The organism is Variovorax sp. 770b2, from assembly GCF_900115685.1.
GTDB lineage: Bacteria > Pseudomonadota > Gammaproteobacteria > Burkholderiales > Burkholderiaceae_C > Variovorax.
The window spans coordinates 1-54,094 of the sequence record NZ_FOXJ01000002.1 but is presented as its reverse complement, the minus strand read 5'-3'; the positions used below and the strand labels follow the sequence as shown (position 1 = coordinate 54,094).

Annotated in this window: 58 protein-coding genes (1 of these 58 cut by a window edge); 23 read left to right on the top strand and 35 right to left on the bottom strand. The window is 68.3% G+C overall.

Translation table 11 applies throughout. The features are described from left to right. Window positions 1-76: the 3' portion of a YbaY family lipoprotein gene (locus BM133_RS15835; protein WP_256219227.1), read on the top strand. Its footprint begins 374 nt before the window's first position; only the last 76 of its 450 coding nucleotides appear in the window; the start codon falls outside the window, past its left edge; its stop codon occupies window positions 74-76. A 16-nt stretch (window positions 77-92) separates the two neighbouring features. Here BM133_RS15835 and BM133_RS15830 read toward each other — a convergent pair whose 3' ends face one another. Together BM133_RS15830 and BM133_RS15825 are read right to left on the bottom strand one after the other, a co-directional pair. After that, complete coding sequence (locus BM133_RS15830; RefSeq protein ID WP_093435455.1) at window positions 93-2,048, bottom strand: adenylate/guanylate cyclase domain-containing protein; 1,956 nt, start codon at window positions 2,046-2,048, stop codon at window positions 93-95. A gap of 186 nt (window positions 2,049-2,234) precedes the next feature. Next, window positions 2,235-2,975: a 2OG-Fe(II) oxygenase gene (locus BM133_RS15825; protein WP_093435453.1), complete on the bottom strand. Its 741-nt coding sequence runs from the start codon at window positions 2,973-2,975 to the stop codon at window positions 2,235-2,237. Between the two features lie 88 nt (window positions 2,976-3,063). Here BM133_RS15825 and BM133_RS15820 point away from each other — a divergent pair, with 88 nt between their 5' ends. The 3 genes from BM133_RS15820 to BM133_RS15810 are packed head-to-tail and all read left to right on the top strand — an operon-like array spanning window position 3,064 to window position 4,749. After that, on the top strand, window positions 3,064-3,411 hold the full coding sequence (locus BM133_RS15820; RefSeq protein WP_256219226.1) for a hypothetical protein: 348 nt from the start codon (window positions 3,064-3,066) through the stop codon (window positions 3,409-3,411). Next, entirely contained in the window at window positions 3,408-4,241 is an 834-nt protein-coding gene (locus BM133_RS15815) for a zeta toxin family protein (RefSeq protein WP_256219225.1), read from the top strand. The genes BM133_RS15820 and BM133_RS15815 overlap by 4 nt, the downstream gene beginning before the upstream one ends. 4 nt (window positions 4,242-4,245) lie before the next feature. After that, on the top strand, window positions 4,246-4,749 hold the full coding sequence (locus BM133_RS15810; RefSeq protein ID WP_093435452.1) for a GFA family protein: 504 nt from the start codon (window positions 4,246-4,248) through the stop codon (window positions 4,747-4,749). Between the two features lie 13 nt (window positions 4,750-4,762). Here the strand turns inward: BM133_RS15810 and BM133_RS15805 are convergent, their stop codons facing one another. Both BM133_RS15805 and BM133_RS15800 read right to left on the bottom strand, forming a co-directional pair. After that, on the bottom strand, window positions 4,763-5,692 hold the full coding sequence (locus BM133_RS15805; RefSeq protein ID WP_093437023.1) for an AraC family transcriptional regulator: 930 nt from the start codon (window positions 5,690-5,692) through the stop codon (window positions 4,763-4,765). Window positions 5,693-5,703: 11 nt separating this feature from the next. Continuing rightward, window positions 5,704-6,606: a LysR substrate-binding domain-containing protein gene (locus BM133_RS15800; RefSeq protein WP_093435450.1), complete on the bottom strand. Its 903-nt coding sequence runs from the start codon at window positions 6,604-6,606 to the stop codon at window positions 5,704-5,706. Between the two features lie 183 nt (window positions 6,607-6,789). On the opposite strand from BM133_RS15800, the gene BM133_RS15795 reads away from it, so the two are divergent. The 5 genes from BM133_RS15795 to BM133_RS15775 all read left to right on the top strand — a co-directional run bounded on the left by BM133_RS15795 (window position 6,790) and on the right by BM133_RS15775 (window position 10,988). Continuing rightward, complete coding sequence (locus tag BM133_RS15795) at window positions 6,790-7,989, top strand: acyl-CoA dehydrogenase (protein WP_093435448.1); 1,200 nt, start codon at window positions 6,790-6,792, stop codon at window positions 7,987-7,989. A 6-nt stretch (window positions 7,990-7,995) separates the two neighbouring features. Further along, window positions 7,996-9,231: a CaiB/BaiF CoA transferase family protein gene (locus BM133_RS15790; protein WP_093435447.1), complete on the top strand. Its 1,236-nt coding sequence runs from the start codon at window positions 7,996-7,998 to the stop codon at window positions 9,229-9,231. 16 nt (window positions 9,232-9,247) lie between these two features. Then, the gene (locus BM133_RS15785) at window positions 9,248-9,679 is read left to right on the top strand and encodes a VOC family protein (protein ID WP_093435445.1); all 432 of its coding nucleotides are present in this window, start codon (window positions 9,248-9,250) and stop codon (window positions 9,677-9,679) included. Window positions 9,680-9,920: 241 nt separating this feature from the next. Continuing rightward, entirely contained in the window at window positions 9,921-10,301 is a 381-nt protein-coding gene (locus BM133_RS15780) for a helicase SNF2 (protein WP_093435443.1), read from the top strand. Between the two features lie 81 nt (window positions 10,302-10,382). Next, window positions 10,383-10,988 carry a hypothetical protein gene (locus tag BM133_RS15775; protein ID WP_093435442.1) on the top strand — a complete coding sequence of 202 codons (606 nt, stop codon included), beginning with the start codon at window positions 10,383-10,385 and terminating at the stop codon, window positions 10,986-10,988. Between the two features lie 5 nt (window positions 10,989-10,993). Here BM133_RS15775 and BM133_RS15770 read toward each other — a convergent pair whose 3' ends face one another. Then, the gene (locus tag BM133_RS15770) at window positions 10,994-11,452 is read right to left on the bottom strand and encodes a CopD family protein (protein WP_093435440.1); all 459 of its coding nucleotides are present in this window, start codon (window positions 11,450-11,452) and stop codon (window positions 10,994-10,996) included. Between the two features lie 114 nt (window positions 11,453-11,566). Here BM133_RS15770 and BM133_RS15765 point away from each other — a divergent pair, with 114 nt between their 5' ends. The 3 genes from BM133_RS15765 to BM133_RS15755 all read left to right on the top strand — a co-directional run bounded on the left by BM133_RS15765 (window position 11,567) and on the right by BM133_RS15755 (window position 13,459). After that, the gene (locus BM133_RS15765; RefSeq protein WP_093435438.1) at window positions 11,567-12,397 is read left to right on the top strand and encodes an isocitrate lyase/PEP mutase family protein; all 831 of its coding nucleotides are present in this window, start codon (window positions 11,567-11,569) and stop codon (window positions 12,395-12,397) included. Between the two features lie 16 nt (window positions 12,398-12,413). Then, entirely contained in the window at window positions 12,414-13,001 is a 588-nt protein-coding gene (locus BM133_RS15760) for a uracil-DNA glycosylase family protein (protein WP_093435436.1), read from the top strand. 62 nt (window positions 13,002-13,063) lie between these two features. Further along, window positions 13,064-13,459, top strand: a complete 396-nt coding sequence (locus BM133_RS15755; RefSeq protein WP_093437020.1) for a RidA family protein — start codon at window positions 13,064-13,066, stop codon at window positions 13,457-13,459. Here the strand turns inward: BM133_RS15755 and BM133_RS15750 are convergent. From BM133_RS15750 to BM133_RS15720, 7 genes are read right to left on the bottom strand one after another with little or no spacing between them, the layout of a single operon-like run. Then, the gene (locus tag BM133_RS15750) at window positions 13,456-15,123 is read right to left on the bottom strand and encodes an amidohydrolase (protein WP_093435434.1); all 1,668 of its coding nucleotides are present in this window, start codon (window positions 15,121-15,123) and stop codon (window positions 13,456-13,458) included. The genes BM133_RS15755 and BM133_RS15750 overlap by 4 nt on opposite strands. Window position 15,124: 1 nt before the next feature. Then, on the bottom strand, window positions 15,125-16,117 hold the full coding sequence (locus BM133_RS15745) for a Bug family tripartite tricarboxylate transporter substrate binding protein (protein ID WP_093435432.1): 993 nt from the start codon (window positions 16,115-16,117) through the stop codon (window positions 15,125-15,127). Window positions 16,118-16,173: 56 nt separating this feature from the next. Next, window positions 16,174-16,530 carry a cupin domain-containing protein gene (locus tag BM133_RS15740; protein WP_093435431.1) on the bottom strand — a complete coding sequence of 119 codons (357 nt, stop codon included), beginning with the start codon at window positions 16,528-16,530 and terminating at the stop codon, window positions 16,174-16,176. Between the two features lie 20 nt (window positions 16,531-16,550). Further along, complete coding sequence (locus BM133_RS15735) at window positions 16,551-17,543, bottom strand: quinone oxidoreductase family protein (RefSeq protein WP_093437017.1); 993 nt, start codon at window positions 17,541-17,543, stop codon at window positions 16,551-16,553. Between the two features lie 18 nt (window positions 17,544-17,561). Next, on the bottom strand, window positions 17,562-18,452 hold the full coding sequence (locus tag BM133_RS15730) for a beta-keto acid cleavage family enzyme (protein ID WP_093435429.1): 891 nt from the start codon (window positions 18,450-18,452) through the stop codon (window positions 17,562-17,564). Further along, the gene (locus BM133_RS15725; protein WP_093435427.1) at window positions 18,449-19,213 is read right to left on the bottom strand and encodes an SDR family NAD(P)-dependent oxidoreductase; all 765 of its coding nucleotides are present in this window, start codon (window positions 19,211-19,213) and stop codon (window positions 18,449-18,451) included. The genes BM133_RS15730 and BM133_RS15725 overlap by 4 nt, the downstream gene beginning before the upstream one ends. A gap of 22 nt (window positions 19,214-19,235) precedes the next feature. Continuing rightward, window positions 19,236-20,102: a dioxygenase family protein gene (locus BM133_RS15720; protein WP_093435426.1), complete on the bottom strand. Its 867-nt coding sequence runs from the start codon at window positions 20,100-20,102 to the stop codon at window positions 19,236-19,238. A gap of 142 nt (window positions 20,103-20,244) precedes the next feature. Here BM133_RS15720 and BM133_RS15715 point away from each other — a divergent pair, with 142 nt between their 5' ends. Beyond that, window positions 20,245-21,276, top strand: a complete 1,032-nt coding sequence (locus tag BM133_RS15715) for a LacI family DNA-binding transcriptional regulator (RefSeq protein WP_093435424.1) — start codon at window positions 20,245-20,247, stop codon at window positions 21,274-21,276. Here BM133_RS15715 and BM133_RS15710 read toward each other — a convergent pair whose 3' ends face one another. The 3 genes from BM133_RS15710 to BM133_RS15700 all read right to left on the bottom strand — a co-directional run bounded on the left by BM133_RS15710 (window position 21,277) and on the right by BM133_RS15700 (window position 24,422). Beyond that, window positions 21,277-22,074: a hypothetical protein gene (locus BM133_RS15710; protein WP_143100141.1), complete on the bottom strand. Its 798-nt coding sequence runs from the start codon at window positions 22,072-22,074 to the stop codon at window positions 21,277-21,279. A 409-nt stretch (window positions 22,075-22,483) separates the two neighbouring features. After that, window positions 22,484-24,163, bottom strand: coding sequence for a hypothetical protein (locus tag BM133_RS15705; RefSeq protein ID WP_093435421.1), 1,680 nt, complete (start codon window positions 24,161-24,163; stop codon window positions 22,484-22,486). A gap of 64 nt (window positions 24,164-24,227) precedes the next feature. Continuing rightward, entirely contained in the window at window positions 24,228-24,422 is a 195-nt protein-coding gene (locus BM133_RS15700; RefSeq protein ID WP_093437015.1) for a YjiS-like domain-containing protein, read from the bottom strand. Between the two features lie 89 nt (window positions 24,423-24,511). Here BM133_RS15700 and BM133_RS15695 point away from each other — a divergent pair, with 89 nt between their 5' ends. Then, the gene (locus BM133_RS15695; protein WP_093435420.1) at window positions 24,512-25,402 is read left to right on the top strand and encodes a LysR family transcriptional regulator; all 891 of its coding nucleotides are present in this window, start codon (window positions 24,512-24,514) and stop codon (window positions 25,400-25,402) included. Between the two features lie 4 nt (window positions 25,403-25,406). Here the strand turns inward: BM133_RS15695 and BM133_RS15690 are convergent, their stop codons facing one another. The 3 genes from BM133_RS15690 to BM133_RS15680 form a co-directional block, all read right to left on the bottom strand. Beyond that, the gene (locus tag BM133_RS15690) at window positions 25,407-26,441 is read right to left on the bottom strand and encodes an aliphatic amidase (protein ID WP_093435418.1); all 1,035 of its coding nucleotides are present in this window, start codon (window positions 26,439-26,441) and stop codon (window positions 25,407-25,409) included. Window positions 26,442-26,629: 188 nt separating this feature from the next. Next, entirely contained in the window at window positions 26,630-27,121 is a 492-nt protein-coding gene (locus BM133_RS15685) for a hypothetical protein (RefSeq protein WP_093435416.1), read from the bottom strand. Continuing rightward, window positions 27,118-28,053, bottom strand: a complete 936-nt coding sequence (locus BM133_RS15680) for a LysR family transcriptional regulator (protein WP_093435415.1) — start codon at window positions 28,051-28,053, stop codon at window positions 27,118-27,120. Before BM133_RS15680 ends, BM133_RS15685 begins: the two co-directional genes overlap by 4 nt. A gap of 95 nt (window positions 28,054-28,148) precedes the next feature. Here BM133_RS15680 and BM133_RS15675 point away from each other — a divergent pair, with 95 nt between their 5' ends. Further along, window positions 28,149-29,144 (top strand): NAD-dependent epimerase/dehydratase family protein, encoded by a 996-nt coding sequence (locus BM133_RS15675; protein ID WP_093435413.1) that lies wholly within the window; start codon window positions 28,149-28,151, stop codon window positions 29,142-29,144. A gap of 10 nt (window positions 29,145-29,154) precedes the next feature. Here the strand turns inward: BM133_RS15675 and BM133_RS15670 are convergent, their stop codons facing one another. The 5 genes from BM133_RS15670 to BM133_RS15650 all read right to left on the bottom strand — a co-directional run bounded on the left by BM133_RS15670 (window position 29,155) and on the right by BM133_RS15650 (window position 33,165). Beyond that, on the bottom strand, window positions 29,155-30,099 hold the full coding sequence (locus tag BM133_RS15670; RefSeq protein ID WP_093435411.1) for a glutaminase: 945 nt from the start codon (window positions 30,097-30,099) through the stop codon (window positions 29,155-29,157). After that, window positions 30,096-31,004 carry a DMT family transporter gene (locus BM133_RS15665; protein WP_093435409.1) on the bottom strand — a complete coding sequence of 303 codons (909 nt, stop codon included), beginning with the start codon at window positions 31,002-31,004 and terminating at the stop codon, window positions 30,096-30,098. The genes BM133_RS15670 and BM133_RS15665 overlap by 4 nt, the downstream gene beginning before the upstream one ends. Before the next feature lie 22 nt (window positions 31,005-31,026). Continuing rightward, entirely contained in the window at window positions 31,027-31,542 is a 516-nt protein-coding gene (locus BM133_RS15660; protein WP_093435407.1) for a BON domain-containing protein, read from the bottom strand. Continuing rightward, window positions 31,542-32,051: a flavin reductase family protein gene (locus BM133_RS15655; RefSeq protein WP_093435406.1), complete on the bottom strand. Its 510-nt coding sequence runs from the start codon at window positions 32,049-32,051 to the stop codon at window positions 31,542-31,544. Before BM133_RS15655 ends, BM133_RS15660 begins: the two co-directional genes overlap by 1 nt. 202 nt (window positions 32,052-32,253) lie before the next feature. Beyond that, a complete protein-coding gene (locus BM133_RS15650) occupies window positions 32,254-33,165 on the bottom strand; it encodes a LysR family transcriptional regulator (RefSeq protein WP_093435404.1) in 912 nt (303 codons plus the stop codon). A 107-nt stretch (window positions 33,166-33,272) separates the two neighbouring features. Here BM133_RS15650 and BM133_RS15645 point away from each other — a divergent pair, with 107 nt between their 5' ends. Further along, a complete protein-coding gene (locus tag BM133_RS15645; RefSeq protein ID WP_093435402.1) occupies window positions 33,273-35,249 on the top strand; it encodes an alkyl/aryl-sulfatase in 1,977 nt (658 codons plus the stop codon). A 10-nt stretch (window positions 35,250-35,259) separates the two neighbouring features. Here the strand turns inward: BM133_RS15645 and BM133_RS15640 are convergent, their stop codons facing one another. Beyond that, window positions 35,260-36,489, bottom strand: coding sequence for a nucleoside recognition domain-containing protein (locus tag BM133_RS15640; protein WP_093435400.1), 1,230 nt, complete (start codon window positions 36,487-36,489; stop codon window positions 35,260-35,262). 68 nt (window positions 36,490-36,557) lie between these two features. On the opposite strand from BM133_RS15640, the gene BM133_RS15635 reads away from it, so the two are divergent. The 3 genes from BM133_RS15635 to BM133_RS15625 all read left to right on the top strand — a co-directional run bounded on the left by BM133_RS15635 (window position 36,558) and on the right by BM133_RS15625 (window position 39,862). Further along, window positions 36,558-38,135 carry a phospholipase D family protein gene (locus BM133_RS15635; RefSeq protein ID WP_093435399.1) on the top strand — a complete coding sequence of 526 codons (1,578 nt, stop codon included), beginning with the start codon at window positions 36,558-36,560 and terminating at the stop codon, window positions 38,133-38,135. A gap of 96 nt (window positions 38,136-38,231) precedes the next feature. Beyond that, window positions 38,232-39,389 carry an ABC transporter substrate-binding protein gene (locus tag BM133_RS15630; RefSeq protein WP_093435397.1) on the top strand — a complete coding sequence of 386 codons (1,158 nt, stop codon included), beginning with the start codon at window positions 38,232-38,234 and terminating at the stop codon, window positions 39,387-39,389. A 107-nt stretch (window positions 39,390-39,496) separates the two neighbouring features. Then, complete coding sequence (locus tag BM133_RS15625) at window positions 39,497-39,862, top strand: hypothetical protein (protein ID WP_093435396.1); 366 nt, start codon at window positions 39,497-39,499, stop codon at window positions 39,860-39,862. Between the two features lie 15 nt (window positions 39,863-39,877). Here the strand turns inward: BM133_RS15625 and BM133_RS15620 are convergent, their stop codons facing one another. The 8 genes from BM133_RS15620 to BM133_RS15585 form a co-directional block, all read right to left on the bottom strand. Then, a complete protein-coding gene (locus BM133_RS15620) occupies window positions 39,878-40,615 on the bottom strand; it encodes an ABC transporter ATP-binding protein (protein WP_093435394.1) in 738 nt (245 codons plus the stop codon). Then, window positions 40,608-41,369, bottom strand: coding sequence for an ABC transporter ATP-binding protein (locus BM133_RS15615; RefSeq protein ID WP_093435392.1), 762 nt, complete (start codon window positions 41,367-41,369; stop codon window positions 40,608-40,610). Before BM133_RS15615 ends, BM133_RS15620 begins: the two co-directional genes overlap by 8 nt. Then, window positions 41,366-42,328, bottom strand: coding sequence for a branched-chain amino acid ABC transporter permease (locus BM133_RS15610; RefSeq protein ID WP_093435391.1), 963 nt, complete (start codon window positions 42,326-42,328; stop codon window positions 41,366-41,368). The genes BM133_RS15615 and BM133_RS15610 overlap by 4 nt, the downstream gene beginning before the upstream one ends. Further along, entirely contained in the window at window positions 42,325-43,185 is an 861-nt protein-coding gene (locus BM133_RS15605) for a branched-chain amino acid ABC transporter permease (RefSeq protein WP_093435389.1), read from the bottom strand. The genes BM133_RS15610 and BM133_RS15605 overlap by 4 nt, the downstream gene beginning before the upstream one ends. A 38-nt stretch (window positions 43,186-43,223) precedes the next feature. Beyond that, the gene (locus BM133_RS15600) at window positions 43,224-44,423 is read right to left on the bottom strand and encodes an ABC transporter substrate-binding protein (protein WP_093435387.1); all 1,200 of its coding nucleotides are present in this window, start codon (window positions 44,421-44,423) and stop codon (window positions 43,224-43,226) included. 48 nt (window positions 44,424-44,471) lie between these two features. Beyond that, on the bottom strand, window positions 44,472-44,795 hold the full coding sequence (locus tag BM133_RS15595) for a 2Fe-2S iron-sulfur cluster-binding protein (RefSeq protein WP_093435385.1): 324 nt from the start codon (window positions 44,793-44,795) through the stop codon (window positions 44,472-44,474). Between the two features lie 117 nt (window positions 44,796-44,912). Beyond that, on the bottom strand, window positions 44,913-46,358 hold the full coding sequence (locus BM133_RS15590) for a glutamine synthetase family protein (RefSeq protein ID WP_093435383.1): 1,446 nt from the start codon (window positions 46,356-46,358) through the stop codon (window positions 44,913-44,915). A gap of 11 nt (window positions 46,359-46,369) precedes the next feature. Then, window positions 46,370-47,701, bottom strand: coding sequence for an aromatic ring-hydroxylating dioxygenase subunit alpha (locus BM133_RS15585; RefSeq protein WP_093435381.1), 1,332 nt, complete (start codon window positions 47,699-47,701; stop codon window positions 46,370-46,372). A 285-nt stretch (window positions 47,702-47,986) separates the two neighbouring features. On the opposite strand from BM133_RS15585, the gene BM133_RS15580 reads away from it, so the two are divergent. Both BM133_RS15580 and BM133_RS15575 read left to right on the top strand, forming a co-directional pair. Next, entirely contained in the window at window positions 47,987-48,721 is a 735-nt protein-coding gene (locus BM133_RS15580) for a GntR family transcriptional regulator (protein ID WP_093435379.1), read from the top strand. Window positions 48,722-48,807: 86 nt separating this feature from the next. Continuing rightward, on the top strand, window positions 48,808-49,428 hold the full coding sequence (locus BM133_RS15575) for a TetR/AcrR family transcriptional regulator (RefSeq protein ID WP_093435378.1): 621 nt from the start codon (window positions 48,808-48,810) through the stop codon (window positions 49,426-49,428). Between the two features lie 40 nt (window positions 49,429-49,468). Here the strand turns inward: BM133_RS15575 and BM133_RS15570 are convergent, their stop codons facing one another. Together BM133_RS15570 and BM133_RS15565 are read right to left on the bottom strand one after the other, a co-directional pair. Continuing rightward, a complete protein-coding gene (locus tag BM133_RS15570) occupies window positions 49,469-50,962 on the bottom strand; it encodes an amidase (protein ID WP_093435376.1) in 1,494 nt (497 codons plus the stop codon). A gap of 81 nt (window positions 50,963-51,043) precedes the next feature. Next, complete coding sequence (locus BM133_RS15565; protein WP_093435375.1) at window positions 51,044-51,850, bottom strand: metallophosphoesterase; 807 nt, start codon at window positions 51,848-51,850, stop codon at window positions 51,044-51,046. 126 nt (window positions 51,851-51,976) lie between these two features. Between BM133_RS15565 and BM133_RS35155 the strand changes: the two genes are divergently transcribed. Beyond that, a complete protein-coding gene (locus tag BM133_RS35155; protein ID WP_176660965.1) occupies window positions 51,977-52,150 on the top strand; it encodes a hypothetical protein in 174 nt (57 codons plus the stop codon). Window positions 52,151-52,160: 10 nt separating this feature from the next. On the opposite strand, the gene BM133_RS15560 is transcribed toward BM133_RS35155, so the two are convergent. After that, a complete protein-coding gene (locus BM133_RS15560) occupies window positions 52,161-53,141 on the bottom strand; it encodes a LysR family transcriptional regulator (RefSeq protein WP_093435373.1) in 981 nt (326 codons plus the stop codon). 110 nt (window positions 53,142-53,251) lie between these two features. On the opposite strand from BM133_RS15560, the gene BM133_RS15555 reads away from it, so the two are divergent. Further along, window positions 53,252-53,794, top strand: a complete 543-nt coding sequence (locus tag BM133_RS15555) for a hypothetical protein (RefSeq protein WP_093435372.1) — start codon at window positions 53,252-53,254, stop codon at window positions 53,792-53,794. The last annotated feature ends 300 nt before the right edge of the window (window positions 53,795-54,094 follow it).

Sequence of the window (54,094 nt, the reverse complement as noted above, 5' to 3'; positions counted from 1 at the left end):
GCTCACGCAGGGCGGCGGCACGGCTGCCAACCTGGTGCTGGTGCGCGTCACGCCCTCACCACCCTCACCGCGCTGAACACGCTGAACGACGCTCAAGGCGTCATCAGCTCGTGGAGCACCATGCGCGTCTGCCGGCCGCGCAACTCCACCAGCTCCTCGATGCGTCGCGTGCGCAGCCGCCCCTTCAGGCCCGCGAAGGTGTCTTCGGACACCAGCGTCTGCGTCCCCAGCTGCTTGTTGATGCCCTCGATGCGGCTGGCCACGTTGATGACGTCGCCGAATGCCGTGTACGAGAGCCGGTCGTTCGAGCCCAGCACGCCCGCGATCACCACGCCGGTGTGGATGCCGATGCGGGTGCGGAATTCGGGCAGCCCCTTGGCGTGCCACTTCCGGTTGAGTTCGTTCATCTGCGCGTGCAGCTGCAGCGCGGCCAGGCAGGCGCGGTACTCCGCGTCCTTCATGTCCGCGGGCGCGCCCCACAGCACCATGATGCCGTCGCCGATGAACTTGTCGACCACGCCGCCGTAGCGCGCGAACACACCCGTGGCAAGGTTGAAGTATTCGGTCAGCATGCCGACCAGCACGTCGATGGGGAGGGACTCCGAGATCGAGGTGAAGCCCTCCACGTCGGTGAACATCACCGTCACGCGGCGCGACGCGCCATTGGGCGCGAGCGAATGCCCTTCGGCCACGAGCTGGTTGATCACGTCCACCGGCACGAATTTGCTGAATGCCTTGAGGCTGCGTGCCGAGTCGTCCAGCGCCTGGTCCAGGTGCTGGATCTCCAGCACGCGGCTGGGTTCGCGCGGCAGGTTGTCCAGCTCCAGGAGGCCGATGCGGCGCGCGATGCGCGAGAGGTTCTCCACCGGCGAAGTCACCAGCTTGGAGAGCTTGAGCGACATGAACAGCGCCAGCGCCAGGAACACCAGCGCCAGCAAGAGCCCCCAGAGCACCGCGCGGCGCAGGTCGCCCAGCACCATGTCTTCGGGCACCCAGCTCACCAGCTCCCAGCCGGTGGCCGGGATGAGCGAGGTCTGCACCAGGTAGCGCCTTCCGTCGAAGTCGAACGAGAAGGTCGAGTCGTTGCCGCCGCCCGCGGTGCCGTCGGCCACCATGTGCGCGTGCAGCGCGCCCAGCACGCCCGTGGGTGGCTCCAGCTTGTGCAGCACGCCCGGCTGGTCGCTGCGCGCCAGCACCTTGTTGTCGGCGCTCAGGAGCGCGCTGTTGCCATAGCCGTTGCTGCTGAAGAGCCGCACGAACTCCGACAGGCGCCCGAGCGACACGTCGCCCGCCACCACCAGCGCCTTCGGGCTGCCCTCGGTGTAGCGGCGCTCGCTCGGCAGCGCGTAGGTCACGCCCAGTTCCTGGGCCGCGGCGAACACGTAGGGCTGCGTCCATATCGGCCCCTGCATCTTGCTGGCCTGCTGGAACCAGCCGCGCCGGGTCGGGTCGTAGCTGCTGCGAAATGACTCGATGCGTTGCGTGGCAAAGCGCTGCTGCGCATCCAGTTCCGCCCCGAGGGGCCGCTTGTACTGCCAGGTCTCGGTGGTGAACGCCGCGCCGAGCGCGATGTGCCGGATCGCGGGCACCGGGTAGCGCAGCGCCATCAGCATCTGGCCGCTTTCGTTGGCCACGTACACGCTGTCCAGCTCGGGCGATTGCTGCAGCAAGGTCCAGAGCAGTTCGGCGGTGCGGTCGGCGTACTCGCCCGCGGGGCTCAGGCTCGGCGCGCTGCCGATGGCACCGACCACCGACTCGGCCTTCGCCAGGAAGGCGAGCACCTTGTCCTCGATCCGGTCGTGGTTGGCCCTGTGCGCGGAGGTGCCGATGTTCGACACCAGCCGCTGCGAGCCCCAGTAGCCGAGCGAGACCAGCAACAGCGACTGGGCCAGCGCGACGGCACTGACGATGGTGCCTACGTCGACCCTGAAATGGCGCGAGCGCCGGGGTGGGGCCTCGGGGCCGGCCGCCGGCGGCATGCGCACGCCAGTGGATTCAAACGACGGCTTTCCCGCCACATCCGGAAACCCGGACGAGTTCATGTTCATACAGCTCCCTGTCGACCATCTCGAACGCATCCGCTGCGGGTCGGCCGCGGATCGGCACCAGGGTGGCCTGCCGTTCCGATCGTTGGGTGTCGGAAATTCTGGCGGGCGCGCCTGGCGCGACAGGGATTTTGCGCGACTTCGGCGTCTTCGTGAATCAGTGCACGGTCGTTCGGGCGCCCGGAGTTGTCAGCGCGCGTCGTGGAAGATGAGGCCCACCGTGTGCCGCCGCCCCGAGCGCAAGCGGCTCACGCCGTGGCGCATGGTCACGCGGTAGGTGCCGCGCGTGCCCGCCACGGGCCGCTGGTTGACCGCGAAGATCACGGCCTCGCCCTGCGCGAGCGACATCACTTCGGCGCGCGATTGCATGCGCGGCCGCTGCTCGGTCAGCACGAACTCGCCGCCGGTGAAGTCCGCGCCCGGCCGGCTCAGGAGCACCGTGAGCTGCAACGGAAACTGCAGGTCGCCGTACAGGTCCTGGTGCAGGCAGTTGTAGTCGCCCTCGTCGTAGCGCAGCAGCAGCGGGGTGGGGCGCAGCTGGCCCGCCGCGTGGCAGCGCGCGAGGTAGTCGGCGTGGCCGGGCGGGTAATCGGCCGGCTGGCCCATCGCGCTGGCCCAGGCATTGGCCAGCGGCGCGAGGCGCTCATAGAGTGCGCTGCGCCACGCGGCGACGACCGGCGGCAGCGGGTTCGCGAAGTACTGGTACTCGCCCTGCCCGAAGCCGTGGCGCTGCATGACCACGCGGCTGCGGAAATGGCCGCTCTGGTCGTACATCGCCGCAAGCTCGGCGCATTCGTCCGGGGTGAAGAGCTGGCCGGTGGTGGCGCAGCCGCGGGTGGCGAGATCGGTCTCGATGCGGGGCCAGTCGAGCGCATCGATGCGGGAAACATGGGTGGTCATGTCCGCAGTGTCTCGCCCCGCCGCGGGCATGGCTCGCCATTTTCGGACACCGGTATGCCGTTGCGGCCTTTGGCCCGGCGGCTGGTGGGCATCGGGTGTTTTGAGCGATCATCCAGCGATGGCAAGAGAAAAAACCGTCGCACGCGAAAGCACCGCCGCGCAACTGGTCCAGGGCCGGCCGGTTGCCACGCTGGGACGCGGCATGACCTTGATCAAGACCGGCAGGACCGCCCGCCCTGCCGTGCGCCCCGAGGACAACACGACGGTGCTGCTGAAGAAGGCGGCCCGCGCGCTCAACAAGCCCGGCATCGACCGGTCGGTCGTTTTCCACGGCCCCAACGCGGCGCGGATATTCGCCTACTACGCCGACCCGCAGGACCCGACCCGGGTCGTTCGCGAAGCGGCCGACGGCACCAAGGTCATCGGCAGCCTGGTCGAGGGAAAGTTTCGCGCGAGCAAGGCGTGAGCCGACGTCCTCCGACGCTGGAAAAGCTCCTGGACCAGACGCGGGGCCCGCGCCCGGTGGCCTTTGTCCTGGCCGGCCACAACGGCGCCGGCAAATCCACGCTCTGGTACTCGCGCCTGGCCGGGTCGCTGCGCATGCCGCTCATCAACGCCGACCGGATGATGATGTCCATCCTGCCCGACGCGGACGCCAGGACCGGCCACATCCCCGCCTGGGCCCAGCAGCTGCGCGACGACGACGAGAAATGGCAGGTGCTGTCGCAGGAAGGCGTGCGCGCCTTCAAGAGCCTGGTGATGGACCAGCGCATGCCCTTCGCGTTCGAGACGGTCTTCTCGCACTGGCAGCCGCTGCCGGGCGGCGGCCATGCGTCCAAAGCCGACGACATCCGCGCGATGCAGCAGGCGGGCTACTTCGTCGTGCTGCTTTTCGTCGGGCTGGTGTCGGTGGACATGTCCGTCTTTCGCGTGAGCACGCGCAAGCAGCAGGGCGGCCACGACGTGGACCGCAAGAAGCTCGTGGCGCGATTTCCGCGCACGCAGGCTGCGGTCGGGCACGCCACGCAAATTGCGAACATGACCCTCATGTTCGACAACAGCCGCTCCGAGAAGAACGCGTTCGCGCTGGTGCGGGCACAGGCCCGCAAGAAGATCCTGTTCGACGCGCGGGACCCGCAGTTCGACGTCGATCCGGAACTGCGCGCCGTCTGCGACCCGTGGCTCGGGAAAGTCACCGGGCCTTTCAAGGCGCGCCGAAAACCACCGGTGAAATCATCGGCGAAATCACCGGCGAAAAAGGCGATGCCACCGGTCCCATCAAGCATCAGGAAGTAATCCCATGACCACCCCTGCACACACGGCCGGCCAAGGCACCGACGACTGGCAACTCCCCTGGGACGGAGGCTGCCGCTGCGGCCAGGTGCGCCTGCGCATCACGGCGCCGCCGCTGCTGTCGATGGCTTGCCATTGCACCGGCTGCCAGCGCATGAGTGCGAGCGCCTTTTCGCTGTCGCTCGCCATCCCGGCGCCGGGCTTCGAAGTGGTCGCGGGCGAGCCCGTCATCGGCGGCCTGCACGGCGATTCGCACCACTACTGCTGCCCGCATTGCAAGAGCTGGATGTTCACGCGCACCGAGGGCATGGACGAGTTCGTGAACATCCGGCCCACGATGCTCGATCGCCACGAATGGTTCGTGCCCTTCATGGAAACCTGGACCGACGAGAAGCTGCCCTGGGCCACGACGCCCGCGGTGCACAGCTTCGGCAAGCTGCCCGACTTCGCTGCGTTCCCGGCGCTGATCCAGGCCTATGCGCAGGAGGGCGCGCGGCCCGCGAAAGCCTGAGGCAGGGCGTCGCTCAGAGCGGCGCGATCGGAATGCAGATGTCGCATTCGAAGGCGCCGGTCTTCTCGTCGAAGGCCATGCCGGGCCCGTAGTACTCGAACGCGGGCCGGCTGTCGAACTGGAAGCCGCTGGCGGGCAGCCAGTCGCGCATGAGGCGCGTCCATGCATCGTTGATCTCCGCGGGCAGGCCCTGGAACTTCAGCGAGGCATAGCGTCCGCCCGGCAGCACCGTCTTCTGGAAGCCGCCATCGGGCACGAAGTCTTCGGGTACTTCCACGCAGGCGTCGTAGCGCGAGTGCTCGGGCGCGGTGATGCTCGGGTCGTCGTGGCTGATGCCGTAGCGCGCATGCGACCACAGCTGGTGTGCGCAGATCCAGGGCGCGGCCTTCGTGGCCCAGAACTCGCCCACCGGCGCGCCGAACGGGCCGGTGTAGCGCAGGTACGCAATGGTGACGGGTGCACGGGTGATCAGTTCAACGTTCATGGGTGGCTCCTGATGCGCGGGATTGCGCGGCGTGGAGCCATTCTTCGTGAAGCCGTGCAAGGCGATCTGACCAGGATTGCTATCGCGCGCCGGGTCGTCGCAGGGCAGCACCCAGTCGTGCGACGCGCGCCATGCGGTGGGCGCGCTGCCGAAGTGCGCGCGGAACGCCCGCGAGAACGCCTCGCCCGAGCCGAACCCCACCGACACCGCCGCCTGGAGCACCGACAGGCGCGGCTGCGTCGCGAGCCGCAGCGCGCCCACTTCCACGCGGCGGCGGCGGATGTAGTCGCCCAGCGTCTCGCCGGCCCAGGCCGCGAAGAGGCGATGGAAGTGGTACGCCGAGAAGTGCGCCACGTCGGCCAGCGCCGCGAGCTCGAGCGCCTCGTCCAGGTGGTCGTCGATGTGCGTCAGCACCTTGTGCATGCGCCATTCGTATTCGGAGCGGCTGTCGCGCGTCATGGCGCGCATTCTCAACGTTGGCGCGCCTCTTCGAGCAGCCAGTCGCTGAAGAACTTGAGCAGCGGCCGCTGGTCGGCCCGCTCCGGCGTCACGAGGTAGTAGTTGCGCTCGCCCGAGAGCGGCCGCGCGCAGGCCACCACCAGCTCGCCGCGCGCGAGCTCGTCGGCCACCAGCATCGTCGGCATCAGCGCAACGCCCAGGCCGTGGGAGGCGGCCGCGGCGAGGATGGAGAACAGCTCGTAGCGCGGGCCGCCGCGCGCATTGGGCGCGTCGATCTGCTGCGCATCGAACCACTGGCGCCAGCCGTCGGGCCGCGTGCTCTGCTGCAGCAGCGGCATCTTCGCGACGACCGCTGGTGCCACGGCCTTGCCGCGCGGAAGCAGGGAAGGGCTGCACACCGGCACCACGTCCTCGTGCATCAGCAGCAGCGCGCGCGTGCCGGCCCAGTTCTCCACCTGCGCGGGTGTGCCGGCGTAGAGGGCCGCATCGAACTCCGCATCTGCGAAGAGAAAAGGGCGCGTGCGCGTCTCGATGTGCACCACCACGTCGGGCTGCAGCGCGGCGAACCCTTTCAGGCGAGGCATCAGCCAGCGCGTGGCGAAGGTGGGTACGGCCGCCAGCGAGAGCGAGCCGCCTTCGCCCTGATGGGCCATGGCGTCGAGCGTGTCGCGCTCCATCGCTTCGAGCCGCTTGGTGATCTGCCGCGCATAGGCCGCGCCGCTCGCGGTGAGCGCCACGCCGTGGCGCGTGCGGCGAAAGAGGGCCACGCCGAGGAAAGCCTCCAGCGTGCCGATCTGCCGCGACACCGCGCTCTGGGTGAGCGCGAGTTCCTGCGCGGCGCGCGTGTAGCTCTCGTGGCGCGCGGCGGCGTCGAAGCACACGAGGGTTTGCAGGGGTGGGATCTTGCGGCGCATGTATGCCTCGGGTGTATGTATGGAGACTAGGCCTCGCCAATGGCGAGGCCGCTCGAACATCTTGCAAGACATTCTACAAACGCATATCTAGGTGAGGATTCATCGTTTGCGCCCGGCCCCTCGCGTGGCTAGGATCGCTCTCATCCCCCCTTTTCTCTCTTTCCCTCTTTCCGGAGACAGCACATGGCCGCCAAAGCGCAATTCCACTGGGACGATCCCCTTCTTCTCGACCAGCAACTGACCGACGAAGAACGCATGATCCGCGACGCGGCCAATGCCTACTGCCAGGAGCGCCTGGCGCCCCGCGTCATCGAAGGTTTCCGCAGCGGCGAGACCGACCCCGCCATCTTTCGCGAAATGGGCGCGCTCGGCCTCCTGGGCCCCACGATCCCCGAGCAGTACGGCGGCCCCGGCCTCAACTACGTGGCCTACGGCCTGATCGCCCGCGAAGTCGAGCGCGTCGACTCGGGCTACCGCTCGATGGCCAGCGTGCAGAGCTCGCTGGTGATGGTGCCCATCTTCGAATTCGGCACCGAAGCGCAAAAGCAGAAGTTCCTGCCCAAGCTGGCCACCGGCGAATGGATCGGCTGCTTCGGCCTGACCGAACCCGACCACGGCTCGGACCCCGGCAGCATGGTCACGCGCGCCAAGAAGGTGCCGGGCGGCTACTCGCTCAGCGGCGCCAAGATGTGGATCAGCAATTCGCCCATCGCCGACGTGTTCGTCGTGTGGGCCAAGGAAGTCAGCGAAAGCGGCACGGTCGGCCCGATCCGCGGCTTCGTGCTCGAGAAGGGCATGAAGGGTCTCTCGGCCCCCGCGATCCACGGCAAGGTGGGCCTGCGCGCCAGCATCACCGGCGAAATCGTGATGGACGGCGTGTTCTGCCCCGAGGAAAACGCCTTCCCCGAAGTGCAGGGCCTGAAGGGCCCGTTCACTTGCCTGAACAGCGCCCGCTACGGCATCTCGTGGGGCGCCCTGGGTGCCGCCGAAGACTGCTGGCACCGCGCCCGCCAGTACACGCTGGACAGGAAGCAATTCGGCCGCCCGCTCGCCGCCAACCAGCTCATCCAGAAGAAGCTGGCCGACATGCAGACCGAGATCACGCTGGGCCTGCAGGGGAGCCTGCGCCTGGGCCGCATGAAGGACGAAGGCACGGCCTCGGTCGAGATCACCTCGATCATGAAGCGCAACAACTGCGGCAAGGCCCTGGACATCGCCCGCCTGGCGCGCGACATGATGGGCGGCAACGGCATCAGCGACGAGTTCGGCGTGGCCCGCCACCTGGTGAACCTGGAAGTGGTCAACACCTACGAAGGCACGCATGACATCCACGCGCTGATCCTGGGCCGTGCGATCACCGGCATTGCAGCTTTCGCGAACTAGGCACGAATGACCAAGCCCGCAGCCCTGGACGGCATCAAGGTCCTGGATCTGTCCCGCGTGCTCGCGGGCCCGTGGTGCACGCAGATCCTCGCGGACCTGGGTGCCGACGTCATCAAGATCGAGCGCCCCGGCGTGGGCGACGACACCCGCACCTGGGGCCCGCCGTTCATCAAGGACGCGGACGGCAACGACACCGACCAGGCCAGCTACTTCACCGCCTGCAATCGCAACAAGCGCTCGGTCACCATCGACATGGCCACGCCCGAGGGGCAGGCGCTGTTGAAGCAGATGGCGGCAGAGGCCGACATCGTGGTGGAGAACTTCAAGACCGGGGGCCTCGCGCAATACGGCCTCGACCAGGAGAGCCTCCGCGCGGCCAACCCGCGCCTCATCTACTGCAGCGTGACCGGCTTCGGCCACGACGGCCCTTACGCCGAGCGCGCGGGCTACGACCTGATGATCCAGGCCATGACCGGCATGATGAGCATCACCGGCCGTCCCGACGACGTGCCCGGCGGCGGCCCGCTGCGTGTGGGCGTGGCGCTCACCGACCTGTTCACCGGCGTGTACGCGAGCACCGCGATCCTCGCGGCGCTGCAGGTGCGCGACCGCACGGGCGAAGGCCAGCACATCGACATGGCGCTGCTCGACGTGGGCATGGCCATCCTGGCCAACCAGGCGAGCGCTTTTCTCAACACCGGCAAGGCGCCGCAGCGACAGGGCAATACGCACCCGAGCCTGGCGCCGTACCAGGACTTTCCGACGCTCGATGGCTCGATGCTGCTGGCCGTCGGCAACAACGGCCAGTTCTCGCGCTTCTGCGAAGCGGCCGGCCATGCGGCGTGGGCAGCCGACGCGCGTTTCGCGACCAACACGCTGCGCGTGAAGCACCGCGGCGTGCTGATCCCGATGATGGAAGAACTCACCCGCACCCGCAGCACCGCCGACTGGGTCACGCTGCTCGAAGACAAGGCCGTGCCCTGCGGCCCCATCAACGACATTGCGCAGGCCTTCGACGACGCGCAGGTCAAGGCACGGGGCCTTGCGGTCACGCTGCCGCGCGATGCGGGCGATGGCATTGCCAGCATCACCGGCGTGGCGAGTCCGCTGCGCCTGTCGGCCACGCCGCCCGTGCTGCGCCATGCGCCGCCGGCGCTCGGACAGCACACGCGCGAAGTGCTGGCCGAGTTCGGCATCGACGCGGCGCGGTTCGATGCGCTGCGTTCGGCGGGCGTGGTCTGAAGAAAGACAGCCGGCCATGACGCGTCCGATGCCCAGCCCACCGTTCGCGGTGCTGCGCATCGACCATGTCGTGCTGCGCGTGAAGGACATCGAACGCGCGATCGCCTTCTACCGCGACGTGCTGGGCTGCGCGGTCGAGAAGCGCCGCGACGACCTGGGGCTCGTGCACTTGCGTGCCGGCGCGAGTCTCATCGACCTGATCACACCCGATGGCCCCTTGGGCAAACAAGGCGGCGCATTGGCCGGCAGGGAAGGCCGCAACGTCGACCATCTCTGCCTGCGCATCGAGCCTTTCGATGAAGCGGCGATTCGCGCGTCGATGGCACAGCACGGCGTGCCGGTGCACGGCGACGTGCAGAACAACTTCGGTGCCGAGGGCAAAGGGCCTTCGATCTACATCACCGATCCCGACGGCAACAGCGTCGAGCTCAAGGGCGCGGCCGGCTGATCGCCGGCCCTTCGTCCACTCCTTTTTCCGAAGCGCAGCGCGGCCTGCGGGCCGATTTGTACGCCACTGTGTCCAGCCGGCGAAGCGCACACACGCGCATGCAAAACGGCCCGGATCTCGACACATCGCAGATACAGCCTGCCGATGTAATTCATTCATCGCCACACGGCACCCCGACGTAGCGATGAATGTCCCGATAGATCACTTACCGACTCACTCACTTCTTTTGAAAGATACCGCCATGAAGACCACCAAGCTCCTCCTCGCCGCCGCTGTTCTCTCCGCTTTCGCCGCTGGCGCGAGCGCCGAGGAATACCAGGGCGTGCTGCAGTTCCAGTCGACCGCCAGCCGCGCCGCGGTGCGCGCCGATGCGGTCGCTGCAGCCCACAGCGCAGACCAATACGCCGAAGGCGCATCGAGCGGCGTGCCCGTCGCGATCGCGAGCGCCACCGACCGCGCCACGGTCCGTACGCAAGCCGTGGCCGCCGCCCGCGCCGGCGACCTGTACGCCGAAGCCGCCTCGGCCGGCACGGCGCCGCGCCTGTCCGGCACGCTCGACCGCGCCACGGTGCGCGCCCAGGCCGTGGCCGTTGCGCACGGCATCGACACGCTCGGGCTGTAAGCCAATTGGCGTCATTGCGTCTCCGTGCAGAATCGGACGCGCGCCCCCAGAGGCGCGTCCGATTCACGAGGGAGTTCTCCAATGACCAACCATCCGCTTGCCGCGCGCATTGCCGCGCGGCTTTCCTTTGCGTCCCTTGCAATGGGCACCGCCGCATTGCTCGCCGCCTGCGGCACGCGCCAGCCGGCGCCTCCCGAGCCGCCGCCGCCCGAGGCGACCGCGCGCAACAGCGTGGTCATGTCCGCCGTCACCTATGGCACCACCGCCAAGGGCATCCAGCTCAAGAAGGCCGACGACGCGTGCGATGTTCCGGCCTCGCTCAAGCAGGCCGTGCAGGACCAGTTGCTCACCCCTTACGAATACCTTCTCGCGCCGCCGGCACCTCTCAACGCCGAGGGCGCACCCGTCCTTCGGATCGAGATCACCGACCTGCTGGCGAACGCAGGCGGCCTCTACGGCGGCCCGAAGATCGTGCAGCTGCGCGGCACGCTGGAGCGCAAGGGCGAGGCACCCGCGCGCTTCACCGCGGAGCGCCAGATGTTCATCTACTTCGGCATGCCGCGCAGCACCTGCAGCATGGTCGGCGTGGTGACCTATGCGCTGGGCGAAGACATCGCCAAGTGGCTGCAGAAGCCGGTCGACGGCGCCGTGCTCGGCGAATCGAGCGCCGCCGCCGGGAAGCGTTAACGGGCCTAGCCCGCGCGCCCGACGGTCGCCACGGCGAACACCACCACGCCGAGCGCGAGGTTCAGGCTCACCAGCTTGCGCACCGTGTTGAGCCGCGCGGCCGCCACCGGCCACGCGCTTTCTTCCACCGCGCGGCGCAGCGCCTTGAACACCCAGGCGCGGATGTAGACATAGATGCCGGCCATCACGATGGCGATGCTCATCATCGCCTCGATGCGCCAGTGCACGCCGCGAAAGCCGCCCGTCAGCAGGATCATCGCGACGCCGCTCACGAACAGCAGCGTCACGGACGCGTCCACGCCGACGAAGAAACGCCGCAGCGCCGCGGCCATCATGCGCAGGCGCAGCGGCGGCTCCAGCGTGGCGACGGCGGCCGGGCGCACCGCGAAATGCATCGTGGCCATGCCGCCGACCCAGAAGGCGGCAGCGACGAGATGAATGAAAAGCAGGAGGGCGTAGGGCATGGGTGCCGATCAGAACACCGAACGGTGCGGGCGCGCAATGTCGGCGTCATTGCGTTAAAACCCCATCCTTCGCACATTTCGCCATTTCACATACCCGAGAAAGATGAGGCCCCCATGACTCGCACCGTCGCCCAGAAACGCGCCGACTTCCGCGCGCTCCACGAACAGGGCTGCTTCGTCATCCCCAACCCCTGGGACACGGGCAGCGCGCGCTACCTGCAGGGCCTGGGCTTCAAGGCGCTGGCCACCACCAGCTCGGGCCATGCGTGGTCGCAGGGCCTGGCCGATGGCGCGCAGCCGCGCGATGTCGTGCTGGCCCACCTGCGCGACATCGTGGCGGCGACCGACCTGCCCGTGAACGCGGACTTCGAGAACGGTTTCGCATCCGACGCGCACGGCGTCGCCCAGAGCGTGCGGCTCGCGGTCGAGACCGGCGTGGCGGGCCTGTCGATCGAGGACTCGACGGGCGATGCGGCGAATCCGCTCTTTCCCATCGACGTTGCGGTGGAGCGCCTGCGCGCCGCGCGCAAGGCCATCGATGCGGCGGGCGGCGACACCTTGCTCGTGGGCCGCGCCGAAAACTTCTTCGCGGGCCGGCCCGACCTGGACGACACCATCGCGCGGCTCAAGGCCTATGCAGCGGCCGGTGCCGACTGCCTCTACGCGCCGGGCATCAAGACGCGCGAGCAGATTGCCGCAGTGGTCGCGGCCGTGGCGCCCAAGCCCGTCAACCTGCTGGTCGGCGGGGCGAGCGAACTCACGATGAAGGACATCGCCGAGCTGGGCGTGCGCCGCGTCAGCGTGGGCGGCGGGCTCGCGCGCGCGGCATGGGGCGGGTTCATCCACGCGGCGCGCACGCTGGCCGAGCAAGGGCGTTTCGTCGGGTTCGCCAACGCCGCAGCGGGCAATGAACTCAACGCGTTCTTCCGTCCGTTCGCCGAGTAGCGCGCGAGAGCCGTTCATGGATGTATTGCTGGCGGAAATCCGCAGTTGCCGCGCCTGTGCCGCGCACCTGCCGCTCGGACCGCGTCCCGTCGTGCAGGCCAGCGCCACGGCCCGCCTGCTGCTCGTGGGCCAGGCGCCGAGCATGACGGTGCACACCACCGGCGTGCCATGGAACGACAAGAGCGGCGAGCAGCTGCGCCGGTGGCTCGGCATCGACCGCGAGACGTTCTACGACGCCACGCGCATCGCGCTCATGCCGATGGGTTTCTGCTACCCGGGCCGGGGCACCAGCGGCGACCTGCCGCCGCGCAGGGAGTGCGCCGAACTCTGGCAGGCGCGCCTGCTCGCGGAGATGAAACAGGTCGAACTCACGCTGCTGATCGGCCAGTACGCGCAGCGCCACTTTCTCGGCGCGGCCCGCAAGGCCGGCGTCACCGAGACCGTCGAGGCCTTTGCAGAGTACGCGCCGCGCTTCATCCCGCTGCCGCATCCGTCGCCGCGCAACACGGGCTGGTTCAAGCACCATCCGTGGTTCGAAAGCGATGTGCTGCCGGTGCTGCGCGATCGCGTGCGGCGGGCGCTCACGCCATCCTTCGCTCCGTAGCGAAGCGAGCCGGTGCGGCGGCCGGCATCATCGAACGCATCCCTTTGCAGAAAGCCGCGTTCATGAAGAAGGAAGTCATCCGTGTCGAACCCCTGTCGACCTACCTGGAATACCTGAAGGCGCCCGCCTCGGTCGTCACGCGGCACAGCGATACGGTCTATGTGTCGGGCCTGCCGCCGCTCGACCCCGCCACCGGCCGGGTGGTCGAAGCAACGATCGAGCGGCAGACGGAAATCGTGCTCGAGCAGCTCAAGCTCTGCCTGGAAACGGCGGGCTCCTCGCTCGCGAACGTGCTCAAGTGCAATGTCTACTGCACATCGCCCGAGAAGTTCGCGGCCGTCAATGCAATCTACGCGCGGTACTTCCCGAAGGACCCGCCCGCGCGCATCTTCGTCTGCGTGCCCGCGTGGTTCGGGCCGTTCGACATCGAGATCGACTGCATCGCCGCCTGCGACTAAGGCGCCGTGGCCGCTGCGCCGAAGGGCCGTGCCGCGTAGACAACGCGCCCGCCCACCACCGTCATCAGCGACACCGTCTTGCCGATGCGCTCCACCGGCACCGAGAAGAAGTCCTGGTCGATGATCGCGAAGTCCGCGAGCTTGCCGACCTCGAGCGTGCCGCGCTTCGCCTCGTCGAAGCTGAACCATGCGCTGCCCGCCGTGTAGAGCCGCAGCGCCTGTTCGCGCGTGGGCGTTTCGTCGGGCCCGCGCATCGCCTTGCCGCTGACTGTCTTGCCATCGAGCATCCATTGCAATGCGACAAAGGGGTTGTACGAAGCCACGCGATGCGCGTCGGTGCCCGCACCCACGTTCACGCCGCTGCGCAACGCGGTGACCATGGGCGGCATGCGCCGCGCTGCCTCGCCGCGCGTCGCCAGCGCGCGGTCGCCCTGGAAGTACATCGCATCCTGCATCGTCCAGCCGATGCCCAGCGCCTTCATTCGCGCAAGCGTCTCGGGCGATGCGTCGTCCAGATGCGCGATCGACCAGCGCAAGCCGCGGATCGGCACCTCGGCATTCAGCCGCTCGTACAGCCCGAGCAGGTGATCGACCGAGCCGTTCTCCTGCCAGTGGATGGTGACCGCGAGTTTGCGCATCGCCGCCCACTTGATGAGCTCGTAGAACTTCTCCTTGGCCGTCGCATCGGGGAAATTGTTGTTGTACATCGCGAGCGTCACGCGTTCGCCCAGGCCATTGAACTTCAGCATGTCGTCGCCGAAGCCCATCGGCAGCATCTGCGTGAGGTCGCGAAACTCCTGCAGCTCGGCACCGGGTTTCTGCGCGAACACGCTGTAGGCCACGCGCAGCGTCAACGCCTTCTCGCGCCACAATTCGAACAGCGCCGCGTACTGCGACGGCGCGATGCTGAAGCCGCCCGGGTCCACCAGGCCGGTGATGCCCAAGCGGTTCAGTTCCGTGAAGAAAGCGCGCGTGCCGGCCACGTTGTCGTCGTAGGTCGGCTTGGGCAGCTTGTCGAAGAGCGCGGAGATACCGACGATGTCGCCGGTCATCCAGCCCGGCGCGCCATCGGGCGCGGACTTCATGCCGGCCGGCAGCGTGCCCGCGGGAACGCCGAGCGCTTCGAGCGCCTTGGGCGTCATCGCGACCGCTTCGTAGAAGAGCTGCACGTACACCGGGTTGTCCGGCGCAGCCTCCTGCAGTTCGGCCACGGTGGGGCGTCGGCGTTCGGCGAACTGCTGCTCGGTCCATCCGCCCGCCACGATCAGCCAGCCGCCGGGCCGCGCGCGGGCGGCCGCGGCGTGGATGCGCGCCATGGCTTCGGCGATGGAGCCGGCGCCGATCCAGTTGACCTCGGTCGAGTAGCTCAGCGCCGCGCGCACCGCATGCATGTGCGAGTCGATGAGTCCCGGTATCACCGTGCGGCCACCCGCATCGACCGTGCGGGTCATCGGGCCGGAAAGCGTGCGCATCTGCCCGGCATTGCCGACCGCCACGATGCGACCTTCGCGCACGGCAAGCGCCTGCGCGGTGATGCCGGTGGCGTCGAGCGTGGCGATCTTCGCGTTGATGACGATCAGGTCGGCCGGTTGCGCCTGCGCGGCGACGGGCAGCAGAAGAAAGACGGCGGCAAGGGCCGCCGCCGTGAACAGTGTGCGGGCCATGTCAGTCGACCTTGATGCTCGCGGCCTTGACCACCTGCTGGGCCTTGGCGGTCTCGTCGACGATGAACTTGTTGAACTGCGCCGACGGCATCGTGAACGGCTCGGCGCCGAGCTTCTCGAGGCGCTCCTTCAGTTCGGGCGACACCATGATCTTCGCCACCTCGGCCTGCAGCCGCTCGACCACAGGCTGCGGCGTCTTCGCAGGCGCGAAGAGTCCGACCCAGAACAGGTACTCCGAGCCCGGCACGCCGGCCTCCACCGTGGTGGGCGCATCGGGCAGCGCCGACGAGCGCTTTGCCGTGCCCACGGCCAGCGCCTGCAGCTTGCCGCTCTTGATGAGCGGCAGCGCCGAGACCATCGGCGCGAAGAACCAGTCGACACGGCCGGCCATCACCTCGGTCATCGCCTCGGGCGTGCCACGGAAGGGCACGTGCTGCGCATCGAGCCCGGCCGCGAGCCGGAACACCTCGGCGTTCATGTGCGTGGCCGAGCCGTTGCCGGCCGATCCGTAGTTCAAGCCGCCCGGCTTGGCCTTGGCCTTGGCGACCAGGTCCTGCACGTTCGCAAAGTGCGACGGCGCGGTGACCAGCACGTTGGGCAGGCTCGCCATCGGCGTGATGCCGGTGAAGTCCTTGATCGTGTCGTACGACAGGCCCTTGTAGATCCACGGGTTCACCAGGTGCCCCGCCGAATGCACGAGCAGCGTGTAGCCGTCGGCCGGCGCCTTGGCCGCGATGGCCGCGCCGAGCGTGCCGCCCGCGCCGGGCTTGTTGTCGACGATCACGCTCGTGCCGAGCGCGGGCCCGAGCTTCTCGGCCACCAGGCGCGCGACGATGTCGGTGCCGCTGCCTGCGGTGAAGGGCACCACCAGCTTGATGGGTTGCGTACCCGGCCACGTGCCCTGCGCGAATGCGCCACCACCGAGCGTGCAGGCCGCGAGCGCCGCGGCCACAGCGAGCGCCCGTCGGCGGCTCCAGGGAAATGTCTTCTTCATGCGTCTTGTCTCCGTTGATTTGTTTGTTCGAGCGATGAATGACTGGAAGGAGGGCGCTAGTCCGGCGGTGCGTTCGGCATCACCAGCGCCACCAGCACCGGCCGGTTGCTGCGGTTCTCCAGTTGGCGCTTTTCGCCGGGCGCGAAGCGGCAGCTGTCGTACTGCTCGAGCACGTCTTCCTGGTGCGCACCGTCGAATTCGCCCACCACATGCAGCTGGCCTTCGAGCACGAGGTACAGCTTTTCCATCGGGGAGTCGTCCAGGCCGGTGTGGCCACCGGGGAGGATCTGGCTCATGCCCATCCACATCTGCGTGGAGGGGCCGGCTTCCTTGCCCTGGAGGCGCAGGCACCGCATGTCGAAATGGTTGGGCGCCTCGTAGTGCGGCGCCTCGCTGAAACGGGTCACATGCATGGCGGTTGTCCTTCGTGGGTTCAGGGGCGCAGCACGACGCGGTCGGTGCTGCCCGAGAGCACCAGCCGGTAAGCGTCCATGGCTTCGTCGAGCGTGAAGCTGCGTGCAATGGGAAAGGGCTTCAGCGTGCCGCGCTCGAAGCCTTCGCGCATGGCGTCGAGCTGCGCGGTCGAGGCCACGCAATTCATCGCAAGCGAGTCGATGCCCACGAAGGTGTGCATGCCGCGGTAGAACGCGAAGATGTCGAAGGGCACCGCGCGCTCGTGCGTGGCGATGAAGATCTGCGTCGCGCCCTTGGCCATCGCTTTGTTGGCGGCCTCGAAATAGGCGCTGCCCACGGTGTTGTAGACGATGTGTGCGCCGCGCCCGTCGGTGAGTTCGCGCACCTGCGCGCCCACGTCGGTGTGGTGGCGCGCATCGATCACCTCGACCACGCCGTTTGCGAAGCCTTCGAAGGGCCCGGCGCGGCGCTGCACCGCGATCACGCGCGCACCGGCCTGCGAGGCCAGTTGCACTGCCGCCTGGCCGACCTTGCCGTTGGCGCCGAGCACCAGCACCGTCTGCCCCGCCTGCGGCATGCCGCTGCGGCGAAAGCCTTCGTACGCGGTGACGAAGGGCACGCCCACCGCGCCGGCCTCGTCCATCGAAATGCCCCGGGGCTTGGCGCGCAACGCGCCTTCGGGCAACACCAGGTAGCGCGCATGCGAGCCGTCGCGCGTGATGCCGATGTCGCCGCCCGAGCCGTAGACCTCGCGGCCGATCCATTCGGCCGGCCCGCTCACCACCGTGCCCGCGAAGTCGCGGCCCGGGGTGCGCGGCCATGCGGCCTGCGGCATGATGCCCAGCGTTGCCTTCACGTCGCTCGGGTTGACCGCGGCGGCCGCGACGCGCACCACGGCGTGGCCGGGCGGCGGCGTGGGTTCGGACTGCGGCGCGGCCTCCAGCTGCAGTGCATCGAGGTTGGCGGCCTTCTGGTTCACGCGCAACGCGCGGCAGGTGTGGGTCGTGTGCATGGCGGCGACGCTCATCGTTCAGCCCCTCGCATCCGGAAGGCCCAGCATGGCGCGCGCTTCGCGAGGGTTCGCGATCTCGCCGCCCAGGCTCAGCAGGATGTCGCGCGCCTTGGCCACGAGCTGTGCATTGCTCTGGGCGAGCACGCCCTTTTCAAGATAGATGTTGTCCTCCATGCCCACGCGCACATGGCCGCCCAGCAGCCAGGCCTGCGCGACGATCGGAAACTCCATGCGGCCGATGCCGAAGGCGCTCCAGAACGCGCCGCGCGGCAGCATGTTGCGGGCGTAGAGCAGCGTCTCGGGCGTGGGCGCGAAGCCGTATTTCACGCCGAGCACGAAGGTCCACATCGCGGGGCCGTCCAGCGTGCCGTCGGCGATCAGGTCGAGTGCGAGGTTGATGTCGCCCGAGTCGAAGATCTCCAGCTCGGGCTTCACGCCCGCCTCGCGAATCACCTTGGCCATGCGGCGCACGTTCTTCGGCGTATTCATCACCACGTCGGGTCCGGAGTTCATGGTGTTGAGGTCGAGCGAACACACGTCGGGCTTGATGAGCGCGATGTGCTCCACGCGCCTCTCGGGCGGCAGCAGCGTTGTGCCCGGCGCGGCGATCTTCGGGTCGTCCTCGCTCGGGATGTAGCGTCCGCCCGGGCCGGTCGTGAGGTTGACGATCAGCTCGCGATTGCCGCGGCGGATGCGGTCGACCACCTCGCGGTAGAGCTCGACGTCCATCGACGGCTTGCCCGTCTCGGGGTGGCGCACGTGGATGTGCACCTGCGCCGCGCCGGCCTCGGCGGCCGCCAGGCATTCGTCGGCGATCTGCACCGGCGTGATCGGCAGGTGCGGCGTCTGCTCGGGCTTCACGAGGTTGCCCGTGACGGCGCAGGTGATGAGGGTCTTCACGGTGCTCACAGGTGACGCCCTCCATCGACCACGATGCGCGTGCCGGTGACGAAGCGCAGCGTCGTCGCGAGTGCCTGGACCGTCGCGGCCACGTCGTCGGGCCTGCCGATGCGCCCGAGCGGCGTGGTGCTGGCCATCTTGTTCGCGAACTCCGCGCCGCGTCCCGGCACGAAGCCCGATTCGACCGCGCCCGGCGAGACCGACACCACGCGCACCGCCGGCGCAAGCGCCTTGGCCAGCGCATCGCCCACCACATCCAGGCCCGCCTTGGCCGCGACGTACGCGAGGTTGCTGCCCACGCCGGTGAACCCCGCGATGGACGAGATGTTCGCGACCAGGCCGTCGCCGCTTTCCTTCAGCATGGGCGCGAAGGCGCGGATGGTGGCGAACACGCCGCGGAAGTTGGCGCGCAGCAGGTCGTCGATGAGCTCGTCGGTGAGTGCATCCAGATCGCCGGCGGCGATGGGCTGCGTGTGCCCCGCGCTGTTGACCAGGATGTCGCAGCGGCCGTGCGTGGCCTTCACCTCGGCGGCCGCGGCCTGCAGGCTCGGCGTGTCGACGATGTCGGCGCGGATCGCCGTGTGGCGCTGGTCGTTGGGGGAGGGCAGCGCGGCGGCGCGCGCGGCGGCATCGTCGCCCCGGCGGTGCAGCAGCACGCAGGTGGCGCCGAGCGTGGCCAGGCGCGTGGCCGTTGCATAGCCGATGGCGCCGAGGCCGCCAGTGATGACGGCGACCTTGCCGTCGAGTCGGGAAACAGGATCGAAGCTCATGGCGTGAAGGGGAGTGGTGGGTTCAGGGGATCGGTGGACGGGGGAACTTCATCTCGCCAGGCTCGAGCTGGAAGTCGTATTGCAGGGTGGCTGTCTGGCCATCGGGCGCGAGCGCGAAGCGGCCGATCAGCCGGCGCGTCACGCCGAAGGTGGGATCGGTCTCCAGGTTCTCGTCGTCATCGGCGAACACCTGCGTGATCAGCACCTTGTGGTCCGGCTTGCTCACCATGAAGTGCAGGTGCGCGGGCCGGTTGGGATGGCGCCGCTGCGCGCGCAGCAGCACGCCGCAGGGCCCATCGGTCGGCACGGGATAGCCGGCCGGCCGCACGCTGCGGAAATGAAAACGCCCCTCGGCATCGGTGGCGAAGCGGCCGCGCAGGTTCATGTTCTCCTGCGTCGGGTCCTGGTTCTCGTAGAGGCCGATCGGCGAGGCCTGCCATACGTCGACCGTGGCGCCGGCCACCGGCTGGCCGCCGGCATTGCGCACCGTGCCCGTCACCGCGAGCGGAATACCCGGCGTGCCCGAGCGCGCGATGTTGTCGCCCGGTGCGCAGGCCGGCGAATTCGCGCGCCAGAACGGGCCGAGCAGCGCGGCGGGCGATTCGCCGTGCGGGTCCTGGTTGTTCTGCAGCGCGACCACGGAGGAGATGCCCAGGATGTCGGCCGCCAGCACCACCTCGTTCTTCTTGTCGCCCGTGGCGTGGCCGATGGCGACGATGAACTCGAGCGCCTGCTCGAACTCCTCTTCGGTCAGCTTCACCTCCTGGACGAAGGCATGCAGGTGGCGCGTGAGCGCATCCATCACGGTGCGCAGTCGCGCATCGGGCGTGTGTTTCATGGCCTCGAGCGCGAAGCCGAGCACCGAATGGGGAGAGGTGGCAATGTTCATGGCGGGTCTTTGCAATCGTTTGCACAATATTAGTCCAAATCGCCAAAAAGTAAAATGACCCTCTTCGTCAGACCAGGAATGAGGAAAAGCTGTCTGCAGCATCTGACTGGCACGACAATCGTTTGCACCAATCCATGAGCCGATGAGCACCAGCCCCACTTCTTCTCCCGTGACCATTCGTGACGTCGCCCGCGCCGCGGGCGTGCATGTGTCGACCGTGTCGCGCGCACTCAGCCCCGAGAAGCGTTCACTGATCAGCGACGAGGTGCTGCGCGTGGTGGAAGAAGCGGCGCAGCGCCTGGGCTACCGGCCCAATCGCGCCGCCTCGGCGCTGCGTACCGGGCGCACCCACACCATCGGCGTGCTGGTGCCCGACATCACCAATGCGGTGTTCCCGCCGATCCTGCAAGGCATCGAGGCCAGCGCGGCGGCGCGCGGGTACTTCGTGTTCGTCACCAATGTGGTCGACCCCGCACTCGCGCGGCCGGTGCTCGAACGCATGCTGGCCCAGCGCGTGGACGGCGTGATCCTCGCAACGGCCACGCGCGACGATCCACTGGTCGATTTCGTCACCAAGGCGGGAATGACCGCGGTGCTGGTCAACCGCGCCGACGAAACCGGCCGCCTGCCCGCGGTGGTGAGCGACGACCGGCTTGCGATGAAGCTCGCGGTCGATCACCTCGTGGGCCTGGGCCACAAGCGCATCGCGCACCTCGCGGGGCCGCAGCACATTCCCACGGGCGTGGGCCGGCGCCTGGGCGTGGAGCAGGCGCTGCGCGACCATCGCATGAAGCCATTCCGCGTGGTCGAGTGCGCAAGCTACAGCCGCGAGGCAGGGGCGATCGCGATGCAGCAGATGCTCGAGGCCGGCGCGGCCCCCCAGGCGGTGGTGTGTTGCAACGACCTCGTGGCGCTGGGCGCCTACGACGCGCTGCGCAAGGCGGGCCTGCGCGTGCCCAAGGACATCTCCATCACCGGCCACAACGACATGCCGCTGGTCGACATGGTCGACCCGCCGCTCACCACCATCCGCCTGCCGCACCGCGAGCTGGGCTGGCGCGCGGCGGAGATGCTGTTCGAGGAGATCGATGGGCATGCGATGTCGGCATCGACCGTGGTGCTGCGGCCCGAGCTGGTGGTGCGCAAGTCCACGGGTGCGCCAGCCGTACGCTGATCAGTCCCGAGGGAAGATATAGCCGGCAATCAGCCGTCCTGTTGCGTCCTGGAGCTGTACATAGAGCGTGTTGCTGCGCGTGCAGATGCCATCGCGCGTGTACTGGCTGATGCTCACGAAGCCGACGCCCTTCTTCACGCCGGTGAGCACGCAAGCCTTGTCTCCTGCCTTTGCTGCGTCGGCCACCGTGAAATCGAAGGCGATGCGATTCTTGGCAGAGCCAGGCTCTTGCAGGGCGGCCGAGCCGCTGAGCGTGCAGGCGCCCCCGAGGCTGCCCGACGGAGTCGAGCCGCTGAGGCTGCCGTCGGCTGCGATGTTCAGCGTGCCGTTGAATGCCCCGTAGAGCGCGCCCCATTCACCTCCGAGGAACGAAGGCGTCAGTGCGAGGGAGTTGGACAGTTCGTATGTCCAGGGACCGAAGGCCTTGGGGGCTGCGGCGTTGGCGGCATAGGTACCGGTCATGGAAGACTTCGCGCTGAAGGCTCCGCTGCCGCTCCATGGCGCCCAGTCGGTGAAATTGCGCACCTCGCCCGACGAGACTTGCCACGTGCCGCTTCCCGCGTCGAAGGAAAGCTTGCCGACGAAGTCGTCGTGCATGCCGGTCATGACATTGGGGTCGGGCATCTGGAAGCCTACGGTGGATCCGGCGGCATCGATGGACAACAGCCCGACGCTCGCCGCCTGGCCTCCAATGGTACCGGGCTGGCCCCACAAGCCCTCGAAGGCGTTGCCGACGTCCGCGGTCGAGCCTGTCTCGGGTGTGGTGATACACGCCTTCGGGTCGGAAGAAGGTGTCACGGACGCAGGGGCCGGCGCTGGCGGCGGGGCTGGTGCAGGCTCGGGTGTGGGTGTGGGTGTGGGCGATGCCGTTGATGTGGTCGGAAGAAGGGGCAGAAATCCGCCCCCCGAACCACCGCCTCCTCCGCATGCGGTCAGTCCCGCTGTCAGCGTGACGGTGAGTACGGCAGCCGTGAGCGGCCGCGGGCAATTGCGCAGCAAGTGCGAAGTCATGAATTCTCTCCCTGTGTTGATTTGAGCTCCCGGCGCAGGCGACTCCTGCGACCAGGCGCCGCGAATCATCCATGCCGCATGTGCCATCGCCAGCGTGCGCGATGCATGAAACTCAAACCAGTTCGGGCTTTCGTGAATTCGGCACGGCCAAAAAGCAGCGGTGCTCCGTATTTCGCAGTCCGACAGGACAAAGGAACTAGGTGCGGCGCACGGCCTTCTTGCGCGCCGCCGCTGGCCGCCGCGGCGGTTTCGCCTCGAGCACCAGCTCGGCCGGCAAGGTGTCATTCCACGACTCTGTGAAGTAGGCACGGTCGCTCGGCACCAGTTGCGGCAGTGCCTCGCGCAGAAACCCCAGCGACTGTTCGGCGGCGTGCAGATCGCCCGCATGCGCCGCATACCAGGCGTGTTCGAACAAGAGGCTGCAATGCTGCAGACCCGGGTAGCGCCGCCGCCCGGCCTGGTGATCGGCCAGCCGAGCCTGCGCCACGTCGACCCAGCGCGCCGGCCAGTGCGCGGCATCGAAGGCATCGGCGAGCGGGCCGGCGAGCTTGGAGATCGCGGCCGGGTCCAGCGGCTTCTGCGCTCGGAACTGCGCAAGCGTGGGTTGCTGCTCGGGCCGGCAGTGCCCGCGCGCGATGCGCATCAGGTAGATCGCATTCCACGCCGAGCGCCCTTGCCCGTCGGTGTGGCCGCAGAGCCATTCGCTGAAGGCGATCCACTGCACCGCGCGGCGCGTGGTGTCGGCGTGGCCGTCGTGCGCGAGCGCCGGAAGATCGGAGAGCCCGACGCGGTCGAACAGCCACGCGGCCATGCCCATGTTGGCGGCCACGTGCTGCGCCGCGTCGAACGAATGCGATTCGAAGGCCGCGGCCAGCGCCTCGCCGAAGCGCTGCAGCGACTCTTCGGCGAGCGCCGCAGCGGCCGGCTTGTCGTCCGTCGAGAGACCGAGCGCGCGCGAGCGGCACACCAGCGCCCAGAGGTTGCACCACTCGAAGCGCACGTCGGGGTGATGCCGCAAGACCAGCCCGCGCGCTGCATCCTCGGCCATGCCGCCGAGCAGCGACTGCGCGAGCGGCAGGTCGCGCGCGGTGTAGGCGCACCACGCCGAGACGATGCATTCCATCGCGCCCAGGTAGTCGTTGCCCGCCACGTGGTGGGCCAGGCGCTGCTTCTTGAGCGCCTGCAGCCGCCGGCGCGCCTGCTCGTTGTCGCCGAGGCGGCGCCACAGCATCGCCTCGTTGAGCGTGACCAGCGCGCGCTGGAAGTCGGTGGCGGCCAGCGTGCCGGCCAGGCGGATCGACTCCAGCGCGCTGGCCGGCAGCCCGGTCGCGCTGCCACCCGCCACGGGCGCCATGAGCCGGCCCTGCCGCGCGGCCTGCTGCGAGGCGACCAGCTGCTTCCAGAATGCGGCGTCCTGCAGATGCACCGCGTCGGGTGGCGGCGAGCCGGGTTCCGCCGTGCGGCGCTTGCGCGAGCGCAGGCCGAGAAAGGAGGCCACCTCCGCGGCGGTGGCCGTGCGGCCGCCCACCAGCATGCGCGCGCGCTTCGCCTCGGCGGCCGGCAGCCAGAACGGCCCTTGGCTGCGCCGTTCGGCATTGAGGAAGCGCGGTTCACGCTGCGTGTCCTCGCCCCAGCCGACTTCGATGTTCCAGGCCTTGAAGTCGCGGAACGCGCGGCTCACGACCATGCGCAGCGTGCTCGCGTCGGAGACTTCGCCGCGCAGGTCGGCCAGCCGCACCAGGCCGCTTTCGGCGTCGTGCGCATGCTGCATGCGCACCAGCAGCCAGAGCGACTGGAAGGCCGCGCGCTTGCCGTTGACCGACTGCGGCGAGGTGAGTTCGATGGAGAGCGGGGCGGGTGTCTTGGGTTGGGGCACGCCCCGGATTGAACCTCAGATTCCGGGGCAAAGGCTGAAGGCCGATGCCGCTTCTTTCGCCATGTCAGTACCTGTTGCGGTCGATCAGCTCGCGCACTTCGCTGCGCCCGATGCCCAGGTCGCGCAGGTCGTGGTCGCTCATGCCGGCCAGGTGCTGCGAGTCGGCGCGGCTGCGGCGGCGCTGCGCTGCGCGGCGGCGCCAGTCGTGCAGGGCATGCATCAGGCGTTGATGAAAGGTCGAGGGCTTGGGCGCTGTCACGGTGGGCTCCTTGGTGGGAGCATTCATCTTCCGGCGCTGCGTGCTATTGTGGAAGTTGAGATTCCTGAACCACACAATCAGCATTCCTGATGCGACAACTCAACCTGGATCAACTGCGAACGCTCATCGCCATCGCGGACCTCGGTACCTTTTCCGCAGCGGCCAAGGCACTGCACCTCGCGCAACCCACGGTGAGCCTGCACATCAGCGAACTCGAGTCACGCCTGGGTGCGCAGCTGGTGGTGCGCGGCAGCCGCAACGTCACGCCCACGGCCGCGGGCGCCGCGCTGGTGGAGCGCGGGCGCAGGCTGCTGCGCGACACCGACGAGGCCATCGATGCCGTCAAGCGCCAGACCGAAGGCCGCACGGGCCGCGTGCGGCTGGGCACATCGACCGGCGTGGTGGTCGACCTGTTGCCGCAGGTGCTCGAGGCGCTGGGCACGGTGCACGCGGGCATCGACGTGGAGGTGAGCATCCTCGGCTCCTCCGAGGCGATGGCGCGGCTGGCCGCGGGCACGCTGGACATCGGGCTGGTCGCGATGCCGCAGCCGCCGCTGCGCGACCTGGTCGTCACGCCATGGCGCGATCAGCCGATGATGGCCTTCGTGCCGCAGCGCTGGAAGGCGCCCCGGCGCGTGACGCCCGCGTGGCTCGCGGCGCAGCCGCTGATCTTCAACGACGCGACCACCCACATGTATCGCCTCACGATGGAGTGGTTCGCCGAGGCCGGCTTCGCGCCGCGCGCCCGCATCGAGCTCAACTACGACGCCGCGATCCAGAGCCTTGTCGCAGCCGGCTATGGCGCGGCGCTGCTGCCGCTGCAGCAGACGGTCGACGAGGTGCCCAACAAGCGCATGCAGGTGCTGCCGATCACCCCGAAGCTCACGCGCCGCCTGGGCATCGCGCATCGTCAGCCGAGCGTGCGCGACGGTGCGACGCAGAGCGTGCTGAAGGTGCTGACGACGTTTCGCCAGCTTTGATTCTTCAGCTCTGATTGGATTCGTTCGGAAGGCCCTCGATCGGACACTCGGCCGTGCCGATCGTGCGACGCGTGAATGACTCCACCTTCTCGCGTGCGCCCTCGGGGTCGTTGATCCACTGCGTGTAGAAGTCGAAGGGGCAGGCCGCCACGCCCTTGTCGCCATCGCCCGAGTTGATGACGCCGGTGTAGCCGCGGTGCATGAGCTTGAAGAGGTGGTTCTGCGACTGGCCGTTCCTGCGTGCATCGCGGATCAGGCTCATCGAGAGCTCGGCGTAGTTGATGCCCATCTCTTCCTCGCCGCATTCGCCGAGCGTGCGGCCGTCGAAGCCGATGAGCGCCGAATGGCCGAAGTACGAGTACACGCCGTCGAAGCCCGCCGCGTTGGCCACCGCCACGTAGGTGTTGTTCATGAAGGCCATGGCCTTGGACACCAGGATCTGCTGCTCCTTGGCCGGGTACATGTAGCCCTGGCAGCGGATGACGAGCTCGGCGCCGCGCATCGTGCAGTCGCGCCAGATCTCGGGGTAGTTGCCGTCGTCGCAGACGATCAGGCTGATCTTCATGCCCTTCGGGCCGTCGCTCACGTAGGTGCGGTCGCCCGGGTACCAGCCCTCGATGGGCACCCACGGCATGATCTTTCTGTACTTCTGGACGATCTCGCCCTCGTTGTTCATGAGGATCAGCGTGTTGTAGGGCGCTTTGTCCGGGTGCTGCTCGTGGCGCTCGCCGGTGAGCGAGAACACGCCCCACACGTTGGCGCGGCGGCAGGCGTCCGCGAAGATCGCGGTCTCCTCGCCGGGCACGGTGGCGGCGGTGTCGTACATCTCCTTGGCGTCGTACATGATCCCGTGCGTGGAGTACTCGGGAAAGATCACCAGGTCCATGCCCGGGAGGCCCCGCTTCATGCCGACCAGCATCTCGCCGATCTTGCGGGCGTTGTCCAGCACCTCGGCCTTGGTATGAAGGCGGGGCATCTTGTAGTTGACGACCGCGACGCCCACGCAATCGCTGCTGCTCGAAATATCACCATGTCGCATGACGCTGCTCCTGAAGTCCTGAAGGATGGTTGAGAAAAAACAAAAAGACCCGAGCCGGTGTTCCAACCGATTCGGGCCTGTTTGTCCTGTCCTGCAACGGGTTCGTGTCGTCGAAGCCGATTGTTCTCAACTCACCGCGGGCTGCCCATACGTCATTTCGCTGATTGCGGGCCGGGGCGGGCGGGTGCTCAGCGCGGGCGGGCGAAGTCCGCTTCGATCCAGGCGGTGGCGCTGCCCGAGGTGAGCCTGAAGGCCGGCGAGACGTTCACGCTCGCCAGCTCGCTGTCGTCTTCGTCGTCGTGTGCGCTCAGCGTGGCCGAGGGGTTGTCCTCGTCGGGCACGATCGCGAGCGCCACGCGAATGCGCCGGCCGTCCCGCGCCGTCACGGTCACGCTCTTGTTGAGCGTGGCGTGCAGCTGCTGCTCGTGGCGGCGGATCACTTCGGCGGCCGTTTTCACCAGCGTGGAAAAGGCGGGGCCGTCCAGCGGCTTGGGGTTCTTCTTGTCGCGGCCCATGGTCCAGGGGCCGACCAGCGCGGGCTCGGGGTCGCCGTGGCGGGTCATCTCGACGGCCCAGCCGTCGTCTTCCTCGTTCTTGATCACGCGGGCGGTCCAGAGGTCGTCGCGCCAGAGGCGGGGTTCCTGGAGGGGGAGGTTGTCTGTGTCGGTCGGTTCGGTCATTCGGAGGCTTGTGTTCGTGCGCGGCCTATTTTCCCCTGTGCCGGCGGATCGATGTATGCCTGCAGTCCGGCGACCAGTGCATCGAAGGCGGCACGGCAGCGCGGGCTGCTGCGCAGGTCTTCGTGCATCGTGATCCAGGTCTCCAGCTTCATCGAGAAAGTGCGCGGCATCAGGCGCACCAGTGCGGCGTCGCGCCGGGCCAGGCCCGCCTGGCAGATGCCGATGCCCGCGCCGGCGCGGATCAACGCCAGTTGCGCGAGGTCGCTGTCGGTGCGCAGCGAGAAAGCCTCGCGCCCGTAGCCCGGGAGCGCCTTGCCCGCGTTGCGCACGAACGCCGAAGGCTGGTCGTAGCCGATGACGGCATGCGCTGCGAGGTCTTGCACCTTGCGCGGCGTGCCGTGGCGGTCCAGGTAGTCCTTGCGCGCGTGAAACCCCAGCTCGATCTGCCCGACGCGGCGCGCGACCAGCTGCTCCTGCTTGGGCCGGACCATGCGCACGGCGATGTCGGCTTCGCGCCGCAGCAGGTCCTGCACGCGGTTGGTCAGCACCAGCTCGACCTTCAACGCGGGGTGCGCCTCGCGCAGCCGCGCGACGATGGGAGGCAGCACCTCGACGCCGATCACTTCGCTGGCCGAGACACGCACGACGCCGCGCACGCCCTCGCCCTGGCTGGTCGCGGCGCGCTCCAGCGAGGCGGCGGTGCTTTCCATGGCCTCGGCATGCGTCTGCAGCGCCAGCGCGACTTCCGTGGGCATGAGCCCCACCTGTGAGCGCGTGAACAGCGCCACGCCGAGCGCTTTCTCGAGCGCCGCCACATGGCGGCCGGCCGTCGGCTGCGTGATGCCCAGCGCACGCGCCGCGCCGGAGAGCGAGCCTTCCCGCAGGACGCCGAGGAACGAGCGATAGAGCTCCCAGCCGATGTTCGAAGTCATACACAAATGTATAGCTGCTGACCTGTGTTCGGCAATTCCAATGGAAGAGGCGCCGACCCAGAATCGAGCCATCGACAACGTTTCTGGAGCATTTCATGGCACACGACAACACGGTCCTGGTTCTGGGCGCGACGGGCGGCATCGGCGGCGAGGTGGCACGGCAACTCCGCCAGGCGGGGTGGACGGTGCGGGCGCTGCAGCGCGGCATGGCGCAGCCCGCGACGCAAAAGGACGGCATCACCTGGCTGCGCGGCGACGCGATGGACCGGCAGGCCGTGATGGACGCCGCGAAGGGCTGTTCGGTCATCGTGCATGCGGTCAACCCGCCCGGCTACCGCAACTGGGCGCAGCTGGTGCTGCCGATGCTGGACAACACCATCGCCGCCGCCACGGCCGAAGGCGCGACCATCGTGCTGCCCGGCACGGTCTACAACTACGGTCCCGATGCCTTCCCGGGACCGATCGGCGAAGACGCGCCGCAGCACCCCGTCACCCGCAAGGGCGCGATCCGGGTCGAGCTGGAGCGGCGCCTCGAAGCCGCCAGCCGCAACGGCGCCCGCGTGCTGATCGTGCGCGCCGGCGACTTCTTCGGTCCGAAGGCCGGCAACAACTGGTTCTCGCAAGGGCTGGTGAAGGCGGGGCTGCCGGTCAAGGCCGTGAGCTATCCGGGCCGCGTGGACACGGCGCACCAATGGTCGTACCTGCCGGACGTGGCGCGCACCATGGTCGCCTTGCTGGCGCGGCGCGACAGGCTGGAACCCTTTGCGCGCTTCCACATGGCCGGCCATCGGGATGCCGACGGCACCCGGATGAGCGGCGCCATCCGCAAGGTGGTGGCGCGCCGCACGGGCGCCGAGCCGCGCGTTTCGGCCTTCCCGTGGTGGCTGCTGACGCTGGCCTCGCCCTTCGTCACCACCCTGCGCGAAATGCGCGAGATGCGCTACCTGTGGCAGACGCCGGTGCTGATGGACAACGCAAAGCTGGCGGCCTTCCTCGGGCACGAACCGCATACGCCGCTGGAAGAGGCGGTCGAGGCCTCGCTGGAAGGCATGGGCTGCCTGGGCACGGCGCCGGCGGCCGTGGCCGCCTGATCGGCGAAGGTCAGAAGACCGAGAGCCCCGTGCGCGTCACGAACAGCTCCAGCGCCTTCATGCCCAGCAGCGAGTTGCCGGTGGCGTCCAGCGCCGGCGACCACACGCAGAGCGTGAGCTTGTCGGGCACGACCGCCACGATGCCGCCGCCCACGCCGCTCTTGCAGGGCAGGCCGATGGAGAACGCCACGTCGCCCGCGGCGTCGTAGGTGCCGCAGGTCAGCATCAGCGCGTTGATGCGCCGCGTCTGCCGTTCGCCGGTGATCTCGGGCTCGCCGTCGATCGGGTGGGCGCCGTCGCGGCACAGGAACGCCGCGGCGCGTGCCAGCTGGCGGCAGCTCATCCGCAACGAGCATTGGTGAAAGTAGGTGTCCAGCACCGTGCCGACGTCGTTGTCGATCTTGCCGAAGCTCTTCATGAAGTTCGCGAGCGCGACATTGCGGAAACCCGTGTCGGCTTCGGACTTGGCCACCTCTTCGTCGAACGCAATCGGCTCCCCGCACAGGCCGCTCATCAGCCGGAGGATGTCGGCTTTCGCGCTACCGCCATTGGCCATCGCCTGGCTCACCAGCCGGTCGGCCACCGCGATCGCGCCCGCATTGATGAACGGATTGCGCGGCTTGCCCTGCTCGTTTTCCAGCTGCACCAGCGAGTTGAACGGATTGCCCGAGGGCTCGCGCCCGATGCGCTCCCACAGCGTATCGCCCATGCGCTGCATCGCGAGCGTCAGCGTGAAGAGCTTGGAGACGCTCTGGATCGAGAACGGCACCTCGCCATCGCCCGCGAACGCCTCTTCGCCATCGCAGGTGCGCAGCGCGATGCCGAACTGCCGCGCATCGATGCGCGCGAGCGCGGGGATGTAGCTGGCGACGGTGCCCTCCTGGCCGAGCCTGGGGCGCAGCGTGGCGACGATGTCGTCGAGGACGTGCTGGAAATTCATGATGGCCGCGCTCATGCCGTGCGTTGCACCGCGGGGCGCCGGTTCACCAGCACGATGCCCAGGCCGACGCCCACGAGGGCCACCATCAGCTGCACCGTCAGCGGCTCGTTCAGCAGCACCACGCCGAAGATCAGCGCGAACAGCGGCGTGAGAAAGGTGAAGGAAGACATCTGCGTCGCCGGGTAGTGCCGCAGCAGCCACATCCAGGTGAGATAGCTCGCGAACGCGCCGATCACCGTCTGCAGGCCGATCGAGGTCCAGGCCCAGGCCGAGTACGAGAAACGCCAGGTCTCGCCGAGCGCGAGCGACAGCAGCGGGCACACCGCCGCAGTCACCGCCACCTGGTAGAAGAGCGTCTTCTCCGCACTGGCCGTGGCGAGCTTGGTGGTGCGCAGCGTCAACGTGGTCAGGCCCCAGAGCATGCCGGCCGCAAGCCCCATCGCATCGCCGATGAGTTGCGACGAACTCATGTGATTGAAGCCTTCGCTGAACGCGAGCACCACGCCCGAGAACGCGATGAAGAGCCCGAGCCACTGGAAGCCGCGCAGGCGTTCCGCCGGCACCCAGCGCGGCAGCAGCAGCGAGACCCAGAACGGCGCGGTGTAAAGGAACACCGTGAGCCGCGAGGCGCTGGTGTGCTGCAGGCCGAGGTAGATGCCGGCGAACTCGCCCGCGAAGAGGGCCCCGGCGAGCAGGCCGGGCCACAGCGTGCCGTCGCGGTCGAACAGCGGCACGCCGCGCGAGGCGCACCACAGCCACAGGAGCACGGTGGCGCCCACCATGCGGATCGAGGCCTGCCACATCGGCGGCACTTCGGCCACGGTGGTCTTGATGAGGATCTGCTGAAGCCCCCAGAACGCGCAGCACGCGATGAGAAGGCCGATGGCCAGGGAGTCGAGGTGGGTCTTGCGCTGGATCATTCGTGTCGTTGTCGTCGTTGATTCATCGGCCGGCCACCGGGTACACCGGGTAGGGCGGCTTGCCTCGTGTGCCGGTCATCAGGTCGGGCACCACGGTCTCCACGTCGGGCACCGCGCGCGCGGCGCGTTCGAGCCGCCTGGCCAACGCGGGCGTCGGCACGCAGCCCTGCAGGTAGACCCAGCGGCGCTGGATCATCACCCACACGCTGCCGCTGCGCACGCCCGGCACGGCCAGCAGTGCGGCGCGCACCTTGGGGGCGAGCGGCTTGTCGTAGCGGTAGGCGTTGCTGTCGGTGCACTTGCCGGCGAGCCAGCAGCTGGTGCCGCGCTCCAGGCGCGAGTGGGTCTGGGTGCGCCGTTCTTCGGCGGTATAGAACGGGCCTTCGGGCGTGGTGCAGGCCGCAAGGCCGGTGGACACCTGGAAGAACGGGTCGTCGAACCAGTTCTGCTTGAGCGCTCCCGCCACCTCCTGCGTCTGCTGCGCCATCGCGGCCTGCGCGGCCAGCAGCAGGACGGGCAGGAGCGCAGCGGCCCGCATCACAAGGGATGTTCCGTGTAGAAACGCCCGCCGTGGAACAGGAGCGGCGAGGCGCCCGCGTTGTGCGTGCAGCGCTCGACTTCGCCGACGAAGATCACATGGTCGCCCTCGTCGTAGCGGCTGCGGTTGAAGCACTCGAAGCTCGCCGCGGCGCCGACCAGCACCGGCGCGCCGCCGATGCCCCGGGTGAATTCCACGTCGGCCCAGCGGTCGATGTTCTTGGTGGCGAAGCGCTCGGCCAGCGGCTTCTGGTTCGCGGCCAGGATGTTGATGGCGTAGTGCGAGCCGGTGCTGAGCGCGGGCATCGAGCCCGCGGCACGGGCCAGGCTCCACAGCACCAGCGGCGGCGTGAGCGACACCGAATTGAAAGAGTTGGCCGTGAGGCCCACCAGCGTGCCGTCGGCCGCGCATGCGGTGACGATGGTCACGCCCGTGGCGAACATGCCTAGCGCTTCCCGGAACTCGTCGGGCGAAAAGGTGGGCGGCTGGGCCCGGCGGGGAGTGGTCACGAAGGAGGCTGGGCGGTGGTCGGCAGGAAGACCATTTTGGCTCAGAAGGTGTGAATGCACCCGGCGTGCCCGAGCAGCCCGCCCCGACGCGCCCGATGAAGGCGCAAAGCGCAGCCATGGCTCGGCCATGGCGAGCATCTGCAACGCAGAGCGGGGGTGCCTGGGTGGGATGAGCGCGCATGGCGGGTTCGTTCACACCTTTTCAACGCCCGGCGGACCGCTTGAGCGGCCCCATCAACTCTGTCACGAGGCGGGTATAGACGGTGGCGGCGGCGGAGGGCGTGCGACCCGCGAGCGTGACCAGGCTGTAGTGCGTCTGCATGCGCGCGAAGCCGGCGATCGGCAGGGGGACGAGGGCGTCGGTGTCGGTGTTCAGCGTGGGCGCGTGCGGCGCGAGGATCACCGCGTTGGCAGTCAGGGCAAGGTGGCGCAGCGTGCCCGCGTCGTCGCAGGTGACGCTGAACACGCCGCGGTCGTCGCGTTGGACCTGGCGCTCGAAATGCGCGGCCACTTCGGCGGGCAGGTTCGGGCCGGCCATGGGATAGGCCATGGCTTTTTCCAGCGTCACCTGTTTCAGCCGGCGCAGCGGGTGCTTCGGCTGCACGAAGAACGACACCGGCAGGTCGGGCAGGCGCGCCAGCTTCAGGCCGGGCTGCTTCTGCAGGTCGCGGGTGTCGGCGATGAACAGGTCCAGCTGCCGCCGATGCAGGCGCTCGCCGAGCGTGGCGGTGTCTGCCACTTCCATGCGCATGAGGAGTTCCGGATGGCGCTGCGCCATCAGCGACAGCGCCATGCGCCCGAGCGTGCTGGCCGCGAAGGGGCCGAGCCCCACGGCGAGGCTGCCGATGGCCAGGCCTTCCAGCTGCAGCACGTCGCGCTGGATCTGCTGCGCATCGGCGAGGAGCTCGCGGGCGCGCGCGAGCACCAGTTCGCCGGTCTGCGTGAAGCGCACGGTGCCGTAGGCCCGGTCGACCAGGCGGGCCTGCAGGTTGTCTTCAAGCGTGTCGATGCTGCGCGAGAGCGCGGGCTGCGACAGGTGCACTGCCTGCGCGGCGCGGCCGAAGCTGCCTTGCTCGGAAAGGGCGACGAGGTGCTGGAGCTGGCGCAATTGCATTTTGCGTTTTCCGTAAAAAGGATCGACACATTTTGCATTTGCCAATGCTTCGCGCGGTTCGGAAAATCGCGCCTTGTTCCTGCTTCACCGAAGACAAAGAGACACCGATGACCCCTTCTTCTTCCTTCGCCGTGGCCCTGGCCGCGCTGGCCTGCACGTTCGGCAGCGCACAGGCCTTCGCGCAGATCGCACCCAAGCCGCCCGAGGCCGCGACCCTGAAAGCCAACGCCGACATGGCCAGGACGCTGCCCTTCGCCAACCGGCAGGACTTCCAGGACGCGATGCGCGGCTTCATCGGCACGGTGCCCGATGCGCTGGTGCCCGGCCCTGGTCCGCGCCCGGCCTGGAGCATGAAGCCTTACGACTTCCTGAAGGCCGGCGAGCCCGCCGACACGGTCAACCCGAGCCTGTGGCGGCAGGCGCAGCTCAATGCGATCCATGGCCTCTTTCAGGTGACGGATCGCGTGTACCAGGTGCGCGGCTTCGACATCGCGAACATGACCATCGTCGAAGGCGACAGCTCGCTGATCGTCGTCGACCCGCTGCTCACCGCCGAGACCGCACGCGCTGCGCTGGCGCTGTACTACCAGCACCGGCCGAAGAAGCCGGTCGGCACCGTGATCTACACGCACGGCCACGCGGACCATTTCGGCGGCGTGAAGGGCGTGGCGAGCGAGGCCGATGTCGCAGCAGGCAAGGTGCAGGTGATCGCGCCTTCGGGCTTCATGGAAACCGCGGTGGCCGAGAACATCCTCGCGGGCAACGCGATGAGCCGGCGCTCGCAGTACCAGTTCGGCTCGCTCTTGCCGCCGGGCCCGCGCGGGCAGGTCGACACGGGCCTGGGCAAGGCGCTCGCGCGCGGCACCATCACGTTGATCGCGCCCACCTCGACCATCGACAAGGCGACCGAGGAGCGCACCATCGACGGCGTGCAGTTCGTCTTCCAGCTGGTGCCGGGCTCCGAGGCGCCGTCGGAAATGCTCATGTACCTGCCGCAGTTCCGCGTGCTGAACATGGCCGAGGACGTGACGCACACCATGCACAACCTCTACACGATCCGCGGCGCCGAGGTGCGCGACGGCAACCTGTGGGCCAAGTACATCGACCAGGCGCGCGTGGCCTTCGGCGACAGGACCGACGTGCTGATCGCGCAGCACCATTGGCCCACCACCGGGCAGGGGCGCATCGCCGACCTGCTGAAGAAGCAGCGCGACATGTACAAGTTCATCAACGACCAGTCGCTGCGCCTGCTCAACCAGGGCTACACCGCGGCCGACATCGCCGAGACGCTGCGCATGCCCGCGAGCCTGGAACAGGAATGGTCCACACGCGGCTACTACGGCACGCTGCGGCACAACGCCAAGGCGGTCTACCAGAAGTACCTGGGCTGGTACGACGCGAACCCCGCGAACCTGAACCCACTGCCGCCGGTGGACTACGCGAAGAAGACGGTGCAGTACATGGGCGGCGCGGATGCAGTGGTCGCGCGGGCGCGGGACGACTTCAAGAACGGCGAGTACCGCTGGGTCGCGAGCGCGATGAGCCAGGTCGTCTACGCAGACCCCACGAACCGTGCGGCGCGCGAACTCGGCGCCGATGCGCTCGAGCAGCTGGGCTACCAGTCGGAGGCCGGCACCTGGCGCAGCGCCTACCTGGTGGGCGCGATGGAACTGCGGGGCGGCGTGCCGAAGATCCCGGGCGGCAGCAGCTCGAACGCGGACACGCTCAAGGCGGTGAGCAACGACCTGTTCTTCGACTTCCTGGGCGTGCGGCTCGACGCGGCCAAGGCCGAGGGCAAGGCGATGGTCATCAACTGGAATTTCACCGATTCGAACCAGCAGTTCGTGCTGACGCTGGAGAACTCGGCGCTCACGCACATCGCCGGCCAGCAGCCAGGGGCCGACGCCACGGTGACGCTGAGCCGCGCCACGCTCGACGCGATCACGCTGAAGGAGACGAGCTTTCCCGCGGCGGTGCTCGCGGGCAAGGTGAAGATCGAGGGCAACCGCGCCAGGCTCGGCGAGCTGATGTCGATGCTCGATACCTTCGAGCCGATGTTCCCCGTGGTCGAGCCACGCAAGTGAGCGCTGGGGCCTAGCCGAAGAACCAGTAGCAGACCGTAATCGCCGCGACCACGCCCGCCAGTTCGGCCAGCAGCGCGCACGTCACCGCGTGCCGCGCGCGCTGGATGCCGACCGCACCGAAGTACACGGCCAGCACGTAGAAGGTGGTTTCGGTGCTGCCCTGGACGGTGGCGGCCACCAGCGCCGGGAAGCTGTCCACGCCCTGGCTCTTCATGGTCTCGATCAGCATCGCGCGCGCCGCGCTGCCCGAGAAGGGCTTGACCAGCGCGGTGGGCATGGCATCGACGAAGCGTGCGTCCCAGCCGCCCGTGGTGACCAGCCAGCGCAGGCCGCCGAGGATGAAGTCCAGCGCGCCCGAGGCCCGCAGCACGCCGACCGCGCACAGCATGGCGACCAGGTACGGCAGCAGGTTCTTCGCGATGTCGAAGCCTTCCTTGGCGCCCTCGATGAAGCACTCGTAGACCTTCACCCGCCGGATCGCGCCGGCCGCCAGGAACACGATGATCACGCTGAAGAGCGCCAGGTTGCCCATCAGCGACGAGAGCGAGGCGATCGCCGCGGCCGACAGCGTGCCCAGCAGCGCCATGAAGCCGCCCAGCACCAGCGCGCCCGGGACCAGGTAGGCCAGCACCACCGGGTCCCACAGCCGCAGGCGCTGCGCCACGGCCACGGTGAGCAGCCCGACCAGCGTGGATGCGCTCGTGGCCAGCAGGATCGGCAGGAACACCATCGTCGGATCGGGCGCGCCCTGCTGCGCGCGGTACATGAAGATGGTGACGGGCAGCAGCGTCAGCGACGAGGCATTGAGGACAAGGAAAAGTATCTGCGCGTTGGTGGCGGTCACCGGGTCGGGGTTCAGGCGCTGCAGTTCGCGCATGGCCTTCAGGCCGATGGGCGTGGCGGCGTTGTCCAGGCCGAGCGCATTGGCCGCGAAGTTCATCGTGATCAGTCCGAGCGCCGGATGCCCCGCGGGCACGCCCGGCATGAGCCGCCGGAACAGCGGGCCGAGCAGCCGCGCGAGCCAGCCGACCAGCCCCGCCGCCTCGGCGATGCGCAGGAACCCGAGCCACAGCGTGAGCGTGCCGAACAGAAGCACCATCACCTCGACCGCCAGCCGTGCCATGGCGAAGAGGCTTTCGACCAGCGCGGCGAACACCGTCGGATCGCCGCCGACGAGCCACCGCACGAGCGCCGCGAGCGTCGCCATCCCGAAGAAACCCAGCCACAAGCCGTTGAGCACGCTTTTTTCCTTTTGTCGGCGCGATCATAGGGCGCCGTGCAAGCGCGCCGCGCGCTACAGTTCGGCCCATGCGTGCCTCCCTTGTCCGCAGTTTCACCGCCCTCCTGGGGATGCTCGCGGCCGCGTGGCTGACCGGTTGCGTCAGCTTGCCGCCGTCCGAGGCGCGGGCGCCGGCCACGGCCTTCACCGACGTGGCGCAGACCGAACTCGGGCAGCTCGCGGCCAAGGGCGTGCCGGGCGAGTCCAGCGCGCTCTCGGGCTTCCGGCTGCTGCCCGAGGCGGCCTTCGCATTCGATGCGCGCATCTCGCTCGCGCGCCACGCCGAGAAATCGCTCGACGTGCAGTACTACCTCATCCAGAAGGACGACGTGGGCCTCCTGTTCCTGAAGGAGCTGCGCGAGGCCGCGGCGCGCGGTGTGCGGGTACGCCTCCTGGTGGACGACCTCTACACAGCCGGCGAGGACGAGGTGTTCAGCACCTTCTCGGCCTTTCCGAACGTGGAGGTGCGGCTCTTCAACCCGCTGCCTTCGCGCGCGAACTCGTTGACCACGCGCCTGTTGTTCTCGCTCACCGATTTCGGCCGCATCAACCACCGCATGCACAACAAGCTGCTGATCGCGGACAACAGCTTCGCGGTCTCGGGTGGACGCAACATCGGCAACGAGTACTTCATGCGCAGCACGGCCGCGAACTTCATCGACATGGACGTGATCTCCAGCGGGCCGATCGTGCGGCAGATGTCCGAGGGGTTCGACCGCTACTGGAACAGTTCGCACGCCTGGCCCATCGAGCGCATCGCGCCGCTGCGCTCGACGCCCGAGGCCGGGCAGCGGCGCTTCGACGAGATCGTGCGCACGGCTGTGCCCGACGTGCCGATTCGGCCGCGCGACGTGCTGAACAAGTCGCCCGTCGGCGAGCAGCTCATCACCGGCAAGATCGACCGCTACTGGGCGCCGGGCACGCTGTTCGTGGACGACCCCGAGAAGATCACGCGCAATGCCGAGGAAGCCTACGCCGGCAGCGTGACCGAGGGCGCGTTGAGCGTCATCAACTCGGCCCGCCGCGAGGTCAAGATCGGCTCGCCGTATTTCATTCCGGGCACGCGCGGCATGGCGATGATGAAGAAGGCCATCGAGAGCGGCGGGCGCATCACCGTGATCACCAATTCGCTGGGCGCCACCGATGAGCCGCTGGCCTATGCGGGCTACGAGCGCTACCGCGCCGACATGCTGAAGATCGGCGTTGCCATCTACGAGATCGCGCCCATGCTCAGCGGGCGCTCGGGCCAGTTCGGGGATTTCGGCAAGTCGATCAGCCGGCTGCACGCCAAGCTGGCGGTGGTCGACGACGAGCGCTTCTTCGTCGGCTCCATGAACCTGGACCACCGCTCGGCCGCTGTCAACACCGAAATGGGCCTGGTGATCGACAGCCCCGAACTCGTGGGCGACTACAACAAGCTCATGAACGGCCAGCGCATCAACCTGGGCTACCGGCTGCGCCTGGGGCCCGACGGCCGGCGCGTGCAGTGGCTCGAATACGACGACGCCGGCGGCGACATCGTCCACGAAGACGAGCCCGGCGAGTTCCTCTGGCTGCGCTTCAAGAACTGGCTGCTGCTGCCCATCGTGGGCGAGGAACTGCTCTAGAGGCGCTGCAGCGGCTGTCATCTCCGGCACGGTGACGTGCGTTACATTTCTTGTTGAAATGTGTACTTTTGTCACCGAATTCTGGAGACCCCGACCATGACCGTTCCCGAGCAGCGCGTGTTCCTCGCGCCGCCCACCACCAGCCGTCGCCGTGTGCTGACCGGGCTGGCCGCCACCGCCGCCGCGGGCCTGGGCATGCCGGCCTTCGCGCAGGGCAAGCCGATCCGCATCGGGACCACCTTCGACAACAGCAGCGTCGAGAAGGCCAACGGCCAGGGGCTCTTCCAGGGTTCGAGCGCCTTTTTCAACGCGCTGAACAAGTCGGGCGGCCTCAACGGCACCAAGGTCGAGCTGGTCATGGCCGACGACACCTTCAAGCCCGAAGTGGCCAAGGCCAACGCGCTGGCCTTCGAGAAGGACAGCTCGGTGCTCGCGCTGCTGCACCCGCTGGGCACGCGCCAGACCTCCGAAGTGATGGACGCCGTGCCCGGCATGGCCGTGGTGGGCCCGATCACCGGCACCGTCGCGCTGCGCAAGAAGACTGCGCCCAACACCTTCTGGGTGCGCGTGAACTACGACCAGGAAGTCGAAAAGCTGGTGACCACGGCGGCCGTCCTGGGCCAGAGCCGCATCGGCCTCGTGCACTCGAACGATCCGCTGGGCCAGTCGGTGCTGGCGGCCTTCAAGACCGCGCTCGCCAAGGCCAAGCTGGAGCCGGCCGTCATCGCGACCACGCCCAACACCACCAGCATGGAAGTCGGTCCCGCGGCCGACGCCATCGCCAAGGCCAAGCCACAGGTCGTGATCATCGGCCTGGCCGGCACGGCGCCGGTCTTCATGAAGGCGCTGCGCGATGCCGGCGGCAACAGCTCGGCCTACGGGCTGTCGATCACGGCCAGCGCGCTGGCCGCCATGGGCGATCTCGCGCGGGGCCTGGGCTTCGTGATCGTGGTGCCCTCGCCGTACTCGACCAAGTTCGAGATCGTGCGCCGCTACCAGGCCGACATGCTGGCCAACGGCACCAAGGATTTTTCGCTCACGAGCCTGGAGGGCTACATCAACGCCGCCGTGCTCGCCGAGGGCCTGCGCCGTGCGGGTGGCTCGCCCACGCGCGCCTCGGTGATGGCGGGCCTGGCCAGCATCGAGAACTTCGACCTGGGTGGAATGAAGCTGCACTACGGCCGCAACAACCGCGAAGGCGGCCAGTTCGTGGACGTGGCCGTGATCGGCAGCCGCGGGCAGATGCTGAGCTGATCCGCGCAGCGCGGCCGCGTACCGCGCGCCGTGGCCCGCGGTAGCGTCCACCGGTACTGCGGTGGACGCCGGCTTGTTTCCGGGGGATGGCACCTTACAGTGCGCGCATGGTCCTCGACTTCTGCATTTCCTTCGGCCTGGCCGCCCCCGTGGTGCTGAGCGTCGTCCTCTATCAGGTCGGCCACCGCGCCGTCGCCCAAGGACGCGTGGGCCCGGTGACCGCCAGCCTCGCCTATGGCCTCTGCGTGGCGGCGCTGCCGCTGGCCGTGTGGTGGGGCGTCCATGCCCTCGCGGAGTTCTACATCGTCGGCGAGGGCACCTCGTTCCTGAGGTCCGTGTTGCAGATCGGGCTGGCCTTCCTCATGTACGCATACCTGTGCATCTCATGGGCCCTGAGCTTCGTGGCCGCCTGCCTGGCCGCATGGCGGTTCTCGGTCTGCGCGAAACGGTTGAAGCAGGAGGCCGTGGCCTGACACCGGGCCCGCCGCTCAGCGCGCCAGATCCTCGGCGATCCCCACGCCCAGCAGCCCTTCGAGCAGCCCCCTGTCGGCCGCGAGCCCCGCGCTCGGGCCGGCATGCACCGCGGTGCCGCGCTCCAGCACGATGGCCTGGTGCGTCATCTCCAGCGCGAGCACCGGGTGCTGCTCGACCACGATCGACGCCAGCCCTTCCGATTCGCAGAGGCGCCGGATTGCCGCGGACAGCTCCTCCACGATGATCGGCGCGAGCCCCTCCATGGGCTCGTCGAGCAGCAGCAGCTTGGGGTTGGTCATCAGCGCACGGCCGATGGCCAGCATCTGCTGTTCGCCGCCCGAGAGCTGGTTGCCGTAGTTGCCGCGGCGTTCGCGCAGGCGCGGAAAGAAGTCGTAGACGCGCTTCAGGTTCCAGCCGCCCAGCCGCGCGATCACCGTGAGGTTCTCCTCGACGGTGAGCGAGGGGAACACCTCGCGCTCCTGCGGCACCCAGCCCAGGCCCGCGCGCACGCGCTGGTGCGAGGGCCAGCGCGTGATGTCCGCGCCCTGCCAGCGGATCGCGCCCTGCATCACGCGCGTGTTGCCCATCAGCGTTTCGAGGAGCGTGGTCTTGCCCACGCCGTTGCGCCCGAGGATCGCGAGGCTCTCGCCCCGCTGCAGCGAGAAGTCGAGGCGGTCGAGCACCACGGCGTTGCCGTAGCCGGCGGTGACGTGGTCGAAGGCCAGGACTTCTTCTTTTCTTGCTTCAGGCATGGTGGTGCGAACTCCCAAGGTAGACCTCGCGCACGCGCGGATCGGCGCCGATCTCGGCGGGCGTGCCCTCGGTGAGGATGCGTCCGCCCACCAGCACCGAGATGCGGCGGGAGAACCGGAACACCAGCTTCATGTCGTGCTCGATGAACAGCACGCTGATGTCGTCGGGCAGCGCCGCGATGGCCTCGAAGAGCTCGCCGCTTTCGTCCTCGGGCACGCCGGCCGCGGGTTCGTCGAGCAGGAGGATGCGGGGCTTGGCCGCGAGCGCGAGCGCGATCTCCAGCAGCCGCTGCTTGCCGTAGGCGAGCTCCGAGACCGGCACGTCCGCCAGGCTGTCCAGCTTCAGCGTGCCGAGCAGTGCATGCGCCTCGTCGAACACCGCGGTGCAGCCCCTGAGCGGCCGCCACCAGGTGGCGCCCAGCCCTTCGCGCTCGCTGATGGCCAGCACCACCGACAGGAGCGGCGTGAGGCTCGGGAACAGCGTGTTGATCTGGAAGGTGCGCGCGAGACCCATGCGGGCCCGCTTGTCGCCCGCCAGGCGCGTGATGTCGCGATCGCCCATGTGGATCGAGCCGCTCGTGGGCTTGAACACGCCGGTGAGCAGGTTGATGAGCGTGGTCTTGCCCGCGCCGTTGGGGCCGATCAGCGCCTGCCGCGCGCCGGGTTCGAGCGAGAGGTTCACCTCGCTCACCGCCTGGAAGGCGCCGAAGCGGATGCCCAGGTTGTGCGTGCGCAGGGTATGCGTGGGGCTCATCGCGCCTTCCCCGTCCGCACGAAGCGCGAGAGCGCGCCCATGATCCCGCCGCGCCCCAGCATGACCGCCGCGATCAGGAAGATGCCGAGCCAGAACATCCAGTACTGCGGGTTCATGTCCGCGAACCAGTCGTGCACCAGCATGTAGACGATGGCGCCGATCATCCCGCCGTACAGGCGCCCGGTGCCGCCGAGCACCAGGATGATCAGCACCTCGGCCGAGCGGTTGAAGCTGAGCGATTCGATGCCGACGAACTGCGTGGTCTGCGCGAGCAGCGCACCCGCCACGCCGGCCACCGCGGCCGAGAAGGCGTAGGCCATGCGCAGCCGTGCCTCGACGGGCGAGCCGATGGCCGTCATGCGCTTGCGGCTGTCGTGGATGCCGCGCAGCGCCAGGCCGAAGGGCGAGCGCAGCACCAGCCGCACCACGAGGAACATCGCGAGCACCACGCCGAAGGCGTAGCCGAACGCGGTCTTGCCGTAGAGATCGAACTCGAAGAGGCCGAGCACCGGCGCGATGACCACGCCCTGCAGGCCGTCGGTGCCGCCCGTGATGCCCGAGAGCCGGTTGGCCAGTTCGTACAGCAGCACGCACACGCCGATGGTGATCATCAGCCGCGTGAGGTCGGCGCCGCGCACCACCAGGTAACTGAGCAGGTAGCCCAGCAGGCCGCTCACGACCAGCGCGAACACGAGGCCGGTGAAGGGTTCGCTCCAGCCGTATTTCGCGAGCAGCCCGGCCGCATAGGCGCCCGCGCCGAAGAAGGCGGCGTGGCCGACGGTGAGGATGCCTGCGTAGCCGAGCGCCATGTCCAGCGACACGGCGAACAGGCCGAAGATCATGATCTGGCTCATCAGCGTGAGCTTGTCGGGCAAGAGGAAGAAGCTGGACGCAAGCGCGAGCCAGAAGGCGGCTTCGGCGATGCGCAACTGCGCGGGGGAGACGCTGATGCCTTTCATGCGAGCCCCTTCTTCGCGACGATGCCGTTGGGCCGCACCAGCAGCATGACGATCATGAAAACGTAGATGAGAAAGGCGCCCGCTTCAGGCCAGTAGTACTTGCCCGCCACGTCGACGATGCCCACCAGCAGCGCCGCGATGAACGGCCCGGTGACGGTGCCCGCACCGCCCACGCACACCACCATCAGGAAGTACACGAGGTACTTGAGCGGGAACGACGGCTCCAGCCCCAGCATGCCCAGGCTCAGCGCGCCGCCCAGCCCCGCGAGGCCGCAGCCCAGCGAGAAGGTCAAAAAGAAAAGGCGCTGCACGTGGATGCCGGTGCCACCGGCCACGCGCTGGTTGTCCACCGCCGCGCGCACCATCGCGCCGTAGCGCGTCTTGCCCAGCACCAGCAGCAACGCGGCCAGCACGGCCACGCCGCAGACGATCAGGAAGAGCCGGTAGCGGCCCACCTCGAGCCCGCCGATGGCCACCTGCCCGTCGAGCGCCGGCGGCAGCGTGAACGGCTGCATCGTCGGCCCGAAGAAATACGTGAACGCCGCGATCGACACGAACACCACGCCGATCGACAGCAGCACCTGGTCCAGCGGATGCGCGCGATACAGGCGCCGGTAGAACACGAACTCCAGCACCGCGCCCACCAGCGCCGCGGCCACGAAGGCGGCGGCCAGCGAGAGCCCGAAGCCCAGACCGAAGTGGTTCATCAGCACGCTCGCCGCATAGCCGCCCACCATCGCGAAACTGCCGTGCGCGAGGTTGACGAAATTCATCAGCCCCATCGTGATGGACAGGCCCACGCCGATGAGGAACAGGAGCATGCCGTAGGCCACCCCGTCGAAGATCACGATGCCCATGGGCCTCCTGTTGCTGGCTGCGCTGCTTGCCGGCGTGCTTAGTTCGAGCTTTCCTTGGCCGGGTCCTTCACGCGGTCGAACTTGTCGAACTCCACGTTCACCAGCTGGCCGTTCACGCGCTCGGTCTTGCGGATGTAGACCGTCTGCACGATGTCGCGGGTGAGCGGATCGACCTCGATCGGGCCGCGCGGGCTCTCGAAGCGCAGGCCGCGCAGCGCGTCCATGAACTTGTCGCCGCCGGCGTCGCCCTTGGTCTTTTGCAGCGTGAGGTCGATGGCGGCCATGGCGTCGTAGGCGGTCACGGCGAAGTAGCTGGGGCGCAGCTTGGTGCCGTTGTCGGCGGCGAAGTCGCGCGTGAACTTCTGGTTCTTCGGCGAATTGTGGGCGAACGAATAGTGGTGGCTGGTGACCAGGCCGAGCGCCACGTCGCCGGTGGCGTCCAGGTAGCTGTCGTCGGTGGCTTCACCGGTGGCGTAGAGCTTGATGCCGGCCTGCTCCATGCCGCGCTCCTTCCACACCTTGAGGAAGGCCGGCGGCATCACGCCGGAGGGGAAGAAGAAGAACACGGCCTGGGGCTTGGCGTCCTTGATGCGCTGCACGTAGGCCGAGAAGTCGGGGTTGTTCATCGGCGTGCGCACCTCGCCCGAGACCTTGCCGCCGCCGGCGGTGAAGGTCTTCTTGAACGCGGTTTCGGCATCGACGCCCGAGGCGTAGTCGGCGACCACGGTGTAGGCGTCCTTGATGCCTTCCTTCAGCATGAAGCGCGCCATCGGGTCGGTGACCTGCTGCACGGTGAACGACAGCCGCGCGATGTAGGGCGAGCTGTTGGTGATGGCCGAGGAGGCCGCGTTCATCACGAGGGTCGGGATCTTGGCCTGCGTGGCGATGGCGCCCACGGCATAGGCATTGGGGCTGAAGTCCAGGCCGGTGAGGATGCTCACCTTGTCGCGCACGACCAGTTCCTGCGCGATGCGCTTGGCGGCATCGGGCGCGGGGCCGGCGGTGTCTTTCTTGATGATCTCGACGGTGCGCCCGCCCACCTTGCCGCCGTGCTCCTTCAGATAGAGCGCGATGCCGGCATCGAACTGGCGGCCGTAGTCGGCGTAGGGGCCGGAGTAGGTGGCAATGAGGCCGATGCGCAGCGGCTCGTCGGCGGCCTGCGCGGCCACGGTGCCCAGCATGCCGAAGCCGGCGAGCAGGAGGGTCGAGAGAACGGTTCTCTTCGTCATCGTCGTCATGGAAAAACGCCTTTCAGGTGGAGTGGATGCAAAGCGGGCGAGTGTGCGTCAGACCTGTGTCTCTGGAATGCGCACCCTCAGGCCATCGAGGGCTGCTGTCACGTTGAGCTGGCAGCTCAGGCGCGAGGTGGGTTGGCGTTCGGACGCGACGATTTCGAGCAATGCGCTCTCCATGTCGTCGGGCGGCGGCAGCAGGGCGGCGAAGGCGTCGTCCACGTAGACATGGCAGGTGGCGCAGGAGCAGCAGCCGCCGCACTCGGCGTCGATGCCGCGCACGTTGCCGCGGATGGCGGTCTCCATGACGCTGGCGCCGATCTTGGCGTCGACCGCGCGGGTGGTGCCGTCCTTGAGGATGTAGTGGATCGTGGGCATTGAAGGTTCAGTCGAAGAGGCGGCCGCCGCCGGGCCGCCCCAAGGCGAGCCGCGCCTCCCCCTTGGGGGGTGGAGTTGCACGCAGCGAAGCGAAGTGAAAAGCCGGGGCGCGCATTTTCAGAACATGTCGAAGTACTCGCGGTGTTCCCACTCCGAGACTTCGAGGTTGAAGCGGGCGATTTCCGCTTCCTTGATGTGGCAGAGGTAGTCGATGAAGACCTTGCCCATCTGCGTGTTGAGCATTTCGTCGCGGCGCAGGCAGGCGAGGGCGTCGCCGAGCGAGCGCGGCAGGTGTTCGGCGGGCGTCTCGTAGGGCGCATCGGCCGAGGGGCCGGGGTCGGTCCTGTGGCGGATGCCGTCCAGGCCCGAGAACAGTTGCGATGCGAGATACAGGTACGGATTGGCCGTCGGCTCGCCCACGCGGTTCTCGATGCGCGAGGCGCTTTGGCCCACGCCGCCGAGCACACGCAGCATCGCGCCGCGGTTGTCCCTGGCCCAGATCGCGCGGTCGGGCGCGAGCGAGAAGGGGCGGTAGCGCCGGTAGCCGTTGATCGTGGGGCTCGCCAGCGCGGCCGCGCCGCAGGCGTGCGCCTTCAGGCCGCCGAGGTAGTGCATGCCGATCTCGCTCAGGTCCTGGCCTTGCGCCTCGGGCATGAACGCATTGACGCCGTCGCTCTTGCGGCGCAGCGACTGGTGCAGGTGCCAGCCGCTGGACATCACGTTCGGAATCTTCGGCCGGCACATGAAGCTGGCGTGCAGGCCGGCGCGCTGGCAGATCTGCTTGATGGCGCTGCGCAGCAGCACCATGGTGTCGGCGGGCATCACGCCGGCCGTGGGGCCGAAGGTCAGCTCGAACTGGCTCGGGCCGAATTCGATCTCCAGCGAGCGCAGCGGCAGGCCGAGCGCGATGAGGTTCGAGCGCAGCAGCTCCATCAGCCCGTCCACGCGGTCGTAGCGCAGCTCGGTGAGGTACTGGTGGCCGTGCGAGAGCAGCGACACGCGCGGCGGCTCGCCGGGCTGGCCCGAATCGGCCAGGCCCATGCGCGCGTCGTCCAGCTTGAAGACGTGGAACTCCACCTCCAGGCCGGCGATGAAGTCGAGCCCCAATTCGTCGAGCTGGCTTACCGCGCGCTGCAGGATCTGCCGCGTTGCGAAGGGGCAGGGCTTGCCGTCGGCCATGTAGGCGTCGCACAGGATCCAGCCGGTGCGCGGCGCCCAGGGCAGCACCTTGAAGGTGGCGGGGTCGGCCACGATGGTGAAGTCCGCGCCGCCCTGCAGGCCCTCGATGGCGAAGCCGCCGTTGGTGGTGAAGACCGGGAACACGGTCTTGTGCGAGGTGTCCTTGGCCAGCAGCGTGGAGGTGAGGTTCACGCCCTCCCACAGCGCCGAGCGCGCCTCGGTGGCGACCAGCGTCTTGCCGCGCAGGATGCCGTGCTGGTCGGGCCAGGCGAAGCGCACGAGGTCGACCTCGCCGCTGTCGATGCGGCGCACGAGTTCGCGCGCCTGTGCATGCTGGTCGTCGGACCAGAGACCGAAGCGGTCGACGAATGTGTTGGCGTTCATCGGGCGTGCGCTCAGGCGGCGAGCCGTGCGGAGGCCCAGTCGGACTTCAGGCGCCGCGCGCGGTCGGCCTCTTGCCAGTAGGTCTCGGTGGCGGCTTCGCCCGCGACGTGGCCGATGCCGTCGATGGAGGGCGGGCCGGTCATGGTGCTCGCTTGTGCCGCGTCGATCAGCATCGGCGCGGTCTCGCCGGCCAGCGTGGCTTCGATGGCCTTCACCAGCACGCGGCGGTAGGCAATGATTCCCTTGTCGGTGCTGCCCAGGTGCTCGCGCGTGCGGTCCTGGATGGCGCCCTGCGACTCCACCGCCCACTGGTCGTGCACGTTGATGTCGTCGCCCATGCCGGTGTAGGTCTCGGTGAGCTGCTCGTCGATGCTGTAGCCGTAGTTGTTGCGCTTGTTCTTGCGCGAGGTGTAGTCGGGCAGTTCGTAGAGCTTCAGGCGCTGGTCGCGCATCTGCTCTTTGTCGACCGGGCCGGTGAAGCTGGTGAAGATGGCGTACCAGTAGCAGTGCGTATCGTCCACCGGCACGTGCCACTGCGAGATGGTCATCTCCGCGCTCATCGGGATCACGAAGGCCTGCGGGAACACCACGTTGGTCACGCGCACGTGCGTGGTCGATTCGGTGAGCTGGCGCAGCGCCTTCAGGCGAAAGCCGTAGTCGGTCGGCTCGACGCTGATCTCGGGACGCTCGAACTCGCGCAGCACCTTGGTGATCGGCATGTCGGAGTCGGCCGAGGCGCCGCGGAACTGCTTGCCGTAGCTCTCGGAGGTGTCCGCGTCTTCGAAGAAGCGGTGCAGGTACGAGGCGTGCGCGGGGTCGATGCCCACCTCGAGCGCCTGCAGCCAGTTGCACTCGAAGAGGCCCTTGAACGCGAAGGTGTGGGTGTCGGGTGCGACGAAGCAGTCGAAGTCGGGAAAGGCCGGCGGCTCGCCCTCGCCGATGTACGCGAAGACGACGCCCGCCTTCTCGACCACCGGATAGGCCGACTGCTTGACGCGGCTGCACAGCTTGCTGGTGGCGGGCTCGGCGGGGGTCTCGAGGCAATTGCCCTTGGCGTCGAACAGCCAGCCGTGGAAGGCGCAGCGGATGCCGCCGTTCTCCAGCCGGCCGAAGGCGAGGTCGGCGCCGCGGTGCGGACAGTCGCGATCGAGCATGCCGAGCTGGCCGCTCTCGTCGCGGAACAGCACGAAGTCCTGGCCCATGAGCTTCACGGGCTTGACCGGGCGCGGGCCCGCCAGTTCGTCGGCCAGGGCCACCGGCTGCCAGTAGCGGCGCAGCAGCTTGCCGGCGGGGGCGTCGCGTCCGACGCGGGTGATGAGTTCGTTCTGCTCGGCGCTGATCATCGTGCGGGCTCCATCGTGGGTGCTTCGGAAAGAGGTCTGCAGGCATTGCATGCAACTGTATGCATTGTCTTGGTGAGCCTCGATCCGAGTCAAACTTTCATCTGCGATTCCGCCCCGTTTCGGGGCTCGATGCGCCACAAATCAGGGTTAACTCTAGGTGTGACGTGTGTTTTTGACACATGTTGTGCAGAAGTGCATGCAACAAATGAGCCAAGCCAAATAAGCTGCGTGCAATGGCGGCCCCGTCTCCTAGAATCCGCTCATTCCTGCTCCCGGCGCCTCCCGATGGACTCTCAACAATCCCGCGTGCTCGTGCAACTGCGCGACATGATCCTCAAGGGCGAATTCGTGCCCGGAGAGCGGCTGGCCGAGATTCCGCTCGCCGAGAAGCTCGAAGCCTCGCGCACCCCGGTGCGCCTGGCGCTCGCCAGCCTCGAGCACGAGGGCCTCATCGAACAATCGCCCAGCGGCGGCTACCAGATGCGCCGCTTCACCTCGCAGGAGGTGGCCGACGCCATTCGCGTGCGCGGCGTGATCGAAGGCTTTGCCGCGCGCCTCCTGGCCGAAGACGGCGCGCCGCGGCAACTGCTGCGCGACCTGAAGGACTGCCTGGACGCCGGCGACAGGGCGGTGAACAAGCCCACCATGGAAATCGACGACTACGCGGCCTACGTCGAGATGAACGACCGCTTCCACAAGCTGATCGTCGAGGGCTGCGGCAACCTCGCGCTCAAGCGGGTGATGGACATGCTCGGCGGCCAGCCCTTCGCCGCGCCCAGCGCGATGCTGCCGATGCAGTCGTCGATGGAAGAAGGCCAGCAGTGGATGCGCCAGGCGCACCGCACGCACCACGCCATCGTGCAGGCCATCGAGCGCGGGCAGGGCTCGCGCGCGCAGGCGCTGGGCGAGGAGCACGTGGAGATCGCGCGCATGAACCTCGACTACGCGCTGGAGCGGCCCGAGCTCGCGGCCGAACTGATGCCCGGCATCAAGCTGGTTTCCAAAGGGCGCAACGCCTGAGCGGAACTGGCCGGTCTGCAAAAGACTGGACGGTATTTCGGCAGCCGCGCCGTCTGGCCGGCGACGGCCAAGACTAGAATTTCCGCATGACCACCGCCGCCGTCCCCGCCAAGCCCTCGTTCAAGGAGCAGATGCTGCAGGCCCGCGAAGAGGCCATCGTGCAGACGGCCAACCGCCTGTTGGCCGAAAAGGGCTTCGAATCGATGACGGTCGACGAGGTCGCCGCCTCCGTCGGCATCGCCAAGGCCAGCCTCTACAAGCACTTTCCCAGCAAGGAAGACCTCGCGGCCGCGGCGATGGTGCGCCTCATGCAGCGCACGCAGGACGTGCTGGCGTCGGTGCCGGCCGAGCAGAAACCCATCGACAAGCTGCGCGCGGTGGTGCGCTGGGCCATGGAGGCGCAACTGGCCGGCGAGATGCCCTCGCTGCCGCACCAGAACTCCACCCTGCGCGCCGCGCTGATGAACAACCGCGGCTATCTCGACCGGCTGGTCGCGATCAGCGACACGCTCGGCGGCTGGATCCAGGCCGCGCAGGCCGATGGCACGCTGAACCCGAAGCTGCCCGCGATTGCCGTGCTCTACACGCTGTTCGCGCGCGCCTGCGATCCGGTGCTCGGGTTCCTCAAGGCCGGCGGGCTGCAGAGCGACGCGCAGATCGTCGAACTCGTGCTCGGCACCTGTTTCGACGGGCTGGCTTCGCGCTGATTGCGCCGAAGGCTGTGTCGAGTGTTGCGCCGAGCGCGCTTCAGCTGTTCAGGCTGCGCCGCGGCGTCACCACCGCTTCCACCGCCGCGCCGACCGCCAGCAGCCGGTGATCGGTGTTGCCGATGCCGGCCACCATCAGCCCGACCGGCGCGGTGCCCGCGTCGTGGCAGGGCACCGACAGCGCGCAGCCATCGAACAGGTTCACCACCGACGGGTTGCGCAGCATGCGGCCGTTGATGCGGTAGTAGGTGTCGTCGTCCTTCAGCACCTCGGCGATCGGCGGGGCGATGTCGGGCGTGGTGGGCATCAGCATCGCGTCGTAGCCGGCGGCCGCGGCGTTGATCGAGCGGATGAACTGGCGGCGCAGCGCCTGCAGCTGCAGGTAGTCGGGCGCGGTGATCGTCTCGCCGGTCTTGATGCGCGCCAGCACGCGCGGGTCGTACTTGGCGGCGCCCGTCCTGATGAATTCGCGGTGCCAGGCGTAGGCCTCCGAGGCGGTGATCATGCCGCGCGGGTTGATGGTCGGCGCCTTGGCAAACTCGGTCATCGGCAACTCGGTCACCGTCGCTCCGGCGGCCGAGAGCCTGGACAGCGCCGACGCAAAGGCCGCGGCGACGGGCGGCGAGAGGTCGTCCTGGAAGAAGGTCCTGGGCACCGCGAAGCGCAGGCCGCGCAGCGACAGCACCTTGGGAGCGCGCGGCATTTCGCCGGCCAGCACGGCATCGAGTAGGGCGCAGTCTTCCACCGTCCACGCCATCGGCCCGGCCGAGTCGAAGGAGGTCGACAGCGGCATCACGCCGTCGAGCGGAATGCGGCGCTGCGTGGGCTTGAAGCCCACCAGCCCGTTGAGCGCCGCCGGAATGCGCAGCGACCCGCCGGTGTCGGTGCCGATGGCGCCTGCCGCCATGCCGTCGGTCACCGAGATGGCGCCGCCCGAGGTCGAGCCGCCGGGAATGCGGCCGGTCGCGCGGTCGAAGATGTTCTTCGGCGTGCCGTAGTTCGGATTGATGCCCAGGCCCGTGTAGGCGAACTCGACCGTGTTGGTGCGCCCGATGACGATCGCGCCCGCGCGCCGCAGCCGCTCGACCACGATCGCATCGCGCTGCGCCGGCGGCTGGCCGAGCAGCACCACGGAACCGCCGAGCGTGGTGACGCCGGCTTCGTCGAACAGGTCCTTGAGCGAGATCGGGATGCCGGAGATCGGCGAGGCGGACTCGCGGCCGCTCTTGCGCTCGGCGTCCAGCCGCGCCGCGGTGCTGCGCGCCGACGCGGCGTGCACCTGGATGAAGGTGCGCGCGCCTTCGCCCGCAGGGTTCTGGATGGCGGCCAGCGCTTCTTCCACGAGTTGGCTGCTGCTGAGCGATCCGGCCGCGAGGCGGCGCGACATCTCGGCCATCGAGAGCTGGCCCATGGCCTTGCCGGCGGCGTCGGGTGCCTGGGCCAGCGCCTTCGGCAAGGCGGAGAGCAGGCCGACCGTTGCGGCGGCGCCGGCCGTGTGTTGAAGGAACGTGCGGCGCTGTTGTGGCTGTGTCATGTCTCTCTCCAGGATGGGCTCGAGGCAGTCTACACAGCGGATGCGGCGCGGCGGTAGCCGGCCGTTACAGCGATGCCGGGGTCAGCGCACGTCGATCAGCAGGTCGGGGCGATAGCCTTCCTGCTCGCCGTTGCGCTTGTAGCCCAGCGGGTTGGCCACCACGCGGCAGCCGTCCTTCACATAGTCGAAGGCGCAGTGCAGATGGCCGTGCAGCCAGAGCTGGGCAGATGGCAGCAGTTCGTCGAGGGAATTGCAGAAGCCCGCGGTGCCCGGCGTCAGGCCGTAGCGCGGATCGGCGCTGGCCAGCGTCGGCGCGAAATGCGTGATCGCGACGGTGGTGCCGTCGAAAGGCTCGGCCAGCGCCTGCCGCAGCCACGCCTGGCACACCAGCGCCTGCTCGCGCAGCGGGCCGGACAGGAAGATCTCGCCGTGACGCCGGGTGGCCATCTTTTCCAGGTAGAAGTCGGCGGCCCGCATCGCCTTGCCGCGCTTCTTGAGCGCCTCGGCCATGCCGTCGGTGGGTTCGACCAGCGCGTCGAAGTCGGCCCAGAGCGTGGTGCCGATGAAGCGGATGCCGTCGATGACGAGGGTCTCGCGCTCCAGCCACTGGATGTCGAGCTCGGTGCAGAGGGTGCGCAGCCGGTCGTGCGTCTCGTCGAAGTCGGCGTTGTCGTATTCGTGGTTGCCCGGTACATAGACCACCGGCACCGGCCAGCCGTTGCGGGGCGAAAAATGGCCCAGGCCGAAATCGGTGTCCGCGAGGCGGGAGCCTTCCTGATAGGAACCGATGTCGCCCGCCAGGACCAGCAGGTCGGCGCCCGGGATCGGCTCGGCGTGGAAGCGGGGGTGGGACTCCAGGTGCAGGTCGGAGAGCAGTTGCAGCTTCATCGTCGGGTCAGTCTAGGTGAATTGCCCCATGCACGAAGCGCATAAGGTCTGGGTTGTTTTCTTAGGGATAACCCTTAATCTTGGAACATCAACCACTCAGAGCACGGCCATAAGCCGCGCAACACCATGTTCAGCCTCCTCGCCCAAGTGGCCCGTTTCTTCCGTTCCTCCAGCGACAGCGCACCGGCCAGCCACGCCGCCGCGCTGATGGAAAGCGCCGACGTTCGCGCCGGCCGCGGCGCGCACCACGCGCAGGAACTGCGCGCAGCCGCATCCGCCTGGCTCAGCGTCGTCCGCTGAGCAACGTCGGTCAGTCGGGCACCTTCTGCCCGAGGATCGAACCCGCGAAGGCTGCCGCGGCCGACCGCAACAGCGCGGTCCGCAGCCACTCATGCGCATGCCCATGCTGGGCGCGCCGGTGCCAGATGGCATCCACGTGCACCGGCGGCTGGTCGAAGGGCAGGTCGCGCAGCACCAGCTGGTCGTCGATGCCCGTCACGGTCACGAAGTGACGGGGGAGCACGGTCAGGAGGTCTGAATTCGCGACCACCCGGCCCGCCGTGAAGAACTGGTTCACCGTCACCACGATGCGCCGCTCGCGCCCCATGGCGCCCAGCGTCTGGTCGATGAAGCCGTAGGGCCGCCCCGAAAAACTCACCAGCAGGTGCCGCGCGGCGCAGTAGTCGTCCAGCGTGAGCGGCGCATTCGCGAGCGGATGGCCGCGGCGCATCACGCACACATACTGGCCCAGATAAAGCCGCTGGGTCTCGAATGGCACCCCCACCCCCGACTGTCCCCGCGCCGCCAGGCTGGCGATCACGGCCGGGAAGTAGCCAATTGCCATGTCGACCTCCTCGTTCTCCAGCATCCGGCGCGGGTCGCGCGTGGTCAGCGGGAGCACGCGCAAGGAAATGGCGGGGGCTTCCTTTTCCGCGATCTGCACCAGGCCGGGGATCAGCTCCGCGGCGGTGGCGTCCGCCATGGCCAGGAGGAAGGTGGTGTCGGCGGTTGCTGCATCGAACTCGCCCGGTGCCAGGGTGTGTTGCAGCTGGCGCAGTGCGTCGCGCACCGTCGGCCAGAGCGCCAGCGCCCGCGGCGTGGGCTCCACGCCTGCGCCGGCGCGGCGTACCAGTTCGTCACCCAGCACCTCGCGCAGGCGCCGCAGCGCATTGCTCACCGCGGGCTGGGTAATAGAGAGGTTGCGGGCTGCGCGCGTGAGGTTGCGCTCTGCCATCACCTCATCGAAGACGCGGAGCAGGTTGAGGTCGAGCGTGCGAAAGTTGACGTCCATCAGCGCTGTGAATGATAAACATCAGAAAGATAAAGTGGCAAAGCATTAGGGTAACCCCTAATATCACGGCATCGGCACTCGTTGCCATTCATCCCCGGAGGGATCGCACCATGACCAGCTTTGTCCACGTTGACCAACCCACTGTCCACCCCGGCGTCCGTCGCGCCGAAGTTCTTTTCGAGCAGATCCAGGCTGCACGCGCCGGCACCGAAGGCGCCCGCCCGCTGATCGCCCTGTTCATCGTTGCCATCGCCGCAGCGGTGCTCGTGGTCGCCGACACACTCGTCTCCAACTGGAACGAAGGCGCACTGCTCGCCGCATGGACCATCTTCTGCCTGGCAGCGATCGCCCTGTTTGCGCTGTTCGCAAGCTCGGTGCGCAAGAGCAGCATCGCCGGCCTCTGGCAGGCAGCTGCTGAACGCCGTGCCTCAGCCCGCGCCGACGCGCGTTTCATGGAAACCGCGAAGAACGACCCGCGTGTGATGCAGGAACTGCAAGCCGCCGTGTGGCGCCAGCAATCGGAAGGCACGGTGCCCGCCGCTGCAGTTGCCAAGATCGACGCACTGGCCCGCATGAGCACCCGTTCGCAGGAAGCGCGCATGCCGACGCTCTATGAAGCAATGCGCCGCATGAACAGCTCGCGCTACTACTAAGCTGAGTTAACTTGCGTGAGATAGACAGCCGCCTTCGGGCGGCTTTTTTCATGTGTGGGTGGAATTCGCTGTCCAGAGAGCGGCATGCACATCTCTACATCTCTATTAGCAGAGCGCAGGCGTCGCCTCCATCTGTATGCGCAAGCTGAGCTGGTACTCAAGAACAAAATCTCACCGGGGGTAGCGTTAACCCGAAATATCGACGTATACTCGTGGGCTCGGCTGATGACGCTCTAGTAGTGATTCGGTGGTTGCCCTGGAAGGGGCGGTTGCTGATGAGTTGGCCGATAAAAAGATTCT

Excerpts from the sequence above, each read along its gene's own strand:
- BM133_RS15830 (WP_093435455.1), bottom strand. The coding sequence starts at position 2,048 with ATGAACATGAACTCGTCCGGGTTTCCGGATGTGGCGGGAAAGCCGTCG.
- BM133_RS15825 (WP_093435453.1), bottom strand. The coding sequence starts at position 2,975 with ATGCCCGCGGCGGGGCGAGACACTGCGGACATGACCACCCATGTTTCC.
- BM133_RS15820 (WP_256219226.1), top strand. The coding sequence starts at position 3,064 with ATGGCAAGAGAAAAAACCGTCGCACGCGAAAGCACCGCCGCGCAACTG.
- BM133_RS15810 (WP_093435452.1), top strand. The coding sequence starts at position 4,246 with ATGACCACCCCTGCACACACGGCCGGCCAAGGCACCGACGACTGGCAA.
- BM133_RS15805 (WP_093437023.1), bottom strand. The coding sequence starts at position 5,692 with ATGACGCGCGACAGCCGCTCCGAATACGAATGGCGCATGCACAAGGTG.
- BM133_RS15800 (WP_093435450.1), bottom strand. The coding sequence starts at position 6,606 with ATGCGCCGCAAGATCCCACCCCTGCAAACCCTCGTGTGCTTCGACGCC.
- BM133_RS15795 (WP_093435448.1), top strand. The coding sequence starts at position 6,790 with ATGGCCGCCAAAGCGCAATTCCACTGGGACGATCCCCTTCTTCTCGAC.
- BM133_RS15790 (WP_093435447.1), top strand. The coding sequence starts at position 7,996 with ATGACCAAGCCCGCAGCCCTGGACGGCATCAAGGTCCTGGATCTGTCC.
- BM133_RS15785 (WP_093435445.1), top strand. The coding sequence starts at position 9,248 with ATGACGCGTCCGATGCCCAGCCCACCGTTCGCGGTGCTGCGCATCGAC.
- BM133_RS15780 (WP_093435443.1), top strand. The coding sequence starts at position 9,921 with ATGAAGACCACCAAGCTCCTCCTCGCCGCCGCTGTTCTCTCCGCTTTC.
- BM133_RS15775 (WP_093435442.1), top strand. The coding sequence starts at position 10,383 with ATGACCAACCATCCGCTTGCCGCGCGCATTGCCGCGCGGCTTTCCTTT.
- BM133_RS15770 (WP_093435440.1), bottom strand. The coding sequence starts at position 11,452 with ATGCCCTACGCCCTCCTGCTTTTCATTCATCTCGTCGCTGCCGCCTTC.
- BM133_RS15765 (WP_093435438.1), top strand. The coding sequence starts at position 11,567 with ATGACTCGCACCGTCGCCCAGAAACGCGCCGACTTCCGCGCGCTCCAC.
- BM133_RS15760 (WP_093435436.1), top strand. The coding sequence starts at position 12,414 with ATGGATGTATTGCTGGCGGAAATCCGCAGTTGCCGCGCCTGTGCCGCG.
- BM133_RS15755 (WP_093437020.1), top strand. The coding sequence starts at position 13,064 with ATGAAGAAGGAAGTCATCCGTGTCGAACCCCTGTCGACCTACCTGGAA.
- BM133_RS15750 (WP_093435434.1), bottom strand. The coding sequence starts at position 15,123 with ATGGCCCGCACACTGTTCACGGCGGCGGCCCTTGCCGCCGTCTTTCTT.
- BM133_RS15745 (WP_093435432.1), bottom strand. The coding sequence starts at position 16,117 with ATGAAGAAGACATTTCCCTGGAGCCGCCGACGGGCGCTCGCTGTGGCC.
- BM133_RS15740 (WP_093435431.1), bottom strand. The coding sequence starts at position 16,530 with ATGCATGTGACCCGTTTCAGCGAGGCGCCGCACTACGAGGCGCCCAAC.
- BM133_RS15735 (WP_093437017.1), bottom strand. The coding sequence starts at position 17,543 with ATGCACACGACCCACACCTGCCGCGCGTTGCGCGTGAACCAGAAGGCC.
- BM133_RS15725 (WP_093435427.1), bottom strand. The coding sequence starts at position 19,213 with ATGAGCTTCGATCCTGTTTCCCGACTCGACGGCAAGGTCGCCGTCATC.
- BM133_RS15720 (WP_093435426.1), bottom strand. The coding sequence starts at position 20,102 with ATGAACATTGCCACCTCTCCCCATTCGGTGCTCGGCTTCGCGCTCGAG.
- BM133_RS15715 (WP_093435424.1), top strand. The coding sequence starts at position 20,245 with ATGAGCACCAGCCCCACTTCTTCTCCCGTGACCATTCGTGACGTCGCC.
- BM133_RS15695 (WP_093435420.1), top strand. The coding sequence starts at position 24,512 with ATGCGACAACTCAACCTGGATCAACTGCGAACGCTCATCGCCATCGCG.
- BM133_RS15690 (WP_093435418.1), bottom strand. The coding sequence starts at position 26,441 with ATGCGACATGGTGATATTTCGAGCAGCAGCGATTGCGTGGGCGTCGCG.
- BM133_RS15685 (WP_093435416.1), bottom strand. The coding sequence starts at position 27,121 with ATGACCGAACCGACCGACACAGACAACCTCCCCCTCCAGGAACCCCGC.
- BM133_RS15680 (WP_093435415.1), bottom strand. The coding sequence starts at position 28,053 with ATGACTTCGAACATCGGCTGGGAGCTCTATCGCTCGTTCCTCGGCGTC.
- BM133_RS15675 (WP_093435413.1), top strand. The coding sequence starts at position 28,149 with ATGGCACACGACAACACGGTCCTGGTTCTGGGCGCGACGGGCGGCATC.
- BM133_RS15670 (WP_093435411.1), bottom strand. The coding sequence starts at position 30,099 with ATGAGCGCGGCCATCATGAATTTCCAGCACGTCCTCGACGACATCGTC.
- BM133_RS15665 (WP_093435409.1), bottom strand. The coding sequence starts at position 31,004 with ATGATCCAGCGCAAGACCCACCTCGACTCCCTGGCCATCGGCCTTCTC.
- BM133_RS15660 (WP_093435407.1), bottom strand. The coding sequence starts at position 31,542 with ATGCGGGCCGCTGCGCTCCTGCCCGTCCTGCTGCTGGCCGCGCAGGCC.
- BM133_RS15650 (WP_093435404.1), bottom strand. The coding sequence starts at position 33,165 with ATGCAATTGCGCCAGCTCCAGCACCTCGTCGCCCTTTCCGAGCAAGGC.
- BM133_RS15645 (WP_093435402.1), top strand. The coding sequence starts at position 33,273 with ATGACCCCTTCTTCTTCCTTCGCCGTGGCCCTGGCCGCGCTGGCCTGC.
- BM133_RS15635 (WP_093435399.1), top strand. The coding sequence starts at position 36,558 with ATGCGTGCCTCCCTTGTCCGCAGTTTCACCGCCCTCCTGGGGATGCTC.
- BM133_RS15630 (WP_093435397.1), top strand. The coding sequence starts at position 38,232 with ATGACCGTTCCCGAGCAGCGCGTGTTCCTCGCGCCGCCCACCACCAGC.
- BM133_RS15625 (WP_093435396.1), top strand. The coding sequence starts at position 39,497 with ATGGTCCTCGACTTCTGCATTTCCTTCGGCCTGGCCGCCCCCGTGGTG.
- BM133_RS15620 (WP_093435394.1), bottom strand. The coding sequence starts at position 40,615 with ATGCCTGAAGCAAGAAAAGAAGAAGTCCTGGCCTTCGACCACGTCACC.
- BM133_RS15615 (WP_093435392.1), bottom strand. The coding sequence starts at position 41,369 with ATGAGCCCCACGCATACCCTGCGCACGCACAACCTGGGCATCCGCTTC.
- BM133_RS15610 (WP_093435391.1), bottom strand. The coding sequence starts at position 42,328 with ATGAAAGGCATCAGCGTCTCCCCCGCGCAGTTGCGCATCGCCGAAGCC.
- BM133_RS15605 (WP_093435389.1), bottom strand. The coding sequence starts at position 43,185 with ATGGGCATCGTGATCTTCGACGGGGTGGCCTACGGCATGCTCCTGTTC.
- BM133_RS15600 (WP_093435387.1), bottom strand. The coding sequence starts at position 44,423 with ATGACGACGATGACGAAGAGAACCGTTCTCTCGACCCTCCTGCTCGCC.
- BM133_RS15595 (WP_093435385.1), bottom strand. The coding sequence starts at position 44,795 with ATGCCCACGATCCACTACATCCTCAAGGACGGCACCACCCGCGCGGTC.
- BM133_RS15590 (WP_093435383.1), bottom strand. The coding sequence starts at position 46,358 with ATGAACGCCAACACATTCGTCGACCGCTTCGGTCTCTGGTCCGACGAC.
- BM133_RS15585 (WP_093435381.1), bottom strand. The coding sequence starts at position 47,701 with ATGATCAGCGCCGAGCAGAACGAACTCATCACCCGCGTCGGACGCGAC.
- BM133_RS15580 (WP_093435379.1), top strand. The coding sequence starts at position 47,987 with ATGGACTCTCAACAATCCCGCGTGCTCGTGCAACTGCGCGACATGATC.
- BM133_RS15575 (WP_093435378.1), top strand. The coding sequence starts at position 48,808 with ATGACCACCGCCGCCGTCCCCGCCAAGCCCTCGTTCAAGGAGCAGATG.
- BM133_RS15570 (WP_093435376.1), bottom strand. The coding sequence starts at position 50,962 with ATGACACAGCCACAACAGCGCCGCACGTTCCTTCAACACACGGCCGGC.
- BM133_RS15565 (WP_093435375.1), bottom strand. The coding sequence starts at position 51,850 with ATGAAGCTGCAACTGCTCTCCGACCTGCACCTGGAGTCCCACCCCCGC.
- BM133_RS35155 (WP_176660965.1), top strand. The coding sequence starts at position 51,977 with ATGTTCAGCCTCCTCGCCCAAGTGGCCCGTTTCTTCCGTTCCTCCAGC.
- BM133_RS15560 (WP_093435373.1), bottom strand. The coding sequence starts at position 53,141 with ATGGACGTCAACTTTCGCACGCTCGACCTCAACCTGCTCCGCGTCTTC.
- BM133_RS15555 (WP_093435372.1), top strand. The coding sequence starts at position 53,252 with ATGACCAGCTTTGTCCACGTTGACCAACCCACTGTCCACCCCGGCGTC.